The organism is Cupriavidus oxalaticus (assembly GCF_038900635.1).
Lineage (GTDB): Bacteria > Pseudomonadota > Gammaproteobacteria > Burkholderiales > Burkholderiaceae > Cupriavidus > Cupriavidus oxalaticus_B.
Genome location: NZ_JAYMRX010000025.1, coordinates 55,865 through 106,471, shown reverse-complemented (window position 1 = coordinate 106,471; position 50,607 = coordinate 55,865). Strand labels below are relative to the sequence as shown.

Genomic DNA, 50,607 nt, shown 5'->3' with positions numbered 1-50,607 from the left:
ATCGTGTCAGGCCAGCACCAGCGCCCGACGGGAACCCCAAAAACAGATCAGATAAAGCTGAAATGACACCGGAAAACCGGACATTTCAACTTTGCTGGCGCCCGGACATTTCAACTTTGCCTGGACAAAGGTTGTAGCGGCAAAGCGGTAATGTCCGGTTTTAGCAAAGCAGAAATGTCCGCCTGAGGCGCTCTTCCGGCTGTTGACACAAAACTGACGACATCTAGGACGCAAGTTGCTGACACATGTTCCGGTATCCCGCATGGAAACTCAGTGGTGACACGAGAGTCCTGACAACTCCGCCGGCACCTGCCGCGGGCTGAGCGGATACGGAATCGCTGCTTCGGTAGCGCCAGAAATCCGCCTCCTTTGCGGCGTGGTGCGTCGCGGTTAGCATAGTGGCAACGTGCATCGCCCCGGATGCCGTGCCCACGTGCCCTTCCATGACCGATTTCCAAGCAGCCGTATGGGTACGCCGGACTCTTTTGGTGTGTCTGCTCGGCGGGCTTCTCGCCCTTTCTTTTGTCGTAGTGCGGCCCTTCCTCGTGCCACTTGCCTGGGCAGCAATTTTCACCTATGTCACTTGGCCGCTCAACGCGTGGTTGCGCCGCGTGCTGCGTCAGCGACGAACCTGGGCTGCGCTGATCTCCACGCTGGCACTAACAGCGCTGCTGGGCGTGCCGATCATCGGGCTCACTATCCTCCTTCGTGCTGAGATGGTCGCCGCCTACCGCGAGGCGGCCGACATCGTGAACGCGGGCGTTGCACTACCGGATTCGCTCGCACGCCTGCCTTGGGTCGGCGAATGGTTGCAGGAATGGTTGTCAGTGCTGTTTGGTGACCGCGCAGCGCTGCGTGCCCAGGTCACGGCGCTGATCGACCGGTGGGGCGGCGCCCTTGCAAGGCTGGCCGGCGATGTGGGACTCAACGCAGGGCTCATTGGCGTGGCGCTGTTCACGGCATTCTTCTTCTTCCGCGACGGCGATCAATTGCTCGCGCAGTTTCGCCTGGTCCTGCAAGGGGTCCTCGGCCCGCGTGCTCACGGATACGTCATGGCAGTGGGCGACACCGCGCGGGCTGTGGTGTTCGGCCTCTTTCTCGCGGCGGTCACCCAGGGATCTGTCGCCGGCATTGGCTACTGGGCGGCAGGCGTTGACGCTCCGGTGTTCTGGGGCATTGCCACTGCCATGCTGGCGCTAATTCCCTTCGGGGCGCTTGTTATCTGGGTTCCCATCGGCGCATGGCTGCTCATCACTGGCCACACCGTGGCGGGGATCGGGCTCCTGCTGTGGGGCGCCACGGCCGTGAGCTGGGTCGATAACGTCGTTCGTCCGCTGGTCATCAGTGGGGCCACCAAGGTGCCGTTCCTGCTGGTGATGTTCGGCGTCCTGGGCGGACTCGCCGCATTTGGCCTGATAGGCCTGTTCGTCGGGCCGGTGATTCTTGCGGTGCTGCTCGCCGTATGGCGCGAATGGGTGGAAAGCCAGGCGGAGCAGCGGGCAGGGCCACCCTCGGCGTAAATCACCGGAACGGAGGCCCGCACAAGCTGCTCGATCAGCCCCGGCGGGTTGGACCGGGGCTCTCGGTCTTGCTAGTGCATCTGGCGCTTCAGGTCAGTGAGTTCAGAATGCATCGAACTGACTGCGTCCTTGACCTTTGCATCGAGACTGCCGGCCTGCTGGCAAGCGCGGTCTGCACGATCGCCGATCCGTTCGAGATCATCGACCCACTGCCGGATCCGATCCTCATCCTTGGACGATGCCATCTTCGATGCCGTCTTGCACTCCTTGTCGAGTTCATCCACACAGTTCATCAAGTCTTGTGGAACCTTCGCATCGGCATGACAAGTCCGTGATGTCTCGCTGATGGTTTGCTGCAGATGACTAAAACGTTGCTGCATTTCACTGGCTTGCAACATGATGCCCCCTTCGTGAACATCCATCCCCATGAATTCAGGCAGCAGATGACAGTGTGTTGCCCGTGCCATTGTCATTTGCCCGCAAGCGGCTAACAGCGAAGTTGCATTGCGCCAAAGCGGCGGCGAAGCGCGCAAATGACACTTTTTCAGTTTAGGTCAGAATCGGCACCCCGCTCCGCTGTGATCCCGAGGTTCCTTGCGGCGCGGCCCGGGAATCACGATTTTTGCGTCCCGCGCCTTACCCGGTCCAGATATTTTCCCGACGCCACTTCGATTCGCACCGTGTCCCCTTCCTTGATGAACTGGGGAACGAGAACTTCCATGCCGTTGTCCAGCGTCGCAGCCTTGAACGTAGAGGTTTCATGCTCGTGCATGCCCGGTAGCGTGGATACGATGGTTAACTCGACCACCGGGGGGAATGAGATGGTGACTGGTTCGCCCTCATAAAGCTGCACCGGGATTCGCATGCTGGGACGAAGAAATTTTTGATATGCGCCCATGGTTTCCGCGGCAATACTGATCTGCTCGAAGGTTTCGGGATTCATGAAATAAAAGCCGACACCATCGGTGTACAGATATTCCATCTCCTGGTGATCGAGCGCGACCTCCTCCAGTTTGTCGCTCGGGCGCAACCGCAACTCCTTGATGTGACCACTCTTCAGGCTCTTGAACTTGGCAAAGACTGCGCCTCCGTGTTGGCCACCGCCGGCGTGGTACCCGGCGCTGGTAACGATATGAAGTTCACCCTCAAGCATGATGACCATGCCCGACTTCAGTCCGGAAGCTTCGACCATTGGTGTCCCCGCCTGGGCGGCAAGATTCGCCTTCAGCCTAGCACTACAGTGGTGCCCCTTCAACAAACGGCAGGCACCGGTTTCACTGCTTTTCCTTCCCCCCTTCGCTTGCCACCAGCGCCCTTCTGGCAGATGAAAGCGCGAGTCGGAGATAGCCGCCATCACAGGCTATGCGGGCCTTGGTCAGCTCCAGTTGCTCTCCTGAACCGACCATTCCCGTTTCTGCCTCAATGGCTCGCATACAGCGCTCGATCAGGTCAGCCACTTCCCGTTCACGGTTGATGTCGCCGCCAACGATTCGATCCAGGCAATCACTAAGATCCGCCAAAAGGTCGTCGTACATCACCTACCTCCAAGTCCGTGTCGCGGGAGCTGACTAATGGGAACGCGGATCGCACACATAGAGATAGGGTTGTTTCAGAGAAACTGCACGCTCGTGAGGCACTTTGCAATCGGAACTTGACAGACTAATGTTGGACTATGCTCCGGGGGCTCGACGACGGAGGCAGTTATGAGCACGGTCTCAATAGAACCCGGCAGCTATCACGTTGCACCGCCGCAAAATCCCGGCGAGGTCATCGCGTTGATCGAGAAGCACGCGATCCAGGTCGTCGACCTCAGGTTCACCGACTTGCCCGGCGTCTGGCAGCACTTCTCGATCACGCTGCCGGAAGTCAATGACGATTTGTTCGCGACTGGCATTGGGTTCGATGGGTCTTCCATTCGTGGGTTCCAGGAGATACACGAGTCCGACATGCTGGTCAGGCCTGACCCGGCCACAGCATTCATCGATCCGTTTTGTACGGCGCCGACGCTGGCGTTAATCTGCGATGTGCTGGATCCTGTCCTGCACCAGTCGTACTCGCGCGATCCGCGCCACATTGCTCGAAAGGCGGAGCTGTACCTCCGGCAAACCGGTCTGGCCACGGTTTGCTACGTTGGCCCCGAACTGGAATTCTTCATTTTCGACTCCATTCGCTTCGGGCAGGACCAGCACTCCGGCTACTACTATGTCGAATCCGCCGAAGGCGAATGGGCCTCGGGCAAAGACGAAGGCGCCTACGGCGGAGGCAATCTTGGCTACAAGCAGCACTACAAGGGAGGATATTTTCCCGTGCCGCCAAGCGATACGCTGCAGGACATCCGCTCCGAAATCGTACTCGCGCTGATGCAGGCAGGCGTCCAGATCGAGGTGCATCATCATGAGGTAGCCACGGCGGGCCAGAATGAAATCGACATGCGATTTGCACCACTGACCCGGATGGCAGACAACGTGATGATGTATAAGTACATCTGCAAGAATGTTGCGCGCCGCCACGGCAAGGTCGCCACATTCATGCCCAAGCCCCTGTTTGCCGACAACGCGAGCGGCATGCATTGCCACCAGAGTCTGTGGCGCGACGGCGAAAACCTCTTCTACGACGAAAATGGTTGGGCGCAGACGTCCCAGATGTGCCGTTGGTACATCGGCGGCTTGCTCAGCCACGCGCCCGCCCTGATGGCGTTCTGCGCGCCGAGCACAAACTCATACAAGCGACTGGTGCCTGGATACGAGGCGCCTGTCAATCTGGCGATGTCGCAGCGCAATCGATCTGCGGCAGCCAGGATTCCGATGGTTTCGGATTCCCCCAGCGCCAGACGCGTTGAATTTCGCTGTCCGGACCCGTCGGCCAACGCCTATCTCGCCTTCTCGGCAATGCTGCTCGCGGGCCTTGACGGCATTGAAAACAAGACGGACCCCGGCGACCCGCTCGACAAGAACATTTATGATCTGCCACCAGAGGTAGCCGCCAGCATCCGGCAGGTGCCGGGTTCGCTTGAAGAGTCGCTTTGCGCCCTGGAATCCGATTCAGCGTTCCTGCGAAAGGGAGATGTCTTCACAGAAGACCTGATCAGGACCTGGATCGACTACAAGCGCACGCGCGAGATCGATACATTGAAGTTGCGCCCGCACCCGTGGGAGTTCTATCTCTACTTCGACATCTGATCAGCATTGCGAAGCAGCATGGATTATGCCCATCACTCCGTGGCGTCGAACGCCGGTTGGTAACGCACTTCGCCAACCGGAATTTCCCCGCCGAAGGCTACAGCCTGGAAGTATTCCGGGGGAACGCCCGGCAACACCAGGCAGGCATGCGCCCTGAATCCAAAACGGCCGTAGTACGCCGGGTTGCCGAGCACCACGCAGCCGGCGCCGCCGAGGCGCTGCAGTTCGCCCAGGGCCGCCTTCATCAGGCTTGTGCCGATGCCTTGCCCTTGCCGTTCAGGCAACACGGAGATCGGCCCCAGGCCATACCATGCCGTTGCTCCGGACGAAATCGCCACCGGCGAGATGGCGACATGGCCGACGACGGCGCCGCCTTCCGCTGCCACGAGTGATACGGTCAGTTGCCCATCGCGGCGCAGTGCGTCGACGATGAATTGCTCGGTATGGCTTGAGTGCGGCTCGCTGCGGAACGCAGCTTCGGTCAGCCGCGCGATGGCGTCGACGTCGACGGTTTGCTCATTGCGGATGTGGATGCCCATGTCTCTGTTCCGGTTGTCTCTGTCGGTCAAGGATACCTGCGACGCCTGATGTCAAAGCCAGATCGAAATGCCCGGCCTCCACCTGCCTGCTTGGAAACTGCCAATCCCGGGAAGTATGCTGTGATAGTCGCCTGCTTGCCGGCGCAATTCTTGGACGAGACATCATGGTGCTTGCGTGATCCGCCGCCACGCCTTTCCGGGGGCGCGTAGAAAGGGCCGAATACTCGCATTGCTTGCCGTCATTCTGGTGGCCGCTCTGGGTGGCATTGTCGCGTACAACCTGATTGGTGGCGAAAAGCGTATCGAGCGACGCCTGGACCGGCTCTACAGCCTGGCAGATCCGCAGTTTGTCCGTGAACTGGGCGTACTGCTCGGGCCTCCGGTCGTCGATGGCAACCGATTTCGCGTGCTCAGGAATGGCGACGAGATCTTTCCCGCGATGCTGGGCGCGATCCGCAGCGCGAAGCAAACGATCAATTTCGAGTCGTACATTTATTGGTCCGGCGATATCGGCAACGAATTCGCGCAGGCCCTTTCCGAACGCGCCAGGGCGGGCGTCAGGGTTCAGGTGCTGCTTGACGCCGTCGGCAGTTCGAAGATCGACAAGTCCGTGCTGGACATCATGACCGGCGCCGGCGTGGACGTGCGCCGCTACCACCCGGTGCGCTGGTATACGATCGGCAAGCTCAACAACCGTACGCACCGCAAGTTGCTGGTGGTCGACGGCACCATCGGCTTTACCGGCGGCGTCGGCATCGCGCCGGAATGGACCGGTAATGCCCAGGATCCCGACCACTGGCGCGATACCCATTTCCAGGCGGAAGGTCCCGTGGTTGGCCAGATGCAGTCCGTGTTCCTGGACAACTGGATCAAGGTCAGCGGCGCGGTGCCGCATGGGCCGAAGTACTTTCCCGAACTGCCTCCGGTCGGCAACAGCCGCGGCCAGATGTTCAGCAGTTCGCCCACCGGCGGCAGCGAGAGCATGGCACTGATGTACCACCTTGCGATCACGGCGGCCGCGCAAACGATTGACCTGTCGGCGGCCTACTTCGTGCCCGACGACCTGACGGAAAAGGCGTTGCTGGCGGCCCTGGCCAGGGGCGTCAGGCTGCGCGTGATCGTGCCGGGCGAGCATATCGATTCGGAGACGGTGCGCGCCGCGTCGCGCCGGCGCTGGGGCAATCTGCTGAAGGCCGGCGCCGTGATCGCCGAATACGCGCCGACGATGTACCACTGCAAGGTGCTGATCGTTGATAACCTGCTGGTGTCGGTCGGTTCGACTAATTTCGATAACCGGTCATTCCGTCTCAATGACGAAGCCACGCTGAATATCCTGGATGCCGGTTTTGCCGCCGAGCAGACCAGGATCTTCGAGGAAGACCTGAAATTGTCGCGCCCCAAGACCTATGAACAGTGGGCCAACCGTCCCTGGACCGAAAAACTGCGCGACCGGATGGCATCGCTGCTCGGCCCCCAACTCTGATCCCTGACGCGGACCCGGGGGTGCGGATCCCCGGGTCCCGGCCCTGCCCCCCCGGCCTGCCCTGCGGGGTATGATGCTGGCGATTCAGCCCCCATGGTCATGCCAGGCCGCGCCATCCATCAGCGCCCTGCACAGCCATCCGCCCGCGATGAACGCCCCACTGCAACTCGTCGGAAACCATCCATCGATTGTCGCCTTGCGCGACCTCATTGCCCGCGTGGCCGGCAGCCAGGCCCGCACGGTCTTGCTGTACGGCGAGACCGGCACCGGCAAGAGCCTGGTGGCTCGCATGCTGCACCAGCAATCGAGCCGCGCCAGTGCGGAATTCATCGACATCAACTGCGCCGCGATCCCGGCGCAATTGCTCGAATCCGAGCTGTTCGGCCATGAGCGCGGCGCGTTCACCGGTGCGGTCGGCAAGAAGGAAGGGTTGATCGAGGCCGGCAATGGCGGCACCGTGTTCCTGGACGAGGTACGCGAGCTGGACCTGGTCATGCAGTCCAAGCTGCTGACGCTGCTCGATACCCGGCGGTTCCGCCGCGTCGGCGCGGTCAAGCCGATCAGCGTGGATGTGCGCTTCATCGCCGCCACCAACAAGATCCTGCTCAGCGAGGTCAACGCCGGCAAGTTCCGCGAGGACCTGTACTACCGGCTGCAGGTCATCGCGATCAATATCCCGCCCCTGCGCGAGCGCGGCGACGACATCCTGCTGCTCGCGCATGGCGCGCTGCAGCGCTACAACCGGCAGTACGGCAGCCGCATGGATCGGCTCGACCCGGAAGTCGAGCGGATCTTTCGCGTGTATCCCTGGCCGGGCAATGTGCGCGAACTGGAAAACCTGCTGGAGCGCATCTGCCTGCTCGAGCAGGGCGACTGCGTCCTGCCGGCTCACCTGCCCGCGCGGATCCTGCGCGCGACCGGGGGCGCTGATTCCCCCGGCACGAGCCTCGCGCCTGCCGCCGATGCCGTTCCTGTCGCCAGCGCGGCTGCGCCCGCGGCAAGCGCCGCGCTGGCCGATGGCCTGGATTACCACGCCGCCACGGCGCAATTCCAGGCGGCGCTGCTCGGCCAGACGCTGGCGACATGCCATGGCAATCTTGCCGAGGCGGCGCGCCGGCTTGGCCTGAGCCGCCACGCACTCCGGCACCAGATGAGCAAGCTCGGATTGGCCGCGGGCTGACCCGGCGCGCATTTCACGCGTCCGCGTGGAAAGCGCGCCGCTGCGCTCGCGTGCGATCCACGCAGACCACCCTACCCCGTTCCACATGTCATTGATTTAAAAGATAAAAATCCGGCATCTCCGGCTGGCACGGCTTCTGCTGAGTAAGTGTCGTGTGACTCGCTTAATCGGATAAAGCGACACCTAACCGGAGAACCTTGCATGCAGTCGCTGAAGATCATTTGCCCCAACGGCCATCTCGGCTTTGCGCCGCTGCGCACCGGCAGCTTCGAGCTTGGCGTGGCCGCCCGGCCGGACTACATCGCGGCCGATTCGGGCAGCGATGACGTGGGCCCGGTGCCGCTCGGCTCGGATACTTCGACCAGCCCCGAGGCGTGGCAGCGCCACGACCTGGAGCACATGCTGCTGGCCTCGCGGCGCCTGGGCGTGCCGATGATCATCGGCTCGGCTGGCGACACGGGCACCAACAGCCGGGTCGACCTTTACGTCAGCATCATCCGCGAACTGGCGCAACGGCACGGGCTCAAGCGCTTTCGCATCGGCTACTTCTACTCGGAGGTTCCCAAGTCGCTGGTCCGCGAAAAGCTCGGCGACGGCGAGACCATCCGGGGCCTCGACGGCTTTGCCGACCTGACGCTGTCCGAGCTGGACAGCACCGAGCGCATCGTCGCCATGGCGGGCGTGCATCCGTATCTCGAACTGCTGCGCCAGGGAGCAGACGTGATCATCGGTGGCCGCAGTTCCGACGCCGCCGTGTTTGCCGCGCCGGCGCTGCACCACGGCTTCGCGGCGGACCATGCCTACTACCTCGGCAAGGTGCTGGAGTGCGCGTCCTTCTGCGCGGAACCCTACGGCGGCAAGGAAACGGTACTGGGCGAGATCACCCGCGACGACGTCCGCGTCACCGCGATGCATCCGGACCAGCGCTGCACCGTTGCCTCGGTGGCCGGCCATGCCATGTATGAACGCTCCAACCCCTACGAGGAATTTGTCGCGGGCGGCAGGCTGGACATGCGCCAATGCCGCTACGAGCAGCTCGATCCGCGCACGACCCGCATTACCGGTTCGCGCTTCGAGCCCGACCAGCTCGTGCGCGTCAAGCTGGAAGGCGCCGGCAAGGTTGGCGAGCGCTATGTGGGGCTTTGCGGCATCCGCGACCCGTACACGATTGCCAATGTGGATCGCGTGATCGCCTGGGCCCGCGACCAGGTACGCGCGCGCTTCGGCGATAACGGCTACGAGCTGCACTACAACGTCTACGGACGCGACGGCGTGATGGGCGAGCTGGAACCGCTGCGCGACCGTCCCGGCCATGAGTTGTGCGTCATGGTGCAGGGCGTGGCGCCAACGCGCGAGATGGCGGAGGAAGTGGCGATGACCGGCCTGCGCCAGATGTTCTATGCGCGCCTGCCGGACGTCAAAGGCACGGCCGGCTCGGTGTCGTTCCCGCTGGACGAGGTGCTGCGCGCCAGCCCCGCCTATCGCTGGACGCTGAACCACACGATGGCGGTGCACGATCCGCTGGCACTGTTCCCCACCCACGTTGTCGAGGCCGGCGTCTGACACGCCCGATTTCCAGGATATCCATCATGACCAACGCCAATCCGACCGCCTTCGCTGCGCCCGCGCAGAAGCTGCACGAGCTTGCCAAGACCATCCGCAGCAAGAACGCCGGGGTCAACAAGATCACCTTCGACATCATCTTCCGCGAAGCGGCGCAGTATGAGCGCGTCAAGCGGTCCCGGGTGCTGAGCCGCGAAAGCATGGCCGCGCTGTTCGGCGTCCCGGTCACGCGCATCAGCGATTTCGTCGAATACGATCCGGCCTTCGCGATCAAGTTCACCATGTACCGCCAGCGCCCGAGCGGCAGCGCCGGCGACGGCGACATCTTCGGCGCCCAGCAGTACGCACCGCTGCTGGAACTGGAGATTCCGGCCTGACCCGCGCACAGCCTGTCGCGGCCTGCACCTCTGGCGCGCGCAGGCCTGTGGCATCGCCGGCGCCGCCCGGTTGCGCCGGCGGTGCCGTCCTGCAGCCTTGCTGTACTACGATGACTTCGGACAGACGTATGAAGACGACCTCTTTCAAGCGCATTTGGACCCGCCTGGCGCGCATCCTGCCGGCGGCAATTGCCACGGCGGCGCTGGCGCCCGCCCCCACGGCCGGCGCGGCGCCCGTGGACAGCGCAGCCGCCGTGCCGCCGCTGATGCGGATCGTGGTGCCGTTCTCGGCAGGCGCCAGCAACGACGTGATCGCGCGCGCGATCGCGCCGGCATTGGCCCGCCGACTCGGCAACACGGTGATCGTGGAGAACCGGCCCGGCGTGGCCGGCGTGCTGGGCGCGGATTATGTCGCCAAGTCGCCACGCGACGGATCGGTGCTGCTGCTGACGTCCTCGACCTTCCTGACCGCGGCGGCAACGCAGGCGCGCTCGCCATATGATCCGCTGACCGCGTTCGCGCCGGTTGCGCTGGTTGCCGACGGGCCGCTGCTGCTGGCGGTGTCGTCCACGCTCGCGGCGTCGAAGTCGATCCGCACTGCCGCGGAACTGATCGCCGCCGCGCGCGCGAAGCCGGGGGCCATCACCTACGGCTCGGCCGGCGTCGGATCGCTGGGCCAGCTTGCGACAGAGATGCTGTGCGACGCCTCCCGGGTGCAGATGATGCACGTGCCGTACAAGGGCGCGGCCAATGCGCTGATCGACCTGGCCGCGGGGCAGATCGATGTGATGATGTCGAACTACAGCTCGATCGCTACGCAGATCAAATCCGGCAAGGTCAAGCCGCTGGCCGTGACGTCGGCCACGCCGAATCCCGCTTTCCCCGAGCTGCCAACGCTGGCGGCGTCGGTGCCGGGCTATGGCATCGAGATCTGGGTCGGGGTGCTGGCCCCGGCGGGAACGCCGGCGGCGCTGGTGCAGCGGCTCAACCGGGAAATCGCCGAGATCGCTGCCTCGCAGGAGGTGCGCGTGGTGCTGGAGCCGGATGGCTCGCGTCCGCTGGCTGTCAGCCCCGCCGAGTTTGGCGCGCGCATGAAGCACGATCTCGCGCAATGGAAGCGGATCGCCGCGGACCGCAAGATCATTGCGGAATAGACACCCTGCATGACGCAACCGTCCCATGCGAATTGGTATTCGGCAGCGCCGCGGGTAGGTGTTTAGGTAAGCCGCATAGGTGATCTGGCAATTTGGCCGCCAGCCGCAAATATGCAATATGGTAAGTCGCTTCGCCTTGCATAGACGAAGTGGTAATCGACGTATAAACTCTGGTAATCCTCCATGCCTCCATTACCTCACTCCGCAGTCCGCTTATGGCTTACGCTCCACTCGGCTACAGCGCCCTGATTGCCAGGTTCAAGCTGCGCGTTCCGCCCCTGCATTCGATATCGGAACTGTCGGACAAGACAGGCGTGCTGAGCACGCATACCGGCGCCGACGGCAGCGTAAAGACTGTCTATCCCAGAAATCGCTACCGCGGCGACGATACGACCCTCGACCATCTCACCTTTGCGCTGCGCAAGGAACCGCTGAACCTGACCGTGCTGGCCGCGCTGTTCGAGCACCAGGAGGTGGTTGACGAGGTGCGGCAGTGGCTGGCGGCTTCGCCCGGATCGCGGTATGCGCGGCTCAGCGGCTTTTATGCCAAGTGGCTTGCCGGCGCGCAGATCGACTACAAGCTGCCAGCGGGAACTGCCCGCGTTGCGGCGCTCGACGAGGCGGACTACGTTACGGGCGATAGCCAGCTCGACGCCCAGTTCGGCATCCTGAACAACCACCTCGGCCCCGCGGCATTCTGCCCCCTGGTGCGTCGCACCGAGCGCCTCGAGGCATTCATCGGCGCCGATCTCCCGGGCAAGATCGCCGCCGCGATCAACCGGCTCGAGCCGGAAGTCCTGGCACGCGCGGTGGACTATCTATACCTCGCCGAAACCCGTTCGACGTACTCGATCGAGAAGGAGTTGCCAGACAACCAGCGTGTCGCCCGGTTCAGGCGCCTGCTGGAGTTTGCCGGTGCCGCCGTGCCGCTCGACGAGGCGCAGTTCTGCGAATGGCAGAACGAGATCATTTCATCGATCCGCGCAGAGTACGCCTATCGCGACCGCCAGAACTGGCTCTCGCGCGGCGGACGGCTGCGCAACATTGCCGACTACATCCCCCCGCCCCCGCAGCAGGTCGAGCCGATGATGGAGGGCCTGGCGCAGGTTGCCGGCCTGATCAAGACGAAAGCGGCGCACCCCCTGGTCATCGCGGCATGCGTTGCATTCGGCTTTGTCTATATCCACCCGTTCTATGACGGCAACGGGCGCTTGCACCGCTTCCTGATCCACCATCTGTTGCGCCAGGCCGGCGTGACGCCGGAGGGCGTCGTGTTGCCGGTATCGGCCAGCATGCTGAAGAACCTGCCGGTCTACGCCGGCTTGCTGAAGGACTACTCGGCGCCTCGCACAGGGCTGCTGAACTATGTGCTTGACGCGGACAGCGATACGATTCTCATCAAGTCGCCACAGCCCTATTGGCTCTATGCGTCGTTCGATGCGACGGCGCTTTGCGAGTTTGTCTTCGAATGCGTCCAGCAGTGCGTCGAGGAAGACCTTGCGCTGGAGATCCGCTACCTGAAGGCCTTCGATGCCAGCGTGGCCCGCATCGAAGGATGGCTGGACCTGCGTCAGGCGCGCCTGACCAACCTGATCGACCTGGTCGTGCAGAACCACGGCGAGCTCTCAAACCGCAAACGCGCGAAATTCACCGAGTTGTCCGATGCGGAGATTGCGCGGATCGAGGAAGTGGTGCGCGACGAATTCGCGGACTACTTCGAAGCCACGGCCAAGGCGGCCTGATTTCGCGAGCTTGTTTTCACGCACCTCGGGCGCCTCGGGCGCCGCACGATTGCCAAAATCGGATATCGGTAGCGGCCACTGCATGGCCCGATAAGGCCGCGGCCGCCAGGGATGCCGGTTGGTGTCCCGACGATGTTGCAAAAAACGTTGGCCCGTGTGGAATAGAACCGGTCCCAGGCGTGTTTACTCCGAAGTAGCCCGAACCACAACCCGGAGAACGCCACACATGAAGTCCACCCTGCCCGTTTTCATGCTCGCCGCCATTGCGGCGGCCGCCGGTTCGACCTGTCTGGCAGGCGGTGTCCCGACGGTGCCGCATGGTCATGGCCCGGCGCCAGTGGCGCGGCAGCCGGAGCCCTTTGTCGCCAGCACCGCAAAGCCGTTCGCGCAACGCATGGACGACGCCATGGCCGTCATGGATGCAGGCATGCGCGCCGCCGCCATGAACGGCGACCCTGACCACGACTTCGTCGCGATGATGATCCCGCATCACCAGGGCGCCATCGACATGGCCAAGGCATTGCTGCTCGACACCAGCGATCCGGAATTGCGCAACCTGGCACAGGGCATCATCACCGACCAGCAGAACGAGATCCGCCTGATGCAAGCCTGGATTGCCCGCCATCCGAAAACCGCGCCGGGCCGCAGCCCGGCGCCTGCACATTCTCACTGAAGGAATCCCACATGAAGCAGACCTTGCAGCTTGCCCTGGGCCTGGCCACGGCGTCGTCGCTTGCCGCCGCGGCGCCGGCCGCCAGCGACCGCGTCTATACGGCGGACCAGAACAGCAACACCGTGTCGGTCATCGAGCCCGCCACCAATGCGCTGCTGGGGCAGATCCGCCTTGGCAACGCGCGGCCCGATATTCTTTCGCCGCTTTACAAGGGCGAGATCAACGTGCATGGCCTGGGCTTCTCGCCGGATCACAAGACGCTGCTCGTCGTCTCCAATGGCTCGAACTCGGCAACGTTCATCGATACCGCCACGAACAAGGTCAAGGGGGTTGCCTACATCGGCCGTTCGCCGCACGAGGGCTTCTTTACCGCCGACGGCAAGGAGGCGTGGGTGGTCGTGCGCGGCGAGGATTACATCTCGGTGATCGACCCGGCCAGCTACAAGGAGATCCGCCGCATCCCCACCGCGCCGGGCCCAGGCATGGTGCTGTTCCATCCCGACGGCAAGCTCGCCTTTGTCGTGTCCAGCTTTACGCCCGAAGTCGATGTGATCGACGTCGCCACGCACCAGGTCGTCAGGCGCATTCCGGTCGCCAGCCCGTTCTCGCCCTTCCTGCAGTTCACCCCGGATTTCAGCGAAGTGTGGATGACGCACAAGGACGTGGGCAAGGTCACCCGCATCGACACGAAAAACCTCAGCGTCAGCGGCGTGTTCGATACCGGCTTTATCACCAACCATATCGGCTTCGCCAGGACCGCGCGCGGCACCCTCGCCTACGTGACGGTGGGCGGCGAGAATGCGGTCAAGGTCTACACCACCGACGCCGAGCCGCGCCTGCTCGCGACCATTCCCGTGGGCGCGCTGCCGCATGGCATCTGGCCGTCCGATGACGGCAGCCGCATGTATGTCGGCCTGGAAAACGGCGACGGCGTCGACGTGATCGACACCGCCACCCAGCGCGTCATCGCCCGCACCCCGGTGGGACAGGCACCGCAGGCTCTCGTCTATGTCTCCAACGCCGTACCGGCCGGCGATGGCAAGGCAAACCTCGCGCCGCGCGCCAACAGCGATCCCGTCAACATTCCGCTCAAGGCGACCGGCAGCTCGGGGCGCGGCTTTGTCGTGGCACGCAACCTCGGCCTGGTCGATGCGCTGGAAGTGTTCCTGTTCCAGCTCAAGCCCCAGACGGTCTACGACGTCTACGTGTCCGGCCACCGGACGCCCGTTGCAAGCTTCAGGACGAATGCTGCCGGCGCCGCCAATGGCACGGCCATCGGGCCGTTGCGCGAGGTAGTGCCTGCCTTGTCCGGCAAGCAGCCCGCCGCCGCCACGCTGCTGGTGGTCGAGGGCAACGCGCCGCCGACCACCTCCCATGCGGTGCTGACGGGCACGCAGCAGGTTGCGCTTCAGCTGCCCCGGTAGGTGCCGAAACTCCACGGCGAGCACAGCAGCGGCACGTGGTAGTGCTGCGCGGCGTCCGCGATGGTGAAGCGCACGGGCACGATGTCGGCGAACGTGTCCGGCGTCTTGAAGTAGTCCGCCACCCAGAAACGCAGCTCGAAGTCGCCGGTGCGGGCGTGCGCGGCGGGCAGCATGGGCGAGTCGGTGCGCCCGTCGTTGTTGGTCCGCGCCTTTGCGATCAGTTTCGGGGGCTGCGTGCCGACGTCAAACAGTTCGATCTGCATGCCGGCAATCGGCTTGCCGAGCGATACGTCGAGCACGTGGGTGCTGATGCCTGCCATGGTTTGTCTCCTTTCAGTGCAACGCCGGCATCAGCTGCCGCGGTAGTAGTTGTAGCTCCACGGCCCGAACGTCACGGGCAGGTGGATGCGCTGGCTGGCGTCCGTCACGCGCAGGCGCAGCGGGATCTTCGACAGGAACAGCGGCTGCGGCAGGCTGGCCTTGCGCGCGGCGAAGTATTCGTCCACGTGCATCACTAGCTCGTAGGTACCGGTGCGGTAGGCATCTCCGAGCAGCAGCGGCGGTTCGCTGCGCCCGTTGGCGGCGAGCGTCACCGTCTGCAACAGGCGCGGCTGTCCGTTTTCGACGCGGTACATGTCCACACGCATGCCGGCGGCCGGCGTGCCGTGCCAGGTGTCGAGCGCGTGCATGGTCAGCCGGGGGCTGAGGCCGCCCTGTTGCACCGGGCCCGCGGTCTGGTTGGGGGCCGCAGCCGGTGCCGGGCTGGCGGCCAGTGCGTTGCCGGCCAGCAGCGCACTGCCTCCCAGCGTGATCGATTGCAGGCCGAAGCGGCGGCGTGCGGCGTTGAAGCCGGGATCGTGGTCGTCGTGCATGTCAGGCCTCGCGCTTGTGATGGAGACGGCGGATGCCGAACACAACCAGCACCGCAGCCAGGATTTCGATGGCGGCCACCAGGTACAGGCCGCTGCTGACCGTGCCGGTCGCGGTCTTGATCAGGCCCATCACATAGGGCGCGCCAAAGCCGGCCAGGTTGGAGACGGAATTGATCAGGGCCACGCCCACCGCGGCGGCGCTGCCCGCCAGGTAGCGGTTGGGCAGTTGCCAGAACACGGGGATGGCGCTCATGGTGCCGACCAGCGCGGCGGTCATGGCCAGCAGAGTGATCATCGGCGGCAGCGCCTGCGCGCCCAGCAGCACGGCCAGCACGGCCATCGCCGCACCGCCGATCAGAGCGGCGCCGCTGAAGTGCCAGCGCACCTCGTTGCGGCGGTCAGAGTGGGCACCGTTGACGATCATGCCGACCGCGCCGCAGAGATAGGCCACCGCCGCGATCCAGCCCACCGCCATCGGCGTGGTAAAGCCCACTTCCTTGATGATGGTCGGGATCCAGAAGGTCAGCGTGGAATTGGCGCACAGCAGGCAGAAGAAGATCGCGATCAGCAGCCACACCTTGCGGTTAGTGAACAGCGTACGCCAGTCGTGCCCACGCTCGCCCATGGTGGCGTTGTCGCGCTTCAGGGCATCGAGCACCACGCGCTTCTCATGGTCGGTCAGCCAGTTGGCCTGCTCCGGCTTGTCGGTCATGTAGAACCACGCGAAGATGCCGGCCAGCACGGACGGAATGCCTTCGAGGATAAACAGCCATTGCCAGCCATGCATGCCGTGCACGCCGCCCATCGAGGTCATGATCCAGCCGGCCAGCGGGCCGCCGAGCACACCCGCGATGGCCGATGCCGACATGAAGGTGCCGAAGGCGCGGGCGCGCCGCTCGGACGGATACCAGTAGGTCAGGTAGAGGATCACGCCGGGATAGAAGCCCGCCTCGAACGCCCCCAGCAGGAAGCGCAGGATATAGAACTGCGTTGGCGTGGTGACATAGGTCTGCAGCATGCAGATCACGCCCCAGCAGATGGTGATGCGCATGATGGTCTTCTTGGCGCCGATCTTCTGCAGCAGCATGTTCGACGGCACCTCGAAGAAGAAGTAGCCGAGGAAGAAGATGCCGGCGCCCAGGCCATACACCGCCTCGCTGAAGCGCAGCGAATCCAGCATTTGCAGCTTGGCGAAGCCGATGTTGACGCGGTCCAGCCACGCCAGCACCCACAGCACGCCAAGGAATGGCAGCAGGCGCCACGACACCTTGCGGAAGACGCTGGCTTCCGCATCGTCCGCCGTGCCGGCGAACAGCGGAACACCCTGTTTTGTAATGGACATGGAGTCTCCTGTCTTGTCGGTTTGTGTGGTGCGGCCGTTGCCGCGGGGATGGTGCGGCGGCGGCCTTCCGTCTGGATTGGGTGCAAGTATAGGAACGGGCCCGGAATGCGGAACGGGGGGGCTGGTATAGGCCCTATATCAGCTTGGATATGGCCCGGGAAGCCTTGCCTGGCGCGGGTTTCCGGGCGTTTGGCGGGCGCGTTGGCGGACCTATGGATTACCCTAGGACCCCGGCTTTGCCATCCTTCGCGGGGCACTCGACGATTGGCGTTCCCGGCCGCGTGCGGGTTCGACCGCGTTGCCGTGCGGTGCGCAAAAGGCTACAAAGCCGCCATGGGCAGCACGCAATGTGCGACGCTTGCGCCGCCGGCTGCCCACGCCTGCTTACCGACCAGAACGCCAGAGACTTCGCATGATCCGCGCCGACGACCCTTTCGATACCTACCTGCTGCGCGTGCTGTGCATCCTGATTGCCGAGCAGAGCGTCTCGCGCACCGCCATCCGCCTGAACCAGTCGCAGCCGGCGATCAGCTCGGCACTCAAGCGGCTGCGCGCGATCTTCAACGACCCGCTGCTCACGCGGGAGAAGAACGTCATGGTGCCGACCGAGCGCGCCCTGCAGATCGCCCGCAACGCGCAGGCGGCGCTGAGCGCGCTGGACAACCTGCTCGTGTCGGACGACCGCTTCGACCCCGCCACCACCGAGCAAAGCTTTACCGTAGCCATGCCGGACTATCTCGCGCCGCCCTTCTTTGCCCACGTGGTGCGTGAATTCCGCCGCGTGGCGCCGCACGCGCGGCTCGCGGCGATTCCGCTGACCGCCACTTTCGACTACGAGCAGGCGCTGTCCGAGGGCACCATCGATATCGTGATCGGCAACTGGCCCAATCCGCCGGAGCACCTGCACCTGTCGGTCTTGCTGGAAGACGAAGTGGTCTGCATGGTGGCGCGCGACAGCGTGCATAACCAGCCTGGCAAGTTCACCGCGCAGGCCTACCTGGGCGCGGCGCATATCGTGCCCACGCCCTATTCGCGGGACCAGCGCGGGCTGGTGGACACGGGCCTGAGCACGATGCGCGTGCACCGCGACAATCGCGTGAGCTGCCCCTACTTCAACCTCGCGCCGAGCCTGATCCCGGGGACCGACCTGATCCTGACCACGGGCCGCCACTTTGCCAACTATCACGCGCAGCACGTGCCGGTGGCAGTGCTCAGGCCACCGATCGAATTCCCCTTCATGCGCTTCTACCAGCTGTGGCATCCCGCGCGCCACCGCTCGGCCTCGCATGCATGGCTGCGCGGCATGCTGACGGCGGCGTCGCAGGCGCTGCGTGACCTGCGCGACCTGGACCCTGCCGCGCGCGCGTAGCGGTATCGGATTCTGTTATGCGTCTTATATGGCCGCGCCCCTCGCCGCGGCCATGCCTGCTTTCTATACTCGGCCCGTATTCGGTTTCCATGCCTGGCCCGCGCGGCGGGCCTAACGGGAGAGCATTCCATGTCACAGTCACTCGATCTGGCGCCGGTCAATGCGCTGGACCAGTCCGGCTTTATGCACGCGTTCGGCAGCGTGTTCGAACACTTTCCTCTGGCCGCCGAGCGCGCCTGGGCGCAGCGGCCCTTTGCATCGTCCAGCGCCCTGCACGATGCGATGATGGATGTCGTCTGCAAGCTGGATGCGAAAGCCCAGAGCGATTTCCTCAACCTGCACCCGATGCTGTCGGCCGCCAATATCCGCGCCGGCACCATGACGGCGGATTCGAATGCCGAGCAGAAGAGCGCCGGGCTGGATGCAATGTCGGCGCAGCAGGAGGCCACGCTCGACCGCATGAATGCCGCTTACCTCGCGCGGCACGGCTTTCCCTTCATCATCTGCGTGCGGCACTACACGCGCGATGGCATCTTCGCCGCGCTGGAACGCCGTATCGACCGCAGTACGCAACTGGAGCTGGACGAGGCGCTCGCGCAGATCGGCGCGATCACCCGCGGGCGGCTGCAGGCACGGCTCGCTACGCTGGCCTGAATGCCGTGACGGGTGCGGGGCGCAGGCCGTCCGGCGCTCCAGGCCAGCCGTGCATCCCGGCATGCAGCGCTGTGCGCCGCGGCTTTGCGCCATCCATGCTTCGAAGGTGGTCTCCCGCCCGATCGGCGATCGGCCCCGTTGCGCCCATCGCCCGCCTTGATAAATCAACTTATTGACCGAATAACAGCTGATCCCGCACTTCTTCACCGGAATTACCCTAGGTTTCCGCCACGATTTAAGTCATGATCTTGACGTATAACCACGCATCAACCATAGTCCGACCAGCCTTGGCCAGGGGCCGGTTCGAAGGGCCTTGCCGCCGGTTGAGCGTTCAAAAGAAGATTGGTGAAGGAGACATACGATGCAGCACATTGATGTACAAAAGCTGGCCGACGATGCCCGCTTCAACCCATTCCATGCGCGTGTCCTGGCCTGGTGCCTGCTGGTGATCATCATCGACGGCTACGACATCGCCGTTGCGGGTGCCGCGTTGCCTTCGATCATGAAGGAGATGGGCGTCACCGCGTCGACGGCCGGCTTCATGGCGAGCTCGGCGCTGTTCGGCATGATGTTCGGCGCCATCTTCCTGGGCGCCCTGTCTGACAGGATCGGCCGGCGCTGGACGATCTCGCTGTGCGTGTTCCTGTTCAGCGTGTTCACCGCGGCCGCGGGCCTGACCAGCGATCCGGTCACGTTCAGCGTGATGCGGTTTATCGCCGGTCTCGGCATTGGCGGCGTCATGCCCAACATCGTCGCGCAGATGACGGAATACTCGCCGCGCAGGATCCGCAGCTTCATGACCACGGTGATGTTCTCCGGCTATGCCATCGGCGGCATCCTGGCAGCGGTGATCGGCAAGCAGTTCATCGCCGGATTTGGCTGGCAGATCGTGTTCTTCGCGGCCGGCGTGCCGGTGCTCCTGATCCCGTTCATCCTGAAGACGATGCCGGAGTCGCTGTCGTTCCTGGTGTCGCGCCAGAACGAAAAGGACCTGCGCGCCCTCGCGCAACGCATCGACCCGCAACTGCGCCTGGATGCCGGCGCCACCTTCCGCGTTCCGCAGCAGGACCGCGCCACCGGCGTGCCGCTGGCCCGCCTGTTCCAGGACGGCCGCGGCTTCAGCACGGTCATGTTCTGGATCGCCTTCTTCACCGGCCTGTTCATGGTCTATGCGCTCAGCACCTGGCTGACCAAGCTGATGGCGATGTCGGGCTACAGCCTGGGCTCGGCGCTCAGCTTCGTGATCGCGCTGAACGTGGGCGCGGTGGTCGGTGCGATTGGCGGCGGCTGGCTCGCCGACCGGTTCCATATCAAGTGGGTGCTGGTGGTGATGTACTTGCTCGGCGGCGCGTTCCTGTACCTGATGACGTTCAAGACCTCGACCGAGATGCTCTACCTGCTGATCGGCGCGGTGGGTGCCTGCACGACCGGCGCGCAGATCGTCGCGTACGCCTACAGCGGCCAGTACTATCCGGTGTCGATCCGCTCGACCGGCGTTGGCATGGCCTCGGGCATCGGGCGGCTCGGTGCCATCGCGGCGCCGGTGCTGATCGGGCTGATCGTTTCGCTGCAGCTGCCGCTGGCGCAGAACTTCCTGGTCATCGGCGCGGCCGGAATCGTGGGTGCGCTGGCACTGGCGTGCATCAACCATCGGCTCTCGGCATCGGCGCAGCACGTCGATGCCGCGGCAAGCGTGCCCTCGGCGTCGGTGGTGCCGGGCGTGGCTGAAGCGCGAAGCTGACAGAGTCCTTGGAGGCGCGCGGCGCGAGTGCGCGCCGCGACAAGAAAATGGCGGGCCGGCACGATGCCAGGGCCCGCCATTGTCATTCTGGAAGTCAGTCGGCCGCGTCGACGATAAAGCGCCTGGTAATGGTGGCGCCGGCCCGCACGCGGCGATGCCGGACCGCCCAGACAACCGCACGAATGGCCTTGCCGCCGTGGGACTCGACCATGCGCGTACACCGTTCCAGCGCCGCATCGTCCGGGAAATAGCGAAGCTCGGCGGCACTGCCCAGGATCACCGCAATGTCCAGCGCGGATTGCTGGCGCATGGCCAGCGACAGCAGGCGGCTGAGGCGGCGTGTCACCGCATTGGCGTCGCCGGGCCATTGGCGCCGGGCCTCGGCCTGGATGGTCCGGGCCGCGGCGCGGATGTGATGGAGCATGTCGGCGATGCCCGGTTCCGGCTGTGTGGGCCGGTGGGGTCGCGCGGCTTGTGCCATTTCCATGTTCTGTATCCCAGCGAGCCGGTGGAGCAAACGCTCAGCGGCTGACGGCCACGACGGCGGCGTCGCCGGCATGGTGGAGCGTGATGGCCATGGCCGAACCTTTGTAGCAAGAGTCCGGAGAATACTAGGCACGCTTTACGTATACGTCAATATCATTACCTACATTTTCCAGTGCATCGGCCCGTCGAGCCGTGTTTCCTCGATCCTACGCAGAAAAAATAATCAGGATCATTCCGTAAATGCAGCGGAAGAGGACTACCGCACCACATCCGGACGGATTCGATACGGGCCCAGGCGGCCACCCCGCCCTTCGTCCCGCGCACGTGTGTGTTCCGCGCCCCTTAGAATAGGCACACCAATGGCCAGGCCCACGGCGGCCAGCGTCAAACCCACACCATGACCAAACCAGATTCCACGTACGACCCGTCCGACGCATCCGTCCATAACCGGCTGTTCTTCCGGCTGTTCCAGGCCGGCAATACGCTGGACCGGCAGACCAGCAAGTCGCTCGGCATCACTACGGTGCAGTGGTCCGTGCTGGGGGCGCTGTCGCGGCAGCAGGTGCGCGAAGGGATGTCGTTCTCGGAACTGACGGAATACCTGGTGGTGAGCCGGCAAAGCCTTGATGGCGTGCTAAAGCGGCTGGAGCGGGAAAAGCATGTCCAGCGCGTTGCCGACACGGTGGACCGCCGCGCCAAGAAGGTGGTGCTGACGCCAAAGGGGCGCGAGTTCTGGAACAGCCTGCAACCCAGGATCTACGAGTTCTACCGCCAGGCACTGGCGAGTTTCGGCTTTGACGACAAGGTTTCCCTGGTCCATTTCCTGAACCAGCTCAACGCCGGCCTGGCCAGCGTCCACATGGACGCGGCCCCGGGTGCGCACGCGCCGGAGGAACCGGCACGGTCCGCCTAGGACCGGCTGCGGCCGCGACGCTCGGCACGGCCATCACCGCCGCCCCCGGAGCGCCGCCGATACCCGCCGGGCTATGACAAAATACGCCACGCACCGGCCCGCTCCGCCTCCGCACCGTCTTGCCCGCCCCGCGACATTGACCCAGTTCACCGCCACCGTCCCCATATCACTGGTCAACGGCTTCCTGTCCGGTGCCGATCCGGCCGCCATGGCGCGGCTGGCGGAGCGCGCAGGGATCCCGCGCGGCCTGCTGCAGGCGCCGGCGGCGCGCGTGACCGAGGAACAGTTCTCCACGCTCTACCGTGAACTCGCCATGGAGCTGGACGACGAGATGCCCGGCATCTTCAGCCGGCCGCTGCGCAACGGCACGCTCAAGTTCCTGTGCCTGAGCCTGCTGGATGCGCCGCGGCTGGAGGTGGCGCTGCACCGCTTCGGCCAGTTCTTCCACCTGATCCTGGACGATTTCCGGCTCGAGTCCGGGCGCGAGGACGGCTTCGGCGAGGTCGTGCTGCATGCCGACCCGGCCGGCCCCGGCGTCAGCGCGCTGGGCAGCGAGCTGATGCTCAAGCTGGTCCACGGGGTGGCCTCATGGCTGATCGGCGTGCGTATCCCGCTGGCCAGGGTGGAATTCGATTTCCCGCTGCCGCCGCGCGCCAGCGACTCCCTTTACCTGTTTCCCGGCCCGGTCCAGTTCGGCGGCCGCCAGACCCTGCTCAGGTTCGACCACGCCTACCTGGACATGCCGGTGCGCCGGCGCAAGGCCGAGCTGCAGAAGTTCCTGGCGCGCGCGCCCGAGGACTGGATCTTCGTCTCGTTCGCGGAACAGATGGTGTGCCACCATGTGCGCCAGTACCTGGCCGACTGCCTGCCGGCGACGCCGACCATCGAAGCGGTGGCGCAGGACCTGCATTTTTCCGTGCGCACGCTGTGCCGCCGGCTCACCGCCGAGGGCACCAATTTCCAGGCGATCAAGGACGAGGTCCGCCGGGACATTGCCATCCAGCGGCTGACGCGCACCGCCGACGCGATCGCAGAGATCGCCTTCGATATCGGGTTTGACAATCCCACCGCCTTCCATCGCGCCTTCCGCAACTGGACCGGCAGCACGCCCAAGGCCTACCGGACCATGCCCGCGAGCGCCTGACAAATCCTGCCACCCGGCGGTGGGCATTTCCGCGCGCCGGTTTGCGTAGGGCGGCAGGTTTCGTCAATGAATGGGCAGTTTTGGGTAGCCGCGACGGGCGCTTCCGGCGGTACGATCACGCATCGGCCCGCGTTGCGGGCAGGCGCCATTGCTTGCGCGCCACCCAGGAACAAGCGTACAGACGTACTGAAGTAAAGACAGGAGACCTCCATGACCTACCGTGCCCCGCTCAAAGACATGCTGTTCGTGATGAACGAGCTCGCGGGTCTAGACGCTGTCAGCCGCCTGCCCGGCTTCGAGGAAGCCACGCCGGAGACGGCCGGCGCCGTGCTCGACGAAGCCGCCAAGTTCAACGAACAGGTGCTGGCGCCGCTTAACCGCACCGGCGACCTGGATCCGAGCAGCTGGAAGGACGGCGTGGTCACCACGACCCCCGGCTTCAAGGATGCCTTCCGCCAGTTCGGCGAAGGCGGCTGGCAGGGCGTGCTGCATCCGCAAGACTTCGGCGGCCAGGGCTTGCCCAAGCTCATCGCCACCGCCTGCATCGAAATGCTGAACAGCGCCAACCTGTCGTTCGCGCTGTGCCCGCTGCTGACCGACGGCGCCATCGAAGCCCTGCTGACCGCAGGCTCCGACGAGCAGAAGGCTACCTTCCTGCCCAAGCTGATCAGCGGCGAGTGGACCGGCACCATGAACCTGACCGAGCCGCAGGCGGGCTCGGACCTGGCCGCGGTGCGCACCCGCGCCGAGCCGCAGGGCGACGGCACCTACAAGGTCTTCGGCACCAAGATCTTCATCACCTACGGCGAGCACGACATGGCGAAGAACATCGTCCATCTGGTGCTGGCCCGCACACCCGATGCGCCCGAAGGCGTCAAGGGCATCTCGCTGTTCATCGTGCCCAAGTACCTGGTCAACGCCGACGGCAGCCTGGGCGAGCGCAACGACGCGCATTGCGTGTCGATCGAACACAAGCTCGGCATCAAGGCCAGCCCGACCGCCGTGTTGCAGTTCGGCGACCACGGCGGCGCCATCGGTACGCTGGTGGGCGAAGAGAACCGTGGCCTGGAGTACATGTTCATCATGATGAACTCGGCCCGCTTCGCAGTCGGCATGCAGGGCGTCGCGGTGTCCGAGCGTGCCTACCAGCAGGCCGTGGCCTATGCACGCGAGCGCGTGCAGAGCCGCCCGGTCGACGGCTCGGCCCGTGAAGGCGTCACCATCATCCACCACCCCGACGTCAAGCGCATGCTGATGACGATGCGCGCGCTGACCGAAGGCGCACGCGCCGTTGCCTACGTGGCGGCCGCCGCCAGCGATACCGCGCACCAGCACCCGGACGAAGCCGTGCGCAAGCAGAACCAGGCGTTCTACGAGTTCCTGGTGCCGGTGATCAAGGGCTGGAGCACCGAACTGTCGATCGACGTCACCAGCCTCGGCGTGCAGGTGCATGGCGGCATGGGCTTTATCGAGGAAACCGGCGCGGCGCAGCACTACCGCGACGCCCGCATCCTGCCGATCTACGAAGGCACCACGGCCATCCAGGCCAACGACCTGGTCGGCCGCAAGACCCTGCGCGACGGCGGCGCCGTGGCGCGCGCGATCTGCGCACAGATCGCCGAGACCGAGGCCGCGCTGGGCAAGCATGGCGGCGCGGCCTTCACCGCGGTCCAGGCGCAGCTGGCCAATGGCCGCGCGGCGCTCGAAGCGGTGGTCGAGTTTGTGGTGGCCAATGCCAAGTCGGACCCGAATGCCGTGTTCGCCGGCAGCGTGCCGTACCTGAAGCTGTGCGGCATCGTGTTCTCGGGCTGGCAGCTGGGCCGGGCGATGCTGGCCGCGGATGCGAAACGGGCCGAGGATCCGAACTTCCACGACGCCAAGATCGCCACCGCGCATTTCTTCGCACAGCACATCCTGTCGCAGGCATCGGCGCTGCGCGATGCCGTGGTCGGCGGTGCCGAGCCGGTCAATGCGCTGACGGCGGAGCAGTTCTGACGGCGCCTTGGCGCGCAGCAGACAAGGGCGGCCTTCGGGCCGCTTTTTTTATCGGGCAGCGACTGGTTGGCCGGCCCTAGCGCTTTGCCGCCAGCTCGGCGTCCAGCACCGTCAAAATGTGATACGCCGCTTCCACCCGCGCCGGCACCGGCATGTTCTTGTTGCCGAGCATCACCAGCCCGATGTGCCTGGCCGGCACGAAGACAACGTAGGCGCCAAAGCCGTTGGTCGAGCCGGTCTTGTTGACCAGCACATTGGCGCCTGGCGCCTGCGGCGGCTCGAGCCTGTCGACCTTGCTGGCCTCGTACACCATCTGCGGCGAGCTGCCGGCCAGGATGGCGCTGACCGGCGTCGGATAGGCATACATCTCCCAGCCCAGCCCCTGCACCATGCCGCCGACCCTGAAGTAGCCGGTGCGCGTGGTGGCGATGGCGCGCTGCATCCTGTCGTCAAGCCCCGCCGGCGACATGTTGGCCTCGACGAAGCGGATCATGTCGGCAGACGTCGTCTTCACGCCGTAGGCCTCGGAATCCAGCACCCCCGGCGATACGCGGGTCGGCTTGTCGTCCTTTGTGTAACCCCACGCGTAGTCCGCCAACAACGGCTTCGGCACCCGGATATAGGTGCGCTTCAGGCCGAGCGCCGGAAACAGGGTCTTCTCCATCAGGTCGTCGAACGGCTCGCCCAGGCTGCGCGCGGCGAGGTAGCCGAACAGGCCGATGCTGGGGTTCGAGTAACGCCGATGGGTACCGGCCGGGTACGCAGGCCGCCAGGCCTTGAAGTAACCGGTCATCGCCTGCGGACTGTTGACCGTCTCCGGAAACTGAAGCGGCAGGCCGCCGGCCGCATAGGTGCCAAGGTCGAGCAGGCTGGTCGTGCCCAAGGCGCTGCCGGCAAGCGCCGGCAGGAATTTACCGGCGGGATCCGACAGCGACATGGCGCCGCGCGCCTGCGCATAGCCCGCCAGCGTCGCGGTGAAGGTCTTGCTGACCGAGCCGATCTCGAACAGGGTCGACTCGGTGACAGGCTTGCCGCCCCGCTTCGCCGTCACGCCATAGTTGAAGAAATACTGTTTGCCGCCGGCCGTCACCGCGACGGACATGCCCGGCACGTTGTGCGCCTTCATCATCGGCGCGATCGCCTCGTTGACAGCGCGTTCGAGCTGGCGCTGGTCGACCTTGTCGGCGGCGTACGTGGCTGGCGTGCACAGCAGGCCGGCGGCGGCAAGCGCCGCGAGGCGCGTGGGGGCAAGGATCTTCATGTCAGGCAGTGATAGGAATGTCGGCAAACCGCGAGGGACTATACGCGTCTCCGCGCGGCTTGCACAATGGCCCCGCCCTGCCTGGCAGGCAGCCGTTCAGGCGGTAAAGCCGCCGTCGGCAACAATCTCGGCGCCGGTCACGAACGATGCATCGGGCCCCGACAGGAAGGCCACCACGCCAGCGATCTCCGCGGGCTGGCCATAGCGGCCAATGGCAATGCCCGGGCCCACGATCTGGCTCACCGGGCCGCCGTCCGGGTTCATGTCGGTATCGGTCGGGCCGGGATGGACGGTATTGACGGTGATGCCCTTCGGGCCCAGGTCGCGCACCAGGCTGCGGCTGAAGCCGGCGACGGCGCCTTTGGTCAGCGTGTACAGCGACGCGGTCGGGAACGCGGCGTAGCGCGTCATGGACGAGCCGATATGGATGACGCGGCCGCCCGGCTTCATATGCCGAACCGCCTCCTGCGTGGCCACGAATACGCCGGTCACGTTGACCGCGATCATGCGCTCGTAAGTTTCGAAGTCGATGTCCTCGATGGCGCTGCCAAGTGCCTGGCCGGCATTGTTGACCAGGATATCGACCCCGCCAAAGGCCTCCACCGTGGCGGCCACGGCGGCGCGCACCGCGGCGGGATTCCCGGCATCGGCCTGCAGCGCCAGGGCCCGGCCACCGCCGGACTCGATCTCTCGCACCAGCGCCTGGGCCTGGTCCGGGGAGGCGCTGTAGGTCAGCGCGACCGCGGCGCCATCGGCAGCCAGGCGGCGGGCGATGGCGGCGCCGATCGAGCGGGAACCGCCCGTGACAAGGGCGATCTTGCCAGCCAGCGGGAGGGTGTGGGTTGCAGTCATGTCTAGCTCCGTTACGTGAAGTGGAAGGTGTGAACGGAGTATGGGCGGTCGATTACCCAATGATTAGTGGTTAATGGTTTGAATTATTTTCAAGCAATGCTGTAAGTGCTGAGGTAAGCTGGATCGCATGGAAACCTTGGCCAACCTCGAGTCCTTTGTCCGCAGCGCCGAAGCCGGCAGCTTCTCCGCCGCGGCCCGGCGCCTGGCGCTGACGCCCGCGGCGGTGAGCCGCAATGTGGCCATGCTGGAGCGCAACCTGGGCGTGCGCCTGTTCCAGCGTTCCACGCGCAAGCTGACGCTGACCGAGGCGGGCGAACGGTTCCTGGCCGCCATCGGCGGCAACCTCGATGCCCTGCAGGCGGCGATTGCCGGCACGTCCGCCGGCGAAGGCGAGCCGGCCGGGGTGCTGAAGGTGAGCCTGGCGCCGACCTTCGGCATGACCCATGTACTGCCGCTGTTGCCTGCGTTCCTGGCCCGCTACCCCGCGATCCGTCCCGAATGGCACTTCGAGAACCGGCCTGCCGACTTGATTGCAGAGGGCTACGATGCCGCGATCGGCGGCGGCTTCGAACTGGCGCCCGGGGTGGTTTCGCGCACGCTGGCGCCGGCACACATGGTCGCCGTGGCAAGCCCGGCATATCTGGACGGGCGCCCCCTGCCCCAGCATCCGGCTGGGCTGGCCGCGCTGGATGGCATCGTGCTGCGCTCCGTCCGAACCGGCCGCCCCAGACACTGGACGATGCGGGATGCCGAAGGCACCGAGGTGGCAACGGCACTGCAGGAACGCATCGTGGTCAACGATCCCGCTGCCATGCGAGAGGCCGCGCTGCTGGGGCTGGGGGTGGCCTTGCTATCGGTCCCGGATGCCTCGCCCTGGCTGGAACACGGCGAGCTGGTGCGGTTGCTGCCGCGCTGGTATGGCGACGCGGGCGCGATCTCGCTGTACTACCCGACCCGCACGCTGCTGCCCGCCAAGACGCGGGTGTTCATCGACTTCGTGGTGGAAGTCTTTCACCGGGAGGGGCTGGCCGAACGTTTTTCCGCCCGTTACGGCCAGGGCCCGAATGCTGGCCTCCGGCGCTGACGCCCCGGCTCAGCCCGCCGCTTCCGGATTGAAGCCAAGCGCGGCGCTGACCACGCGGGCCTCGTGCCGCACGGCGGTGCCGACCGGCCCGTCGATCGACGGATCGAAGCCGCCGGTGGCCCCCAGCGCCGTCAGCACCGCGCACACGCGGCCGGTGTAGTCGCGTACCGGCGCGGCCACGGCGCTGATGCCGGTCAGGTTGGTGTCGCGCACCCAGGCGCAGTCGTCGGCCTGCACGGCGCGGCGCAGCGCGCCGATCGGATCGTCCCGATCGAGCGCGGCCAGCCGCGCCGCCCCGGCCTGCGCCAATTCTTCCTTCGCCTGCTCCTGCACGCGGGTTTCGTCCAGCAGGCCCAGGAATACGCGTCCGGTGGCCGACCAGAGCAGCGGCATCACCGAACCTGCGCGCACGTTCACCGTGACCGGCAAGCCCGGCTCTTCGAAACGCATGATGGTCGGTCCCTTGTTGCCCATCACCGCGACAAAGCACGTCACTTCCAGCGTCTCGCGCAGCCGCACCAGCGAGGCCTCGGCAAGCCGGATCGGGTCGGCCTGGCGCATCGCCGCCATGCCGATCTGCAGTGCCTCGTAGCCCAGGTGGTACTGCTGCGTACCGGATTCCTGCGCGACCAGGCCTTCTTCCAGCAGGCTGACCAGGTAGCGGTGCACCTTGGCCGGGCTTTCGTCGATATGCGCGGCCAGCGCGGTCAGGCTGGCGCGCCCGCCCAGCCGGGCCAGCCCTTTGAGCACCGCCATGCCCGTGACAGCGGACTGCACCCGCTGGCGGCGCTCCCGTGTGCGGGGCGCGGCGGCGTCGGCAGGCGTTTCGGAGGCGGCGGACCTGGAACGGGATGCGGGCATGGCAATGGTGTTGGCAAAGGCAGGCAGATTAGGCCACGGCTGAGAGGGAGACGGTAGAGCGTCGGCGGGGCCACTGGCTTCAAGGTTAACCCTCATTCAATCATTACGCAATGCGTATAAGATTTACGCAAAACAGAAATTCATCGGAGACAACCACATGCCCCGCCCCCTGTTGCCGCGCCTGGCCATCGGCGCGCTCGTCCTGCCCATGCTGTCCGCACTGCCGGCGCACGCGGCCGACACCTACCCTGCCAAGCCAATCCGCTGGATCGTGCCGTACGCCGCCGGCGGCGGCTCTGATTTCCTCGCGCGCACCATTGGGCAAGGGCTGTCGGCCAAGGTCGGCCAGCCGGTCGTGGTGGACAACAAGCCCGGCGGCAACACGGCGATCGGCGCGGCCGAGACGGCACGCTCGGCCGCAGACGGCTACACCGTGCTGTCCGCCGACAACGGCACGCTGGTGTTCAACCCGGTCCTGTACAAGACGCTTTCCTATCACCCGGGCAAGGACCTGGCCCCGGTCACGCTGCTGGGCCGCTTCCCGATGATCCTGGTGGTCGGCGCGAACAGCCCCGTCAAGAGCGCCAAAGAATTCATCGCGCAGGCCAGGTCCACGCAGGGCGGCGTCAACTACGGCTCAGCCGGCGCTGGCAGCCCGCACCACCTGGCGATGGAACTGCTGAAGGTGGAAGCCGGCGGCCTGCCGATGACGCACGCGCCGTACCGCGGCGCCGCGCCCGCGCTGTCCGACGTTGCCGCCGGCCAGGTCGCCGCGATGATGGTCGACTACGCCGCCGGCGCCGGCTTTATCAAGGGCGGCAAGGTGCGGCCGCTGGCCGTGGCCAACGCCACCCGGCTGCCACAGCTGCCCGACGTGCCGACCTTCGCCGAACTGGGCTATCCGCGCGTGGAAGCGGCCGCGCTGGTCGGCATGGTGGTGCCGGCCGCCACGCCGCCCGAGGTCATCAACACGCTGAACAAGGACGTGGTCGCGGCAATCCGCGAGCCGGCGGTGAACAAGCGGCTGGTGGACTTCGGCGTGGAGCCGGTTGGCAATACGCCGGCGCAGTTCAGCGAACTGCTGCGCCTCGAGTCGGCTCGCTGGACCAAGCTGATCCGCGACCTGAAGATCACGCTGGACAACTGAGCGGCACCCGCCTCAGTCCTGGTATCGCCTTGAGGCCGTCCGGCCCGCCCGGACGGCAATGTTTTTTGCAGGAGCACGCAGCATGGCCACCCCCTCCCCCGACACCGCGCGCGGCGGCTGTCCCGTCGACCATTCCGCCTTCACCGCCCCCGATGGCTGCCCGGTGAGCCACAAGGCGGCTGAGTTCGATCCGTTCGGCGACGGCTACCAGCAGGATCCGCCCGAGTACGTGCGCTGGTCGCGCGAGCAGGAACCGGTGTTCTACAGCCCGAAGCTGGGCTACTGGGTGGTCACGCGCTACGACGACATCAAGGCGATCTTCCGCGACAACATCACCTTCAGCCCGTCGATCGCGCTGGAGAAGATCACGCCCACCGGCGACGAAGCCAACGCGGTGCTGGCCTCGTACGGCTATGCCATGAACCGCACGCTGGTCAACGAGGACGAGCCCGCCCACATGCCGCGCCGGCGCGCGCTGATGGACCCGTTCACGCCCGCCGAACTGGCGCATCACGAGCCGATGGTGCGGCGGCTGGCGCGCGAATACGTCGACCGCTTTGTCGACGACGGCCGCGCCGACCTGGTCGACCAGATGCTTTGGGAGGTGCCGCTGACCGTGGCGCTGCTTTTCCTGGGCGTTCCGGAAGAGGACATGGACCTGCTGCGCCAGTACTCCATTGCCCATACCGTGAACACGTGGGGACGGCCCGGGCCGGAAGAACAGGTCGCGGTCGCGCATGCGGTCGGCAACTTCTGGCAGCTTGCCGGGCGCATCCTCGACAAGATGCGCGAGGACCCGTCGGGCCCGGGCTGGATGCAGTACGGCCTGCGCAAGCAGAAGGCATTGCCCGAGGTCGTCACCGACTCCTACCTGCATTCGATGATGATGGCCGGCATCGTCGCCGCGCACGAGACCACCGCCAATGCCTCGGCCAACGCGATCAAGCTGCTGCTGCAGCATCCCGACACATGGCGCGAGATCTGCGAGGATCCTTCGCTGATCCCCAACGCGGTGGAAGAATGCCTGCGCCACAACGGCTCGGTGGCGGCGTGGCGCCGGCTGGTGACGCGCGATACGGAAGTCGGCGGCATCCGCCTGGCCGCCGGCAGCAAGCTGCTGATCGTGACCTCGTCGGCCAACCATGACGAGCGCCACTTCGCCGATGCCGACCTGTTCGACATCCGCCGCGACAACGCCAGCGAGCAGCTGTCTTTCGGCTACGGCTCGCACCAGTGCATGGGCAAGAACCTGGCGCGCATGGAGATGCAGATCTTCCTGGAAGAGCTGACGCGCCGGCTGCCGCATATGCGGCTGGCGCAACAGTCCTTCACCTACGTGCCCAACACTTCGTTCCGTGGGCCCGAGCACCTGCTGGTCGAATGGGACCCGGCACGGAACCCGGAGCGCCGCGACCCGGCGCTGCTGGCGCAGCGCCAGCCCGTGCGCATCGGCGAGCCGTCGGCGCACACCAGCGCGCGCACCGTGGTGGTGGAGAGCGTCGCCCCTGCCGCGGCCGGCGTGGTGCGGCTGCGGCTGGCGGCGCCGGACGGCAAGCCGCTGCCGCGCTGGGCGCCGGGTTCGCATATCGACGTGGAGTGCGGCGATACCGGGCTGTCGCGCCAGTATTCGCTGTGCGGCGATCCCGACGATGCCGGCGCACTGGAAATCGCCGTGCTGCGCGAGCCTGGCAGCCGCGGCGGCTCGGCCTGGGTGCATGACAGCGTCAAGGCCGGCGACCGCTTGCGCATCCGCGGCCCGCGCAACCATTTCCGCTTCGACGAGGGCTGCGGGCGCGCCATCTTCATCGCCGGCGGCATCGGCATCACGCCGGTCAGCGCGATGGCGCGCCGCGCGCGCCAGCTCGGCATCGACTACGAGATCCATTACTGCGGCCGCTCGCGCAGCTCGATGGCAATGCTGGACATGCTGCAGGCCCTGCATGGCAAGCGCCTGCACGTCTACGCCGGCGACGAAGGCCACCGCGCCGACTTCGCCACATTGCTGGCCACGCCGCAGCCGCGCACCCACGTCTACGCCTGCGGCCCGCAGCGGCTGCTCGACGCCCTTGCCGACCTCTGCGCCGCGTGGCCGGAGGACGCGCTGCGGGTAGAGCATTTCGTGTCGCGGCTGGGCACGCTGGACGCATCGAAGGAGCAACCCTTCACCGTCGAGCTGAAGGATTCCGGGCTGGTCATGGAGGTCCCCGCCGGCCAGACCCTGCTCGCGGCGCTGCGCGGCGCCAATATCGATGTGCAGAGCGATTGCGAGGAAGGCCTGTGCGGCTCGTGTGAAGTGCGAGTGCTGGCCGGCCAGGTCGATCACCGCGACGTGGTGCTGACCCGCGGCGAGCGCGACGCCAATGACCGGATGATGGCGTGCTGCTCGCGGGCGGCCGGCGGGTGCCGGCTGGTGCTGGAGCTGTGACGGCAGCCACCGCGCCGGCACAAAGTGCCTCGGACAGCCCGCCGCTCCACGCCAGGCCGGCGGCGCGTAGGACAAAGCCTGACAACGGTAACAAGGGGCAGCGGCTAAAGTAGCAGCGCTACAGTTACCACCCCGCCCCTTTATGCGCTTTACGCCAGCCGCCTCGACGGCGACGCCCCACCGCCACCTGCCTGTCCTTGTTTCCGTGGCCGCCACGCTGGTCGCATCCCTGACCGCCACCGCCGCGCTGGCGGCGCGGCCGGTGGAGAGCCCGCAGCTCTCCGGCCTCGCCACGCTGCTGCTCGGCACCGTGCGCGGCAAGCCGACCGGCATGACCGGCGTCACGCGGCTGACGGCCGGCAATGCCGACCGGGAATTGCGGATGGCCTGCCAGGAGCTGATGCGCGCCGGCCCGCTGGACCTGGACGACACCACGCGCCTGGACGGCTGCGTGACCCGGCCCGGCAAGATCGTCGAGTTCCAGCTCAAGGTGTCGGGCGTGGACGCCACGCGCGACGGCACGCGCGAGTACATGGCATCGGCCAAGCCGATCCTGGAGCGCGGGATCTGCCGCAATCCGGACGTGCCGGTGCTGGGCAAGCTAGGCGTGACCCTGCTGTACCACTACACCGCGGGGCGGCAGTCGCTGGTGCGGCTGAATATCGCGCCGGACCAGTGCCTGCGCAAGTAGGCGCGCAACAGGCGGGGCGCGCACGGGCGCCGCTACCGCTTTTCCCCTTCCCCTAGTACTTCGTCGCAGACCGCCAGCCACGCGCGCGCCGCGTGCGACAGGTAGCGTCCCGGCGACCAGATATGCGCCATGGTCCAGTCCATCGCCGGTTCGGTCAGGCGCGCCATGGCGAGCGTGCCCTGGCCCTGCAGGCGCTCGGCGAGCGGCTGCGGCAGGAAAGTGGTGCCCAGTCCCGCCGCCGCCATCGACGCCAGGAAATCCCAGTGGCCGCTGCGCGCCACGATGCGCGGCTCGATGCGCGCTTCCAGGAAGGCCTGGTTGAGCTTGCGCGTCAGCGAGAAGTCGTCGGTCAGCATCACCAGCGGCTCGTCGCGCAGCGCACCCAGCGTGACGGTGCGCCCGCGCGCCCACTTTGCCTTGCGCGGCCCGACCGCCCAGATCGGGTGCCGGCCGAACTGCCGGGTCTCCAGCGCGAGCCCGCTGTCGCCGGGCAGCACCGTGGCACCCACCTCCAGATCCCCGCTGGCGACCAGTTGCTCGACCACCTGCCCGCCGTGCTCGTCCAGAGTGAGCTGCAGGTTGGGATAGCGCTGCCGGAACGCGCTGACTGCCGGCGAAAAAAACAGGTTGACCATCGGCGGGATGCCAACCGTCAGCTGTCCGCGGCCCAGCGATGACAGGTCGGCCACCTCCAGCGTCAGCCGGTGGACCACGCCGAGCGCTTCCTGCCCGCGCTCGTAGACCACGCGCCCCACGTCGGTCAGGCGCACGCTCTTGCCTTCGCGGATCAGCAGCGGCTGGCCGACCTCGTCCTCGAGCTGCTTCACCATCTTGCTGATGGTCGACTGGGTGACGAACAGCGAACTCGCCGCCTGCGTGAAGCTGTGCAGGCGCGCGGTCTCGACGAAATAACGCAGCGCGCGGATATCGATAGGCATGTGGAGCAGGCTGGACCGCGGATGGCACGGTCCATGAACAAAATGAATGGCGAAGCAAATATTAAATCATGAATGGAATGCCAAAGGTTTGACTACACTTCGCTTCCACACATCGCCCCTGCACGACTGCGCCGCCATGAAGCGTGGAGCGGCAGGCGGCGCTGCGCGCCCCCAAACTCCTTGTCTTCAAGACCCCATTCCATGGCTAGCTGGCCGAATGCACGACAGTGGCTGTTCTCGCTGAAGGCATTCGCCGCCGCGATGCTGGCGCTCTATATCGCGCTGGCGCTCGGCCTGCCGCGCCCGTACTGGGCGATGGCCACGGTGTATTTCGTCTCGCATCCGCTGACCGGCGCCACCCGCTCCAAGGCGGCTTACCGCGTCGCCGGCACGGTGCTCGGCGCCACTGCTGCGGTCGCGACAGTACCGCAGCTGGTCAACATGCCAATCGTGCTGATGGGCGCGATCGCACTGTGGATCACCGTGCTGGTGTACCTGTCGCTGCTGCAGCGCTCGCCGCGCAGCTATGTGTTCCTGCTGGCGGCGTACACACTGCCGATCGTGGCGCTGCCGGCGGTCAGCCAGCCGGCGCAGATCTTCGATATTGCCGTCGCACGCATCGAGGAAATCGTGATCGGCATCCTCTGCGCCGGGCTGGTCGGCTCGATCGTGTTCCCCGCCAAGGTGGCGCCCGCGCTGCGCCTGCGTGCGCAGAGCTGGCTTGCCGACGCCAGCGGCTGGGCCGCGGCGATCCTGCGCGGCAGCCCCGGCGCCGAAGACGGCCGCCATCGGCTTGCCAGCGACATCCTGGCGCTGGACCAGCTGATCACGCAGCTCGCCTATGACACCGAAGGCAGCCGCACGCTGCGCCATGCGCGCGCGCTGCGCCAGCGCATGACCATGCTGATGCCGCTGCTGTCGTCGCTGGAAAGCGTGCTGCAGGCGCTGCGCGGCCTGCCCGGCGGCATGCCGGCGCCGCTGCGCCAGGCACTGGATTCGACCGCCGCCTGGCTGGACAGCGGTGCCGCGCAGCCGGCTCCGCCACTGCACCGCGACTGGCGCCGGTACGGCGCGGACGGAGACTGGCCGGCGCGGCTCGCCGCCACCGCCACTGACCATCTGCAACGCCTGTGCACGTTGTACGCGGAATGCCTGGCGCTGCAACGTGGCATCGCCGAACACGGCCCCGGGGCGCCATCCGCCACCAGCCAGCCGGCACCCGACGGCACCGGCCACCACCATGACCACGGCATGCTGCTGTTCGGCGCCGTGTCCAGCGGGCTGGCGGTGTTCTGCGCCGGGCTGCTGTGGATTTTCTCGGGCTGGGAAGACGGCGCCGGCGCGGTGGCGGTGGCATCGATCGCCTGCTGCTTCTTTGCCGCCATCGACGAACCGCGCCGGATGGCCGGTCCCTTCCTGCGCTGGAGCCTCGCGTGCCTGCTGGTGGCCTCGGGCTATCTGTTCGTGGTGGTCCCGCACGCGCATACTTTCGAGACGCTGGCGGCGATGCTGGCGCTGCCCTACCTCGGCGTCGGCCTGCTGGTGGCGCGGCCGGGCTTCCAGCTGATCGCAATGCTGCTGTCGGTCAACACCGCGTCGTTCGCCAATGTGCAGACAGTCTTCGACGCGGATTTCCTCGGCACTTTCAATGCCTGCCTGGCCAGCGCCGCCGCGATGCTGTTCGCGCCGCTGTGGTCGATGGCGGTGCGCCCGTTCGGCGCGCGCGCGGCGGCGCACCGGCTGGTGCGCGCGAGCTGGCAGGACCTGGCGCAGGCGGCCACGCTGCGCACGGGGGATGGCGACGCACGGCTCGGCGCGCGCATGCTCGACCGGCTCGGCCAGCTGGTGCCACGTTTGGGTGCCGCCGGCGACCCGCTCTCTTCCGATGGCTTCCATGCGCTGCAGGCCGGCTATTGCGCGCTGGCGCTGCACAAGGCGCTGCCGAACCTGCCGCCTGCGGCACGCAAGCCGGTGCGCCGGGTGCTGGCGGCAGTCGCACGGCACTACCGGTCACGGCTGCGCAGCGGCCATGCCGTGACGGCACCGGCGGCGCTGTCGCGCTGGGTCGCCGATGCCATCGCCGCGCTGCCACGCCAGGACAGCGGTGCGCTGGGCGCGCTGGTGGTGCTGCAGGTAACGCTGCACCCCGGCGGCGAGTGCCCGCCGGCGCGCGCGGACTGACCCCACTCACCGCTCTAGTGTCATGAGTTGGAAGTTCGTTGCGGAAATAAGTCTGTCGAGAAGGCGTGCGAGCCTAGGAGCGAAGCGCAGCAAGGCTGGATCCTTGCGAGCATTTGCGACGACGGATCGTGCGTCTTATCGGCAGACTTATGCAACGAACTTGCGATTCATGACACTAACTGCCCCCGATGCTCAGTGAAATCGATCTCTATGGCGTGTTCGTGCCAGGCGTGCTGGTGCTGATGGTGCTGGCCTTTGCCGTCACCACGGCGATCCGCATGACGCTGGCCGCGTTGGGCTGCTACCGGCATATCTGGCACCGCTCGCTGTTCAACCTTTCCCTCTATGTGATCGTCCTGGGCGCCGTGGCGGCAGTCTTCGCCGCGGTGCCGGGACTGCCGTCATGACATTAAGACTCCGCCCCCTGCTTCCCTTGCTGCCGACGCTGCTGGCCGTGCTGGCCGCCGTGCTGGTGCTGCGCCACCTGTGGGACTACTACACCGCCGCGCCGTGGACGCGCGACGGCCATGTGCGCGCCGATATCGTTCAGGTCGCGCCCGACGTCTCCGGGCTGGTCACGCGCGTGCTGGTGCGCGACAACCAGTACGTGCAGCGCGGCGAGGTGCTGTTCGAGATCGACCGCGACCGCTACGCGCTGGCGCTGCAGCAGGCGCTGGCCACCGCCGCCACGCTGCGCGCGACGCTGGGCCAGGCGCGGCGCGAAGCCGCGCGCAACCGGGCGCTCGACGGGCTGGTGGCCGGCGAAGTCGCCGAACAGGGCCGCGCCCGCGTGGAGCAAGGCGAAGCCGCGCTGGCGCAGGCCGAGGCCACGGTGCGGCTGGCGCGGCTGAACCTGGAGCGCACCAGCGTGCGCAGTCCGGTGGCCGGCTACCTCAATGACCGCCTGCCGCGCCTGGGCGACTACGTGTCCACCGGCCGCCCGGTGCTGTCGATGGTTGACGCGGCGTCGTTCCATGTGGAAGGGTATTTCGAGGAAACCAAGCTGCACCGCATCCCTATCGGCAGCCTGGTGGACGTCCATATCATGGGCGAGCCGCGGCACCTGCGCGGGCATGTGCAAAGCATCGCCGCCGGCATCGAGGACCGCGACCGCAGTGCCGGATCCAACCTGCTGCCCAACGTCAACCCGACCTTCAACTGGGTCCGGCTGGCGCAGCGCGTGCCGGTGCGCATCGTGCTGGAAGACGTGCCCGCCGACGTCAGGCTGGTGTCGGGCCGCACCGCGACGGTGTCGGTGCGAGAACCCCGGCGCCAGGCCGCCGCGCGATCATGAGTGCGCCCCGTCGCTGGCTGGCGTGCGCGGCTGTGTGCCTGTGCGCCTGCACCACGGTGGGCCCGGACTACCGCGTGCCCGACCGCGCCGCGTTCAAGGCGCCGCAGGCCAACGGCGCGCTGCAAGGTGGCAGCACGCATGGCGTCGACATCGGCGCGGTCCCCGACGACTGGTGGCGCCTCTATGACGACGCGCGGCTCGACTGGCTGGTGCGGCAGGCGCTGGCGGCCAACACCGACATTCGCGCCGCCTCGGCCAACCTGCGGCGTGCGGTGGCGCTGCTGCATGAAGTCGAGTCCGAGAACCTGCCACAGGGCGGCGTCGACGCCAGCGTTGCGCGCGCGCAGCTGTCGGCCCAGAGCTTCCTGCAGACCGTCAAGCCGCCGGTGTTCAACCTGGGCGATTTCGGCTTCGGCGTGTCTTACCTGGTCGATTTCTTCGGCAAGCTGGCGCGTGCCGACGAGGCCGCTCTCGCCGGGGCCGAGGCCAGCGAGGCCACTCTTGACATGGTGCGCGTCAGCGTGGCCGCGCAGACCGTGCGCGCCTACGTGCAGGGATGCGCCGCCACCCATGAACTGGCTGTGGCCACGCGGCAGCTTGCGGTGCAAGAGCGGACGGTGGACGCAACCCGCCGGCTGGTCGCCGCCGGCCGCACGCAGCCGCCGGACGTGGCACGCGAACGCGCCCGCGCGGAAGCGTTGCGCGCCGCCTTGCCGGCCTTCGCGGCGGAGCAGGCCGCGGCGCATTACCACCTGGCGCTGCTGCTGGGCAAGCCGCCGTCGGCACTGGCGCAGGACCAGGTCGATTGCCATGCCGAGCCCGCATTGCACGCGCCGCTGCCGGTGGGCGACGGTGCCGCGCTGCTGCGGCGCCGCCCCGATATCCGCCAGGCCGAGCGGGAACTGGCCGCGGCGACCGCGCGCATCGGCGTTGCCACCGCGGACCTGTATCCGTCGATCCGCATCGGCGCCAGCGCCGGCCTGACCGGCGTGCTCAGCGACCTTGGCAGCGGCCCGACGGCGCGCTGGAGCCTGGGCCCCTTGCTGAGCTGGTCGCTGCCGACCAACGGCGTGCGCCACCGCATCCACGGCCATGAGGCGGCCGCCGACGCCGCGCTGGCACGGTTCGACGGCGCGGTGCTGCGCGCGCTGCAGGAAACTGAAACGGCGCTGTCCGCCTATACCCGCGCGCTGGAGCGGCGCGAGGCGCTGCATGCGGCGCGCGAGCAGGCCGGCGAAGCCGCGCGCCAGCAGGTGCGGCTGCAGCAGGCCGGGCGCATCCCCTACCTCGACCGCCTCGACGCCGAGCGGACGATGGCCGATGCCGAGGCCGCGCTGGCCGCGGCCGAAGCGCAGGTGTCATACCGCCAGGTGGACCTCTTCCTCGCGCTGGGCGGCGGCTGGCAAGCCGGCCGCAAGGTGTCGGCAGTGTGGGGAACCGGAATTCGCCGGACTGCGATTCCAGATAAATCAATGACTTGACGGCTAATTCCATCGCGGATCGGCCGCGTAAGACCGGAATTAGCGTTGCAACCGGCAATTTCCACGTTGTGAGGCGGAAGAGGCCATGGCCCTGCTTTCTCCCCTGCTCTGGCACGTGAAGAGCATCTGGCGGTCTCCAGCGCCGCCAATCACTGCCGCGCTTCATCGCGGCAGCAAGCAATGCCAGGGAGCCGCATTTATGCGTTGTTTATGCCGTGAGCCAAGGTCTTTATACAATTTTTACAGCTGCGCCCATACATTGATATCAAGTGCCGGTAGCGGTGGAGCTGTGTACAAGCAACATCCAGGCGTAAAGCTGAGCCCCGCGCCGGACTACGGACGATCAATTGCTGAAGCGAGCATGAAACCCCCTGTTCCGCTGTTCTTCACCTGTACGGTGTGCGGGCACGTTCATTCAGAGAGCCTGCAGGACATGATCTCGGGAAAGGTACCGCTGCCCCTCACTTGTCCCGCTTGCCATTGGGAGTTGAGCGTTGACTGGGACTGGATCACTAGTCAGGCCGAGCAAATGGGGCTTATCTCCACTGTGCGATGAGGTGAAGGCTTAAGCGATGCGTTCCAGCTGTTCCACGCTTCCGAGATTCAGACATCGCTGCCCGAATATATTCCATGGCCGCCTGTACCTCGCACTGACGAAGCGGCGCGGCGCATTATGCGGCCGAGCGGGTCTGCAACAGCCGGTTGACATACCTATACTGCACTCATGTAACCGGCAGCTTGAAATGATGCTACGCATTCATCCGGCACAGGGGTTGTTGGGATGGCATGCAATAACGACAAGCTAAAGAACCGTGGACGCGCATGCATTGAATGACGAAGTATCTGGTGCTGCACACACACAGCAATCGCGTGCTGCGTTGACGCTTGCCGCATTGGGTGTCGTGTATGGCGACATCGGCACCAGTCCGCTCTATGCGGTCAAGGAGACTTTCAGTCCGGCGCATGGCATCCCACTCACGCCAGAGAACATTATTGGCGGCATCTCGGCGATTTTCTGGGCCCTGATGGTGGTGGTCTCGCTCAAATACGTAATATTGATCATGCGCGCGAGCAATAAGGGCGAAGGCGGCATCATGGCACTGCTTGCGCTTGCTGTCTCTTCCGTCAAGAAGCAGAACGGGTCGATAACACCGATCCTTGTCGCCGGCCTGATTGGTGCGGCGCTATTCTACGGCGACGCAGTGCTGACTCCAGCGATCTCGGTACTGTCCGCGGTCGAAGGTCTTGAGGTTGGCACAACTGCCTTCAAGCCTTACGTTCTACCAATTGCTGTCGGGGTACTACTCGCGCTATTCCTGATCCAGCGACACGGCACGGCGACGATCGGGGCGTTCTTCGGACCAATCATGGTGCTCTGGTTCTTCGCCCTGGCCGCAGCAGGCGTATACAGCATTATCAGGCATCCCACCATTCTGGCAGCGCTCAACCCGCTGCATGCGCTGGGCTTTCTGACCCAGCATGGCTTTGCGTCGTTTGTCGTGCTGGGTGCCGTGCTGCTTGCGTTCACGGGAGCCGAAGCGCTGTATGCCGACATGGGACATTTTGGCAGCGGACCCATCCGGGTTGCATGGTTCGGCCTGGTGTTCCCCGCTTTGGCACTTAATTATCTGGGGCAAGGTGCGCTGCTGGTTGTCAATGAAAAAGCCCTTGAGAATCCCTTCTTTCTGCTATACCCATCGTGGGCGCTATATTTGATGGTCGGACTCGCAACCGCGGCAACCGTCATCGCCTCCCAGGCCACCATCTCCGGCGCCTATTCATTGACCAAGCAGGGAATCCAACTGGGCTACCTTCCTCGCATGAATGTGGTGCACACCTCAGCAAAGGCCATTGGCCAGATCTATCTGCCAGGCCTTAATGCGATCCTCCTTCTGGCCGTCCTTGCCGCAGTCCTCGGTTTCGGATCCTCGTCGAAGCTGGCGTCGGCATATGGGGTCGCGGTCACCGGCACCATGCTGACCACCACTATCCTGACCTTTTTCGTCATCCACTACGGCTGGGGCTACAAGCTGCTGCCCAGTTTGTTCGCAACCGGTTTTTTCCTCCTGGTAGACGCAGCGTTCCTGTCCTCCAGTTTGTTAAAAGTCGCCGAAGGCGGCTGGTTCCCGCTAGCGCTTGGCGCGGGCATGTTCATTGTGATGATGACCTGGGTCCGCGGTCGGGCCTTGCTTTTTGAACGGCTTCGCAGTTCCGATTTGGCGCTTGAACCGTTCCTGCAGTCGTTGTCCCAGGATCCGCCGTCACGGGTTCATGGCACGGCGGTATTTCTCACCGCAACGCCAGAAGTAGTGCCGCACGCCTTGATGCACAACCTCTACCACAATCAGGTGCTGCATCAGCGTGTCTTGTTCCTTACGGTGAAAATGAAGGAAGTGCCATGGGTATCGGCCATGGAAAATGCCACCGTCGAGCCACTGAGGCAGGACTGCTATCGAATCGTGCTGCGCTTCGGTTTTATGGATCGTCCGGACGTTCCCAAGGCACTCGCAGGATTGGCGTTGGATGGAGGGTTCGAGTTGATGGAGACGTCGTTCTTCCTGAGTCGAGAGACCATCATCCCCGTAGCCAGCAAGCCCAGCGGGATGGCGCTGTGGCGCGAACATTTGTTTGCGACGATGAGCAAGAACGCGGGCAGCCCCGCAGAATATTTCAATATACCGCCCAATCGGGTGATTGAGATCGGCACGCAAGTGCAAATATGAATTGTTGAGGAACGAGGGGCCGCGGTCATTTGCAAATGATCCAGGGCCAACCTTGTCGGCGATTACCAGATTTTTCGGGATGTATAGATCGGTGTACACGGGCGGAGGTACATTTTGGATCGATCGTCATTTCTCTCCAGACTCCTAGGGCCGACATTTGTCTCAATCGCAGTCGGCATGCTTGTCAATCTTGGCTTCTATGAGAGCATGATCGCGGAGGCGCTGCACTTTGGCGTGCTGTTCTATCTATCGGGCTTGCTGTCGATGCTCGCTGGCCTCGCTATCGTAAATTTGCACAACCAATGGCATATGGACTGGCGTGTAATCATTACAGTGTTGGGCTGGCTTTTGCTAATCGGCGGCATTATTCGCATTGTTTTGCCGCAAGTTGCTATCGCGGTAGGCTCGACCGTTTATAGCAGCCGGACCTCAACCATCTTGGCGGCCCTGATAATCGGTACGCTCGGCATTTTCTTGAGCTACAAGGGTTATCTACGGCATGGCTGACTTCGTCCGTCGATCCTATTCCTGAAGGCCACGACGCCTGGATCGCAAGCAATGATGAAAAAAGCGACTGATATTTGTCCTTTTAAATCATCACAGGAATGGATCGGCGTGACTACACTTCGTCTCGTGCCCCGGCGCCTTGCGCGCTCCGGCACCGCCCACCAGGCGAACCGGACGGCTTGCGGCCAGGCAGATCCGCTTACCCCGCACGGCCCTCAGGAAGCTGCAAGGCCGTGCCGTCCTCTCACCCAAAACACAGCAGACATGCATAACAACGATCTCAAAGCCCTCCTTGCCACGACGCTCTCCATCGCCGCCCTCGGTGCCAGCGTGCTCGCCTGCGGCCCCGCCGCCGCGCAAGGCATGAATGACCATGGCACCGAAGCCGACCGCTACGGCTTCAACCTGCAGCACAACGGCAAGCGCGATCCCTTCACCGAAGGCGCGCACGTCAACGGCAAGCGCGATGCGTTCACCGACGGCGCCAACCAGCCGGCAGCCGGCATGGACCTGGCGGGCTTGGACCGCACCGGCGTCTCGGCACCGCCGGCTCACTCCGCCTGAAAAGCCCCCCGCCCGCCGCGGCGTTCGCCGTGGCGGCACCGCTGGCCGGAAGGACCTGTTCCGGCCAGCCCCTGTTTCCGTTCCACGACATTCCCATGAAGTCCATCCTGCTCGCCATGCTCGCGCTTGGCGCCATTGCCGCATCCCTGCCCGCCAGTGCGGGCCCTGATTGGTCCGTGATCGAGCGCGCCCGCGCTCAGGCACGCGCCCTCCAGGCGGCCCCCTGCGCACAAAGCGCCGACGCCGCGCCCGTGCGTGCAACGCCGGCTACTGCACGCTGAACGCTACTGAGGCGCGCGCTCCGGTGCTAGATTGGAAAGGCTTGCTGGCGGCAAATGCCAGTAGCGCCTGACAAGGCACAAACCAAACGACCCCACTTCAGCGAGGAGCCGCGCATGTCCCTCCCTCACCTAGCTTCCGGACAGATCGCCAGCGTGCTGCCCCTGGGCACGCGACTGGACCAGACTGTCACCCAAGCCCTGTTCAAGGAAGGCCCGCTGGAAGTGATGCGGCTGGTGCTGAAGGCGGGCAAGCATGTGCCGCCCCATTCGGTCGACGGCCCGATGACGGTGCAGTGCCTGGAAGGCGAAGTCCGCCTGCGCGTGGACGGCGCCGAACGCGGACTCTGCCAGGGCGACCTGCTCTACGTCGGCCCATGCGTGCGCTATGACCTGACCGCCGACACCGATGCGTCGGTGCTGGTGACGATGGTGCTGCCGGCCGGCCGCTGACACGCCGGGGGCCAGGTATTAGTCCTGGCCGGGCGCCATGACGGGCAGCACGCCGTCAAGGATCGCCAGCGCCGTGGCGTAGTCGTACGCCTCGATCGCGGCTTCCAGTTCGGCCAGCCTGCCGGCGGGCACCGCCGGCGCCAGTTCGGCGCGCTGCGCGGCGAGGGTCGATCCGGCTTCGCTGGCGCCTTCGCGCAACTGCCGCCGCAGCCGGATCAGCGCCTGCGCAGCGGTTCCGGCGGACGGCCGGCCCGGCGCTGGCGATGCTGGCAGCGCCGCGGGTGCATCGGGCAGGTGCAGGCGCAGTGCCGCCAGCAGATCCGACATCGCCGCTTGCAGCGTGGCCGCCTGAAGCGCGGTGCCGCCGTCATCGCCGTCATGGCCGCCGCCGCTGCGCAGCGTGGATTCCAGCGCCGCGGCGGCGCGCGACACCGCCATCGCGCCCAGGTTGCCGGCCACGCCGGCCAGCTCATGCGCAAGCCGCGCAGCCTCGCCGGCACGGCCGTGCGCGAGCTTTGCGATGTGCGCGCCGGCATCGGCGTATCGGTCGTGCAGCCGCGCCAGCAGGCCACGGTAAATCTCCGGCTGCCCGCCGGCGCGCGCGAGCGCAGCCTTGGTATCGAGCACGCCGGTCGCGGCGAGCGCGCCAAGCCATGCCGGCCACTGTGGCGCCACGGCTGGCACCGTGCCGCCACGGGTCAGCCAGCGGTGCACGGTGGCAAAGAACACCGGCGGGCTGATCGGCTTGGCGATATGGTCGTCCATGCCGGCCGCCAGGCAGCGTTCGCGGTCCTCGGGCAGGGCGTTGGCGGTCATGGCGACCACCGGCAGCGCGGCAAGCCGCGCATCGGCGCGGATGCGGCGCGTGGCCTCGACGCCGTCCATCACCGGCATCTGCATGTCCATCAGCACCAGGTCATACGCCTGCGTGGCCAGCCGCTCGAGCGCGGCCCGCCCGTTGTCGGCGGTGTCTGGCGTGATGCCGGCCTGCTGCAGCAGGTGTACCGCGACCTCGCGATTGATTTCGTTGTCTTCGACCAGCAGCACGCGCCGCTGCGGCAGCGACCAGCCCGGGCCGGGCGCCGCGCGCACCGGCTCGGCCGGCGGCGGCGTGCCGGGTTCGGCGGCCAATACCCGCAGCGTGGCATCGAACAGCACCGACGGGCTGACCGGCTTGAGCAGCAGCGCTTCGAAGCCGCCCTGCTCGCCGGCGCGCATCACCGCTTCGCTGCCGTTGGAGGTCACCATCAGCGGCCGCGGGCGCGGCCAGCGCAGCGCCAGCCCGGCCAGCCGGCGCGCGGTCTCGATGCCGTCCAGGCCGGGCATGCGCCAGTCGATAAAGGCGGCGTGGTAAGGATCGCCCTCGGCATCTGCGGCCTGGACCGCCGCCAGCGCCGCTTCGCCCGAGGCGGCCTGGTCGGCGCGGAAGCCGAAGCGGCGCAGCATCGCGGCGATGACCTGGCGCGCGTAGCCGTGGTCGTCGACCACCAGCAGGCGGCGTCCGGCCAGTTCCGGCCGCACCAGCAGCGCCGGGGCGCGCTGGCTGCCCGGCAGCAGCGACAGCTCGAACCAGAATGTGCTGCCCTCTCCCGGCGTGCTGTCCGCGCCCAGCGTGCCCCCCATCAGTTGCACCAGCCGCTGGCTGATCGCCAGGCCCAGGCCGCTGCCGCCATAACGGCGCGTGGTCGAGCTGTCGGCCTGCTCGAAGTTCTGGAACAGCCGCCCGATCGCATCGGGCGCGATGCCGATGCCGGTGTCGCGCACGGCGAAATGAAGCCGTACCCGCGGCAGCTCGTCGTTGCCGCTGCAGGGCGCCACGCGCATCACGCGCACCACAATCTCGCCGCGCTCGGTGAACTTGACCGCGTTGGTGGTGAAGTTGATCAGCACCTGGCGGATGCGCAGCGGATCGCCGCGCAGCGCGTCAGGCACGTCGGGCGCGACCTCGACGATCAGCTCCAGCCGCTTGGCCGCGGCCCGCTCGGACACGAGATCGCCCACGGTGCGCAGCACGCGCTCCAGCGAGAAGTCGATCTCTTCCACTTCGAGCTTGCCGGCCTCGATCTTGGACAGGTCGAGGATGTCATTGAGGATGCCAAGCAGGTGCTGGCCCGAACGCTCGATCTTCTCGACATAGTCGCGCTGCTTGGGATCGAGCCGCGTGTCCAGGGCCAGGTGGGCCATGCCGATCACCGCGTTCATCGGCGTGCGGATCTCATGGCTCATGTTGGCGAGGAAGCTGGCCTTGGCCTGCGCCGCCGATTCCGCGGCGTGCTTGGCCTCGGCCAGTTCGGCGTTGGCGATGGCGAGTTCGCGGGTGCGCTCGGACACCTTGTGCTCCAGCGTCTGCGACAGCTCCTTCAGCTCGCGATGCGCGCGCACCTGGCTGGTGATGTCGATGCCGACCGAACCCACGCCGACCACTTCGCTGGTGGCCGGATTGCACACCGGAAAGCGCATCACCTGCAGTTCGCGCGTGCCCTCCGCGGACTGCATCGTGTAGATGTGTTCCTCGGCCAGCCCGGTGGCCATCACGCGCTCTTCGATATCCCAGCGCTCCTGCGTGCCGTCGGGCATCACCGGCAATTCGCGGTCGGTGCGGCCCAGCGCCACGCTCTCGGTCTGTCCGATCAACGCCTGCGTGGCCGGGTTCAGCGCCAGGAAGGCGTGGTTGCGATCCTTCAGGTGCATGATCGCGGGCGAATGGTCGAGCATCGCGCGCAGCCTCTCCTCGCTGTGCGCCAGGCGCAGCTGGCCACGGCGCAGCGCCCACGCGGCCAGGCCGATCAGCAGCAGGATCGCCAGCGCCATGCCGATGACCACCGAGCGCGTCGACAGGTACGAGTGGAAAGCCTCCTCCATGTCCTGCTCGAGAATCAGCCCGCTCGCCAGCGCCGGCACCCACAGCCCGGCGCCGGCCACGCGCCGGCCGCGGTAGTCGCGGTAGCCGAAGCCAAGCTGCAGCGTCTGGTGCGACAGCACCTGCTGCGCCAGCCGGGTCAGTGGCGCGCCCGGCGGCAGGCGGTAGGTGCCATTGCCGTCGGCCACGGGAACACGCGCCACGGTATGGAACATCGACGCCATGCCGGGCGCCAGCAGCCCCTGCGCGGCGAGTTCTTCATCGAAGCGCGCGGGCGACACCAGGCGGCCCTGGCCGTCGATCATGTACAGGTCGCCGCTGCGGCCATAGCGCGCCGCCGTGACGATCTGCAGCATGACCGCGTGTGGGTCAATGCGCAGGCACAGGGTGCCGGCCACCCGCCCGGCATCCGGGTCGGCTGCCTCCCACAGCCGCGCGCATACCACCTGGAACGTCGGGACGGCGGCGCGACCGGTGCCATCGGGCATCAGCTGCGGGCCGGGATACGGCGCGGACACCGCGGCCCCGTCGTGGCGCGCACGCTGCGCGGTGCGGGCAGACTCGGGCAACAGCAGCTGGCCGTTGCGGTCGGCCAGCCCGGAGGCCACGATGCGATCGTCCGCGGTCACCAGCGCAAAGCCGATATAGCCGTGCGAACGCAGCAACGGCGCGATCCATCGGGCGAATTCCGCCGACTGCGCCGGCGTGGCATCGCCGTGGCTGGCGAGCAGCGGCAGCGCCAGACGCACGGTGTCGTCCAGCGCCGCGATCGACACGGCGCGGCGGCGCTGCTCGCCGGCCCAGACCTCAAGCAGCCGCGCCGTGGTGTTGACGGTGGCGCCCAGGCGCGCGCCCACGATGGCCTGCTCGTTCTCGCGCACCACCGAGGCCGCGCCGAGTGCGAGCAGCCAAACCGCCACCGCCAGCAGCGCGGCATAGGCGAGCAGCGGGCCGAACGGCCGCGCGCCAGCGCGGCGGCGCAGTGCCATGCGCAGCGACGACATGCCGGTCAGCCCTGCACGGGGGCCGGCACCGGCTCGGCACCGGCCGGATCGGCATATTCCAGCGCGATCGCATGGAATTCGCCGGTGATCGCCAGGAAGGCGTCGATCACGCGCGGATCGAAATGGCGGCCACGGCCCTCGCCGATGATGCGCACCGCGTCTTCATGCGCAAACGCGGGCTTGTAGACGCGGCGCGAGATCAGCGCGTCGTAGACATCGGCCACCGCCATCAGCCGCGCCGACAGCGGGATCGCTTCGCCGGCCAGGCCGTCGGGATAGCCGCTTCCGTCCCATTTCTCGTGGTGGTGATGCGCGATCTCGCGCGCGTAGCGCAGGAACGAGCTGGTGGTGCCGCACTGGGCCTCGGCATCGGCAATGGCATCGCGGCCCAGCGTGGTATGGGTCTTCATGACCTCGAACTCTTCGGCGGTGAGCTTGCCGGGCTTGAGCAGGATCCGGTCGGGGATGCCGACCTTGCCGATATCGTGCAGCGGCGCGGACTTGAACATCAGGTCAATGGCCTTGTCGTCGAGCCTGCCGGCGAAATCCGGCTCGTGCTGCAGCTTGCGCGCCAGTGCGCGCACATAGTGCTGGGTGCGTCGGATATGGTTGCCGGTCTCGTTGTCGCGGGTCTCGGCCAGCGCCGCCAGCGCGATGATGGTGGCGTCCTCGATCAGCTCGATCTCGCGCGTGCGGCGCTGCACCTCGGCCTCGAGCCAGGCCGAGCGGTCGCGCAGGAAATCGTGCGCCTGCTTGAGCGCCAGCTGGCTGGCAATGCGCGCGCGCGCCACCGGCGCGCTGACCGGCTTCATGATGTAGTCGACCGCGCCGACCTCGAAGCCGAGCGCCTCGTCGTGGGCCTCGGCCCGTGCGGTCAGGAAGATCACCGGCACGCTGGCGGTGCGCGCGTCGGCCTTGAGCCGCCGGCACGCCTCGTAGCCGTCCATGCCAGGCATCGACACATCCATCAGGATCAGGTCGGGTGGCGCTTCGCGCGCCAGCTGCAGCGCGGTGTCCGCCCGGGTCGCCACCTTGACGCGGTACAGGTCCTGCAGCAGCGCGACCATGGCCGCAATGTTTTCGGGAACGTCGTCGACGACCAGGACTGTCGGCCGCTGGTCGGGGCTAAGGGCGCTCATTTGTCGAAATTGGCGGTTGAGACCGTCTTGTTTCCTGCGCGCCGGGCGCGCGGGCCGTTGCCGGGCTGGTCGCCCGCGCGGCCTTCATGGGCCATTGCGCGGAAGCGACTTCTGCACAATCGGCAGAAATGCTCCGGCCTGTCCCCTCCCAAAGCAGGGTTGAGCGCCCTGGTGCGGTAAAAATTGCCGCAATGTGCCGTATTAGCTACTTATTGCAATCAGCTGATGCGCCGCATGGCTTCCCGGATCGGATCCGCATCGGTCGGCCGCACCAGTCTGGCAACTTCCTGCCCGTCGCGCAGGAACACCAGCGTCGGCCACAACTTGATGCGGAACGAGCGGCCGAGCGGGCGTCTGCTACCGTCCTCGACCTTGATATGGCGCAGGGCGGGATGCACGGCGAACGCTTCGGCGAGCGCGGGCTGCGCACGCTGGCAGAAGCCGCACCATGGGGCGCCGAATTCGAGCACGGTGCCGCCGTTCAGCGCATCCACTTCGGTACGGGGCGGCTCGGTGGCCGCGTAATGCTCGGTCATGGGCATGGTCGGGTCCTTGGTTCGATGATGACAAGGTGCGGTCGGCACGCATGGTCGCATTGCTGCCGGATTCGTGCCAGATCCGTTCCGGCCCGGCGGGGCCGGCAAGCGGCCGCCGCAACCCCCGCGCGCCGTGTAATTTCTACGCCGCCGGGCCGATTTGCCACCACGCCGGCAGCAGCCGGCGCACCTCCGGCGCGGCAAAGCGGTCGTCGATCAGGTAGACCACGCCTTCGTCCTGCTGGGTGCGGATCACCCTGCCCGCGGCCTGCACCACCTTGCGCAGGCCCGGATAGAGATAGGCATAGTCATAGCCCTGGCCGAAGGCCGACTGCATGCGCGCGCGGAACTGCTCGTTGACCGCGTTGAACTGCGGCAGCCCCAGCGTGGCGACGAAAGCGCCGATCAGGCGCTCGCCGGGCAGGTCCACGCCTTCGGCAAAGGCACCGCCCAGCACCGCAAAGCCGATGCCTGCGCCGCCCGGGACGAAGGCTGACAGGAACGCGGCCTGCGCCGCCTCGTCCATGCCGCGCGACTGGACCCAGTGCGGAATGTCGGGATGGGCCTGCGTGAAGCTCGACACGGCCTGCTGCAGGTACTCGTGGCTGCTGAAGAACGCGAGGTAGTTGCCGCGGCGGGCTCGGAACTGGTTCGCCATCAGCGCGGCAATGGCCGGCAACGACTGGCCGCGCCGCGCATAGCGGGTGGAAATCCGGCTGGCAATGCGTACCGACAGCTGTTCCGCCCGGAACGGCGACGGCACCGCCACGCGCGCGCAGTCGGCGGGCAAACCCAGCGTATCGAGGTAGTAGGCGGCCGGGTCCAGCGTGGCCGAGAACAGCGTGACGGAATGCGCCGCGGCAAAGCGCGGCCGCAGGAACGGCGCAGGTATGACGTTGCGCAGGCACAGGCGCGCATGGTTGCCGCGTCCGGCCTTTCCGGCAACGACTGGCCGCTGGATATCGAACAGCGAACTGG

45 protein-coding genes (1 of these 45 running past the window's edge) are annotated in these 50,607 nt (G+C 66.3%); 29 read left to right on the top strand and 16 right to left on the bottom strand.

The window, feature by feature from the left end:
* Positions 1–443 precede the first annotated feature (443 nt).
* Positions 444–1,520: an AI-2E family transporter gene (locus VSR71_RS29025; RefSeq protein WP_342917107.1), complete on the top strand. Its 1,077-nt coding sequence runs from the start codon at positions 444–446 to the stop codon at positions 1,518–1,520.
* A gap of 71 nt (positions 1,521–1,591) precedes the next feature.
* On the opposite strand, the gene VSR71_RS29020 is transcribed toward VSR71_RS29025, so the two are convergent.
* The 3 genes from VSR71_RS29020 to VSR71_RS29010 form a co-directional block, all read right to left on the bottom strand.
* Positions 1,592–1,918 (bottom strand): hypothetical protein, encoded by a 327-nt coding sequence (locus VSR71_RS29020; RefSeq protein ID WP_342917108.1) that lies wholly within the window; start codon positions 1,916–1,918, stop codon positions 1,592–1,594.
* A 215-nt stretch (positions 1,919–2,133) separates the two neighbouring features.
* On the bottom strand, positions 2,134–2,712 hold the full coding sequence (locus tag VSR71_RS29015; protein WP_342917106.1) for an elongation factor P: 579 nt from the start codon (positions 2,710–2,712) through the stop codon (positions 2,134–2,136).
* Between the two features lie 82 nt (positions 2,713–2,794).
* On the bottom strand, positions 2,795–3,055 hold the full coding sequence (locus VSR71_RS29010; protein WP_342917105.1) for a hypothetical protein: 261 nt from the start codon (positions 3,053–3,055) through the stop codon (positions 2,795–2,797).
* A gap of 168 nt (positions 3,056–3,223) precedes the next feature.
* On the opposite strand from VSR71_RS29010, the gene glnA reads away from it, so the two are divergent.
* A complete protein-coding gene (gene glnA, locus VSR71_RS29005; protein ID WP_342917104.1) occupies positions 3,224–4,699 on the top strand; it encodes a type I glutamate--ammonia ligase in 1,476 nt (491 codons plus the stop codon).
* A gap of 32 nt (positions 4,700–4,731) precedes the next feature.
* Here glnA and VSR71_RS29000 read toward each other — a convergent pair whose 3' ends face one another.
* On the bottom strand, positions 4,732–5,238 hold the full coding sequence (locus tag VSR71_RS29000; protein WP_342917103.1) for an N-acetyltransferase: 507 nt from the start codon (positions 5,236–5,238) through the stop codon (positions 4,732–4,734).
* A 229-nt stretch (positions 5,239–5,467) separates the two neighbouring features.
* On the opposite strand from VSR71_RS29000, the gene VSR71_RS28995 reads away from it, so the two are divergent.
* From VSR71_RS28995 to VSR71_RS28960, 8 genes are all read left to right on the top strand, one after another.
* Positions 5,468–6,721 (top strand): phospholipase D-like domain-containing protein, encoded by a 1,254-nt coding sequence (locus VSR71_RS28995; protein ID WP_342917102.1) that lies wholly within the window; start codon positions 5,468–5,470, stop codon positions 6,719–6,721.
* A 148-nt stretch (positions 6,722–6,869) separates the two neighbouring features.
* Complete coding sequence (locus VSR71_RS28990; RefSeq protein WP_342917101.1) at positions 6,870–7,901, top strand: sigma-54 dependent transcriptional regulator; 1,032 nt, start codon at positions 6,870–6,872, stop codon at positions 7,899–7,901.
* 201 nt (positions 7,902–8,102) lie between these two features.
* Positions 8,103–9,464, top strand: coding sequence for an acyclic terpene utilization AtuA family protein (locus tag VSR71_RS28985; RefSeq protein WP_342917100.1), 1,362 nt, complete (start codon positions 8,103–8,105; stop codon positions 9,462–9,464).
* A gap of 26 nt (positions 9,465–9,490) precedes the next feature.
* The gene (locus VSR71_RS28980; protein WP_342917099.1) at positions 9,491–9,841 is read left to right on the top strand and encodes a DUF4387 domain-containing protein; all 351 of its coding nucleotides are present in this window, start codon (positions 9,491–9,493) and stop codon (positions 9,839–9,841) included.
* A gap of 128 nt (positions 9,842–9,969) precedes the next feature.
* The gene (locus VSR71_RS28975; RefSeq protein ID WP_342917098.1) at positions 9,970–10,995 is read left to right on the top strand and encodes a tripartite tricarboxylate transporter substrate-binding protein; all 1,026 of its coding nucleotides are present in this window, start codon (positions 9,970–9,972) and stop codon (positions 10,993–10,995) included.
* 215 nt (positions 10,996–11,210) lie between these two features.
* Positions 11,211–12,737, top strand: a complete 1,527-nt coding sequence (locus VSR71_RS28970; RefSeq protein WP_342917097.1) for a Fic family protein — start codon at positions 11,211–11,213, stop codon at positions 12,735–12,737.
* A 226-nt stretch (positions 12,738–12,963) separates the two neighbouring features.
* Complete coding sequence (locus VSR71_RS28965; protein ID WP_342917096.1) at positions 12,964–13,410, top strand: DUF305 domain-containing protein; 447 nt, start codon at positions 12,964–12,966, stop codon at positions 13,408–13,410.
* Positions 13,411–13,421: 11 nt separating this feature from the next.
* Entirely contained in the window at positions 13,422–14,834 is a 1,413-nt protein-coding gene (locus VSR71_RS28960; protein ID WP_342917095.1) for a hypothetical protein, read from the top strand.
* Here VSR71_RS28960 and uraH read toward each other — a convergent pair.
* From uraH to VSR71_RS28945, 3 genes are read right to left on the bottom strand one after another with little or no spacing between them, the layout of a single operon-like run.
* Positions 14,819–15,154, bottom strand: a complete 336-nt coding sequence (gene uraH, locus VSR71_RS28955) for a hydroxyisourate hydrolase (protein WP_342917094.1) — start codon at positions 15,152–15,154, stop codon at positions 14,819–14,821. The two genes, VSR71_RS28960 and uraH, sit on opposite strands and share 16 nt — an antisense overlap.
* Before the next feature lie 30 nt (positions 15,155–15,184).
* Positions 15,185–15,706: a hydroxyisourate hydrolase gene (locus VSR71_RS28950; protein ID WP_342917093.1), complete on the bottom strand. Its 522-nt coding sequence runs from the start codon at positions 15,704–15,706 to the stop codon at positions 15,185–15,187.
* Position 15,707: 1 nt separating this feature from the next.
* Positions 15,708–17,048, bottom strand: coding sequence for an MFS transporter (locus tag VSR71_RS28945; protein ID WP_342917092.1), 1,341 nt, complete (start codon positions 17,046–17,048; stop codon positions 15,708–15,710).
* Between the two features lie 412 nt (positions 17,049–17,460).
* On the opposite strand from VSR71_RS28945, the gene VSR71_RS28940 reads away from it, so the two are divergent.
* The 3 genes from VSR71_RS28940 to VSR71_RS28930 all read left to right on the top strand — a co-directional run bounded on the left by VSR71_RS28940 (position 17,461) and on the right by VSR71_RS28930 (position 20,812).
* Positions 17,461–18,417, top strand: coding sequence for a LysR family transcriptional regulator (locus VSR71_RS28940; protein ID WP_342917091.1), 957 nt, complete (start codon positions 17,461–17,463; stop codon positions 18,415–18,417).
* Positions 18,418–18,546: 129 nt separating this feature from the next.
* Positions 18,547–19,071 carry a 2-oxo-4-hydroxy-4-carboxy-5-ureidoimidazoline decarboxylase gene (gene uraD, locus VSR71_RS28935; RefSeq protein ID WP_342917090.1) on the top strand — a complete coding sequence of 175 codons (525 nt, stop codon included), beginning with the start codon at positions 18,547–18,549 and terminating at the stop codon, positions 19,069–19,071.
* Positions 19,072–19,432: 361 nt separating this feature from the next.
* Entirely contained in the window at positions 19,433–20,812 is a 1,380-nt protein-coding gene (locus tag VSR71_RS28930) for an MFS transporter (protein WP_342917089.1), read from the top strand.
* 94 nt (positions 20,813–20,906) lie between these two features.
* Here the strand turns inward: VSR71_RS28930 and VSR71_RS28925 are convergent, their stop codons facing one another.
* Positions 20,907–21,299: a hypothetical protein gene (locus VSR71_RS28925; protein ID WP_342917088.1), complete on the bottom strand. Its 393-nt coding sequence runs from the start codon at positions 21,297–21,299 to the stop codon at positions 20,907–20,909.
* A gap of 396 nt (positions 21,300–21,695) precedes the next feature.
* Here VSR71_RS28925 and VSR71_RS28920 point away from each other — a divergent pair, with 396 nt between their 5' ends.
* The 3 genes from VSR71_RS28920 to VSR71_RS28910 all read left to right on the top strand — a co-directional run bounded on the left by VSR71_RS28920 (position 21,696) and on the right by VSR71_RS28910 (position 25,350).
* Entirely contained in the window at positions 21,696–22,211 is a 516-nt protein-coding gene (locus tag VSR71_RS28920) for a MarR family transcriptional regulator (RefSeq protein ID WP_342917087.1), read from the top strand.
* 208 nt (positions 22,212–22,419) lie between these two features.
* On the top strand, positions 22,420–23,355 hold the full coding sequence (locus VSR71_RS28915; RefSeq protein WP_428979471.1) for an AraC family transcriptional regulator: 936 nt from the start codon (positions 22,420–22,422) through the stop codon (positions 23,353–23,355).
* A gap of 210 nt (positions 23,356–23,565) precedes the next feature.
* On the top strand, positions 23,566–25,350 hold the full coding sequence (locus VSR71_RS28910) for an acyl-CoA dehydrogenase (protein ID WP_342917085.1): 1,785 nt from the start codon (positions 23,566–23,568) through the stop codon (positions 25,348–25,350).
* A gap of 76 nt (positions 25,351–25,426) precedes the next feature.
* Here VSR71_RS28910 and ampC read toward each other — a convergent pair whose 3' ends face one another.
* Positions 25,427–26,611, bottom strand: coding sequence for a class C beta-lactamase (ampC, locus tag VSR71_RS28905; protein ID WP_342917084.1), 1,185 nt, complete (start codon positions 26,609–26,611; stop codon positions 25,427–25,429).
* 96 nt (positions 26,612–26,707) lie between these two features.
* On the bottom strand, positions 26,708–27,463 hold the full coding sequence (locus VSR71_RS28900; protein ID WP_342917083.1) for an SDR family oxidoreductase: 756 nt from the start codon (positions 27,461–27,463) through the stop codon (positions 26,708–26,710).
* Between the two features lie 127 nt (positions 27,464–27,590).
* Between VSR71_RS28900 and VSR71_RS28895 the strand changes: the two genes are divergently transcribed.
* Complete coding sequence (locus VSR71_RS28895; RefSeq protein WP_342917082.1) at positions 27,591–28,547, top strand: LysR family transcriptional regulator; 957 nt, start codon at positions 27,591–27,593, stop codon at positions 28,545–28,547.
* A gap of 9 nt (positions 28,548–28,556) precedes the next feature.
* Here VSR71_RS28895 and VSR71_RS28890 read toward each other — a convergent pair whose 3' ends face one another.
* Entirely contained in the window at positions 28,557–29,408 is an 852-nt protein-coding gene (locus VSR71_RS28890) for an IclR family transcriptional regulator (protein WP_342917081.1), read from the bottom strand.
* A 157-nt stretch (positions 29,409–29,565) separates the two neighbouring features.
* On the opposite strand from VSR71_RS28890, the gene VSR71_RS28885 reads away from it, so the two are divergent.
* The 3 genes from VSR71_RS28885 (at position 29,566) to VSR71_RS28875 (ending at position 33,671) form a co-directional block, all read left to right on the top strand.
* Positions 29,566–30,555 (top strand): tripartite tricarboxylate transporter substrate binding protein, encoded by a 990-nt coding sequence (locus tag VSR71_RS28885; protein WP_342917080.1) that lies wholly within the window; start codon positions 29,566–29,568, stop codon positions 30,553–30,555.
* 82 nt (positions 30,556–30,637) lie between these two features.
* On the top strand, positions 30,638–32,980 hold the full coding sequence (locus VSR71_RS28880) for a cytochrome P450/oxidoreductase (RefSeq protein ID WP_342917079.1): 2,343 nt from the start codon (positions 30,638–30,640) through the stop codon (positions 32,978–32,980).
* 142 nt (positions 32,981–33,122) lie between these two features.
* Positions 33,123–33,671 (top strand): hypothetical protein, encoded by a 549-nt coding sequence (locus VSR71_RS28875; RefSeq protein ID WP_342917078.1) that lies wholly within the window; start codon positions 33,123–33,125, stop codon positions 33,669–33,671.
* A gap of 32 nt (positions 33,672–33,703) precedes the next feature.
* Here VSR71_RS28875 and VSR71_RS28870 read toward each other — a convergent pair whose 3' ends face one another.
* Positions 33,704–34,609 (bottom strand): LysR family transcriptional regulator, encoded by a 906-nt coding sequence (locus tag VSR71_RS28870; protein WP_342917077.1) that lies wholly within the window; start codon positions 34,607–34,609, stop codon positions 33,704–33,706.
* Between the two features lie 201 nt (positions 34,610–34,810).
* On the opposite strand from VSR71_RS28870, the gene VSR71_RS28865 reads away from it, so the two are divergent.
* The 9 genes from VSR71_RS28865 to VSR71_RS28825 all read left to right on the top strand — a co-directional run bounded on the left by VSR71_RS28865 (position 34,811) and on the right by VSR71_RS28825 (position 44,090).
* On the top strand, positions 34,811–36,790 hold the full coding sequence (locus tag VSR71_RS28865; protein ID WP_342917076.1) for an FUSC family protein: 1,980 nt from the start codon (positions 34,811–34,813) through the stop codon (positions 36,788–36,790).
* A 188-nt stretch (positions 36,791–36,978) separates the two neighbouring features.
* Positions 36,979–37,197, top strand: coding sequence for a DUF1656 domain-containing protein (locus VSR71_RS28860; protein ID WP_209761630.1), 219 nt, complete (start codon positions 36,979–36,981; stop codon positions 37,195–37,197).
* Entirely contained in the window at positions 37,194–38,084 is an 891-nt protein-coding gene (locus VSR71_RS28855) for an HlyD family secretion protein (protein WP_342917075.1), read from the top strand. Before VSR71_RS28860 ends, VSR71_RS28855 begins: the two co-directional genes overlap by 4 nt.
* Entirely contained in the window at positions 38,081–39,565 is a 1,485-nt protein-coding gene (locus VSR71_RS28850; protein WP_342917074.1) for an efflux transporter outer membrane subunit, read from the top strand. Before VSR71_RS28855 ends, VSR71_RS28850 begins: the two co-directional genes overlap by 4 nt.
* Before the next feature lie 827 nt (positions 39,566–40,392).
* A complete protein-coding gene (locus VSR71_RS28845) occupies positions 40,393–42,288 on the top strand; it encodes a potassium transporter Kup (protein ID WP_342917073.1) in 1,896 nt (631 codons plus the stop codon).
* A 177-nt stretch (positions 42,289–42,465) separates the two neighbouring features.
* Complete coding sequence (locus VSR71_RS28840) at positions 42,466–42,795, top strand: hypothetical protein (RefSeq protein WP_342917072.1); 330 nt, start codon at positions 42,466–42,468, stop codon at positions 42,793–42,795.
* Between the two features lie 264 nt (positions 42,796–43,059).
* The gene (locus VSR71_RS28835) at positions 43,060–43,359 is read left to right on the top strand and encodes a hypothetical protein (protein WP_342917071.1); all 300 of its coding nucleotides are present in this window, start codon (positions 43,060–43,062) and stop codon (positions 43,357–43,359) included.
* Positions 43,360–43,454: 95 nt separating this feature from the next.
* Positions 43,455–43,640, top strand: coding sequence for a hypothetical protein (locus VSR71_RS28830; protein ID WP_342917070.1), 186 nt, complete (start codon positions 43,455–43,457; stop codon positions 43,638–43,640).
* A gap of 114 nt (positions 43,641–43,754) precedes the next feature.
* Positions 43,755–44,090 carry a hypothetical protein gene (locus tag VSR71_RS28825; RefSeq protein ID WP_342917069.1) on the top strand — a complete coding sequence of 112 codons (336 nt, stop codon included), beginning with the start codon at positions 43,755–43,757 and terminating at the stop codon, positions 44,088–44,090.
* A gap of 18 nt (positions 44,091–44,108) precedes the next feature.
* Here the strand turns inward: VSR71_RS28825 and VSR71_RS28820 are convergent, their stop codons facing one another.
* The 4 genes from VSR71_RS28820 to VSR71_RS28805 form a co-directional block, all read right to left on the bottom strand.
* A complete protein-coding gene (locus VSR71_RS28820) occupies positions 44,109–47,954 on the bottom strand; it encodes a response regulator (protein ID WP_342917068.1) in 3,846 nt (1,281 codons plus the stop codon).
* Between the two features lie 5 nt (positions 47,955–47,959).
* Positions 47,960–49,093 (bottom strand): two-component system response regulator, encoded by a 1,134-nt coding sequence (locus tag VSR71_RS28815; protein WP_342917067.1) that lies wholly within the window; start codon positions 49,091–49,093, stop codon positions 47,960–47,962.
* 218 nt (positions 49,094–49,311) lie between these two features.
* Positions 49,312–49,635, bottom strand: coding sequence for a thioredoxin family protein (locus tag VSR71_RS28810; protein WP_342917066.1), 324 nt, complete (start codon positions 49,633–49,635; stop codon positions 49,312–49,314).
* A gap of 136 nt (positions 49,636–49,771) precedes the next feature.
* Positions 49,772–50,607: the final stretch of an ATP-dependent DNA helicase gene (locus VSR71_RS28805; protein WP_342917065.1), read on the bottom strand. The gene runs 1,486 nt beyond the window's last position; 836 of the gene's 2,322 nt are visible here — the last part of the coding sequence; the start codon falls outside the window, past its right edge — the gene reads right to left on this strand; the stop codon is at positions 49,772–49,774.

Coding starts and splice junctions, on each gene's coding strand:
- VSR71_RS29025 (WP_342917107.1), top strand. CDS start 444: ATGACCGATTTCCAAGCAGCCGTATGGGTACGCCGGACTCTTTTGGTG.
- VSR71_RS29020 (WP_342917108.1), bottom strand. CDS start 1,918: ATGTTGCAAGCCAGTGAAATGCAGCAACGTTTTAGTCATCTGCAGCAA.
- VSR71_RS29015 (WP_342917106.1), bottom strand. CDS start 2,712: ATGGTCGAAGCTTCCGGACTGAAGTCGGGCATGGTCATCATGCTTGAG.
- VSR71_RS29010 (WP_342917105.1), bottom strand. CDS start 3,055: ATGTACGACGACCTTTTGGCGGATCTTAGTGATTGCCTGGATCGAATC.
- glnA (WP_342917104.1), top strand. CDS start 3,224: ATGAGCACGGTCTCAATAGAACCCGGCAGCTATCACGTTGCACCGCCG.
- VSR71_RS29000 (WP_342917103.1), bottom strand. CDS start 5,238: ATGGGCATCCACATCCGCAATGAGCAAACCGTCGACGTCGACGCCATC.
- VSR71_RS28990 (WP_342917101.1), top strand. CDS start 6,870: ATGAACGCCCCACTGCAACTCGTCGGAAACCATCCATCGATTGTCGCC.
- VSR71_RS28985 (WP_342917100.1), top strand. CDS start 8,103: ATGCAGTCGCTGAAGATCATTTGCCCCAACGGCCATCTCGGCTTTGCG.
- VSR71_RS28980 (WP_342917099.1), top strand. CDS start 9,491: ATGACCAACGCCAATCCGACCGCCTTCGCTGCGCCCGCGCAGAAGCTG.
- VSR71_RS28975 (WP_342917098.1), top strand. CDS start 9,970: ATGAAGACGACCTCTTTCAAGCGCATTTGGACCCGCCTGGCGCGCATC.
- VSR71_RS28970 (WP_342917097.1), top strand. CDS start 11,211: ATGGCTTACGCTCCACTCGGCTACAGCGCCCTGATTGCCAGGTTCAAG.
- VSR71_RS28965 (WP_342917096.1), top strand. CDS start 12,964: ATGAAGTCCACCCTGCCCGTTTTCATGCTCGCCGCCATTGCGGCGGCC.
- VSR71_RS28960 (WP_342917095.1), top strand. CDS start 13,422: ATGAAGCAGACCTTGCAGCTTGCCCTGGGCCTGGCCACGGCGTCGTCG.
- uraH (WP_342917094.1), bottom strand. CDS start 15,154: ATGGCAGGCATCAGCACCCACGTGCTCGACGTATCGCTCGGCAAGCCG.
- VSR71_RS28950 (WP_342917093.1), bottom strand. CDS start 15,706: ATGCACGACGACCACGATCCCGGCTTCAACGCCGCACGCCGCCGCTTC.
- VSR71_RS28945 (WP_342917092.1), bottom strand. CDS start 17,048: ATGTCCATTACAAAACAGGGTGTTCCGCTGTTCGCCGGCACGGCGGAC.
- VSR71_RS28940 (WP_342917091.1), top strand. CDS start 17,461: ATGATCCGCGCCGACGACCCTTTCGATACCTACCTGCTGCGCGTGCTG.
- uraD (WP_342917090.1), top strand. CDS start 18,547: ATGTCACAGTCACTCGATCTGGCGCCGGTCAATGCGCTGGACCAGTCC.
- VSR71_RS28930 (WP_342917089.1), top strand. CDS start 19,433: ATGCAGCACATTGATGTACAAAAGCTGGCCGACGATGCCCGCTTCAAC.
- VSR71_RS28925 (WP_342917088.1), bottom strand. CDS start 21,299: ATGGAAATGGCACAAGCCGCGCGACCCCACCGGCCCACACAGCCGGAA.
- VSR71_RS28920 (WP_342917087.1), top strand. CDS start 21,696: ATGACCAAACCAGATTCCACGTACGACCCGTCCGACGCATCCGTCCAT.
- VSR71_RS28915 (WP_428979471.1), top strand. CDS start 22,420: ATGGCGCGGCTGGCGGAGCGCGCAGGGATCCCGCGCGGCCTGCTGCAG.
- VSR71_RS28910 (WP_342917085.1), top strand. CDS start 23,566: ATGACCTACCGTGCCCCGCTCAAAGACATGCTGTTCGTGATGAACGAG.
- ampC (WP_342917084.1), bottom strand. CDS start 26,611: ATGAAGATCCTTGCCCCCACGCGCCTCGCGGCGCTTGCCGCCGCCGGC.
- VSR71_RS28900 (WP_342917083.1), bottom strand. CDS start 27,463: ATGACTGCAACCCACACCCTCCCGCTGGCTGGCAAGATCGCCCTTGTC.
- VSR71_RS28895 (WP_342917082.1), top strand. CDS start 27,591: ATGGAAACCTTGGCCAACCTCGAGTCCTTTGTCCGCAGCGCCGAAGCC.
- VSR71_RS28890 (WP_342917081.1), bottom strand. CDS start 29,408: ATGCCCGCATCCCGTTCCAGGTCCGCCGCCTCCGAAACGCCTGCCGAC.
- VSR71_RS28885 (WP_342917080.1), top strand. CDS start 29,566: ATGCCCCGCCCCCTGTTGCCGCGCCTGGCCATCGGCGCGCTCGTCCTG.
- VSR71_RS28880 (WP_342917079.1), top strand. CDS start 30,638: ATGGCCACCCCCTCCCCCGACACCGCGCGCGGCGGCTGTCCCGTCGAC.
- VSR71_RS28875 (WP_342917078.1), top strand. CDS start 33,123: ATGCGCTTTACGCCAGCCGCCTCGACGGCGACGCCCCACCGCCACCTG.
- VSR71_RS28870 (WP_342917077.1), bottom strand. CDS start 34,609: ATGCCTATCGATATCCGCGCGCTGCGTTATTTCGTCGAGACCGCGCGC.
- VSR71_RS28865 (WP_342917076.1), top strand. CDS start 34,811: ATGGCTAGCTGGCCGAATGCACGACAGTGGCTGTTCTCGCTGAAGGCA.
- VSR71_RS28860 (WP_209761630.1), top strand. CDS start 36,979: ATGCTCAGTGAAATCGATCTCTATGGCGTGTTCGTGCCAGGCGTGCTG.
- VSR71_RS28855 (WP_342917075.1), top strand. CDS start 37,194: ATGACATTAAGACTCCGCCCCCTGCTTCCCTTGCTGCCGACGCTGCTG.
- VSR71_RS28850 (WP_342917074.1), top strand. CDS start 38,081: ATGAGTGCGCCCCGTCGCTGGCTGGCGTGCGCGGCTGTGTGCCTGTGC.
- VSR71_RS28840 (WP_342917072.1), top strand. CDS start 42,466: ATGCTTGTCAATCTTGGCTTCTATGAGAGCATGATCGCGGAGGCGCTG.
- VSR71_RS28835 (WP_342917071.1), top strand. CDS start 43,060: ATGCATAACAACGATCTCAAAGCCCTCCTTGCCACGACGCTCTCCATC.
- VSR71_RS28830 (WP_342917070.1), top strand. CDS start 43,455: ATGAAGTCCATCCTGCTCGCCATGCTCGCGCTTGGCGCCATTGCCGCA.
- VSR71_RS28825 (WP_342917069.1), top strand. CDS start 43,755: ATGTCCCTCCCTCACCTAGCTTCCGGACAGATCGCCAGCGTGCTGCCC.
- VSR71_RS28820 (WP_342917068.1), bottom strand. CDS start 47,954: ATGTCGTCGCTGCGCATGGCACTGCGCCGCCGCGCTGGCGCGCGGCCG.
- VSR71_RS28815 (WP_342917067.1), bottom strand. CDS start 49,093: ATGAGCGCCCTTAGCCCCGACCAGCGGCCGACAGTCCTGGTCGTCGAC.
- VSR71_RS28810 (WP_342917066.1), bottom strand. CDS start 49,635: ATGCCCATGACCGAGCATTACGCGGCCACCGAGCCGCCCCGTACCGAA.